The sequence below is a fragment of the Blastococcus sp. TF02A-26 genome, from assembly GCF_003319125.1.
Taxonomy (GTDB): Bacteria; Actinomycetota; Actinomycetes; order Mycobacteriales; family Geodermatophilaceae; genus Trujillonella.
Genome location: NZ_QOHG01000022.1, coordinates 1 through 55275, shown reverse-complemented (window position 1 = coordinate 55275; position 55275 = coordinate 1). Strand labels below are relative to the sequence as shown.

General features: G+C 74.1%; 60 protein-coding genes and 1 tRNA gene (1 of these 61 only partly in view). 31 read left to right on the top strand and 30 right to left on the bottom strand.

The window, feature by feature from the left end:
• Positions 1-20: the 3' end of a hemerythrin domain-containing protein gene (locus tag DQ240_RS20160; RefSeq protein ID WP_113841499.1), read on the top strand. Its footprint begins 499 nt before the window's first position; 20 of the gene's 519 nt are visible here — the last part of the coding sequence; its start codon lies off the left edge, out of view; its stop codon occupies positions 18-20.
• Here the strand turns inward: DQ240_RS20160 and DQ240_RS20155 are convergent.
• The 3 genes from DQ240_RS20155 to DQ240_RS20145 all read right to left on the bottom strand — a co-directional run bounded on the left by DQ240_RS20155 (position 17) and on the right by DQ240_RS20145 (position 2044).
• Positions 17-1174, bottom strand: a complete 1158-nt coding sequence (locus tag DQ240_RS20155) for an RNA polymerase sigma factor (RefSeq protein WP_199589423.1) — start codon at positions 1172-1174, stop codon at positions 17-19. The two genes, DQ240_RS20160 and DQ240_RS20155, sit on opposite strands and share 4 nt — an antisense overlap.
• The gene (locus DQ240_RS20150; protein WP_113841498.1) at positions 1171-1578 is read right to left on the bottom strand and encodes a YciI family protein; all 408 of its coding nucleotides are present in this window, start codon (positions 1576-1578) and stop codon (positions 1171-1173) included. The genes DQ240_RS20155 and DQ240_RS20150 overlap by 4 nt, the downstream gene beginning before the upstream one ends.
• A gap of 94 nt (positions 1579-1672) precedes the next feature.
• Positions 1673-2044 carry a VOC family protein gene (locus tag DQ240_RS20145; protein ID WP_113841497.1) on the bottom strand — a complete coding sequence of 124 codons (372 nt, stop codon included), beginning with the start codon at positions 2042-2044 and terminating at the stop codon, positions 1673-1675.
• Positions 2045-2104: 60 nt separating this feature from the next.
• Here DQ240_RS20145 and DQ240_RS20140 point away from each other — a divergent pair, with 60 nt between their 5' ends.
• Positions 2105-2566: a MarR family winged helix-turn-helix transcriptional regulator gene (locus DQ240_RS20140; protein ID WP_113841496.1), complete on the top strand. Its 462-nt coding sequence runs from the start codon at positions 2105-2107 to the stop codon at positions 2564-2566.
• Here DQ240_RS20140 and helR read toward each other — a convergent pair.
• On the bottom strand, positions 2553-4748 hold the full coding sequence (helR, locus tag DQ240_RS20135) for an RNA polymerase recycling motor ATPase HelR (RefSeq protein WP_233498849.1): 2196 nt from the start codon (positions 4746-4748) through the stop codon (positions 2553-2555). The two genes, DQ240_RS20140 and helR, sit on opposite strands and share 14 nt — an antisense overlap.
• Before the next feature lie 241 nt (positions 4749-4989).
• Between helR and DQ240_RS20130 the strand changes: the two genes are divergently transcribed.
• Positions 4990-5286 carry a hypothetical protein gene (locus DQ240_RS20130; protein ID WP_113841495.1) on the top strand — a complete coding sequence of 99 codons (297 nt, stop codon included), beginning with the start codon at positions 4990-4992 and terminating at the stop codon, positions 5284-5286.
• Positions 5287-5377: 91 nt separating this feature from the next.
• Here the strand turns inward: DQ240_RS20130 and DQ240_RS20125 are convergent, their stop codons facing one another.
• The 4 genes from DQ240_RS20125 to DQ240_RS23440 form a co-directional block, all read right to left on the bottom strand.
• Complete coding sequence (locus tag DQ240_RS20125; protein ID WP_113841494.1) at positions 5378-5989, bottom strand: maleylpyruvate isomerase family mycothiol-dependent enzyme; 612 nt, start codon at positions 5987-5989, stop codon at positions 5378-5380.
• Between the two features lie 61 nt (positions 5990-6050).
• Positions 6051-6548, bottom strand: coding sequence for a nuclear transport factor 2 family protein (locus DQ240_RS20120; RefSeq protein WP_113841493.1), 498 nt, complete (start codon positions 6546-6548; stop codon positions 6051-6053).
• Complete coding sequence (locus DQ240_RS23445) at positions 6545-7045, bottom strand: nuclear transport factor 2 family protein (RefSeq protein WP_158548821.1); 501 nt, start codon at positions 7043-7045, stop codon at positions 6545-6547. The genes DQ240_RS20120 and DQ240_RS23445 overlap by 4 nt, the downstream gene beginning before the upstream one ends.
• Before the next feature lie 52 nt (positions 7046-7097).
• The gene (locus DQ240_RS23440) at positions 7098-7436 is read right to left on the bottom strand and encodes a hypothetical protein (RefSeq protein ID WP_158548820.1); all 339 of its coding nucleotides are present in this window, start codon (positions 7434-7436) and stop codon (positions 7098-7100) included.
• Positions 7437-7491: 55 nt separating this feature from the next.
• Between DQ240_RS23440 and DQ240_RS20110 the strand changes: the two genes are divergently transcribed.
• The 5 genes from DQ240_RS20110 to DQ240_RS20090 all read left to right on the top strand — a co-directional run bounded on the left by DQ240_RS20110 (position 7492) and on the right by DQ240_RS20090 (position 13144).
• The gene (locus DQ240_RS20110; RefSeq protein ID WP_113841491.1) at positions 7492-8535 is read left to right on the top strand and encodes an ABC transporter substrate-binding protein; all 1044 of its coding nucleotides are present in this window, start codon (positions 7492-7494) and stop codon (positions 8533-8535) included.
• A gap of 51 nt (positions 8536-8586) precedes the next feature.
• On the top strand, positions 8587-9759 hold the full coding sequence (locus DQ240_RS20105; RefSeq protein WP_113841490.1) for a sensor histidine kinase: 1173 nt from the start codon (positions 8587-8589) through the stop codon (positions 9757-9759).
• Complete coding sequence (locus tag DQ240_RS20100) at positions 9756-10412, top strand: response regulator transcription factor (protein WP_113841489.1); 657 nt, start codon at positions 9756-9758, stop codon at positions 10410-10412. The genes DQ240_RS20105 and DQ240_RS20100 overlap by 4 nt, the downstream gene beginning before the upstream one ends.
• 101 nt (positions 10413-10513) lie before the next feature.
• Positions 10514-12619, top strand: coding sequence for an MMPL family transporter (locus DQ240_RS20095; protein WP_113841488.1), 2106 nt, complete (start codon positions 10514-10516; stop codon positions 12617-12619).
• A gap of 99 nt (positions 12620-12718) precedes the next feature.
• Positions 12719-13144, top strand: a complete 426-nt coding sequence (locus tag DQ240_RS20090; protein WP_233498848.1) for an MmcQ/YjbR family DNA-binding protein — start codon at positions 12719-12721, stop codon at positions 13142-13144.
• A gap of 57 nt (positions 13145-13201) precedes the next feature.
• On the opposite strand, the gene DQ240_RS20085 is transcribed toward DQ240_RS20090, so the two are convergent.
• Both DQ240_RS20085 and DQ240_RS20080 read right to left on the bottom strand, forming a co-directional pair.
• The gene (locus DQ240_RS20085) at positions 13202-14200 is read right to left on the bottom strand and encodes a sigma-70 family RNA polymerase sigma factor (RefSeq protein WP_113841487.1); all 999 of its coding nucleotides are present in this window, start codon (positions 14198-14200) and stop codon (positions 13202-13204) included.
• A gap of 68 nt (positions 14201-14268) precedes the next feature.
• The gene (locus DQ240_RS20080; protein ID WP_113841486.1) at positions 14269-15903 is read right to left on the bottom strand and encodes a hypothetical protein; all 1635 of its coding nucleotides are present in this window, start codon (positions 15901-15903) and stop codon (positions 14269-14271) included.
• A gap of 242 nt (positions 15904-16145) precedes the next feature.
• Between DQ240_RS20080 and DQ240_RS20075 the strand changes: the two genes are divergently transcribed.
• Entirely contained in the window at positions 16146-17438 is a 1293-nt protein-coding gene (locus DQ240_RS20075; RefSeq protein WP_199589422.1) for a sensor histidine kinase, read from the top strand.
• A complete protein-coding gene (locus DQ240_RS20070; protein ID WP_113841518.1) occupies positions 17438-18082 on the top strand; it encodes a response regulator transcription factor in 645 nt (214 codons plus the stop codon). Before DQ240_RS20075 ends, DQ240_RS20070 begins: the two co-directional genes overlap by 1 nt.
• 102 nt (positions 18083-18184) lie before the next feature.
• Here DQ240_RS20070 and DQ240_RS20065 read toward each other — a convergent pair whose 3' ends face one another.
• Positions 18185-18391 carry a hypothetical protein gene (locus DQ240_RS20065; RefSeq protein ID WP_113841485.1) on the bottom strand — a complete coding sequence of 69 codons (207 nt, stop codon included), beginning with the start codon at positions 18389-18391 and terminating at the stop codon, positions 18185-18187.
• Between the two features lie 74 nt (positions 18392-18465).
• Complete coding sequence (locus tag DQ240_RS20060; protein ID WP_113841484.1) at positions 18466-18885, bottom strand: MarR family winged helix-turn-helix transcriptional regulator; 420 nt, start codon at positions 18883-18885, stop codon at positions 18466-18468.
• A gap of 82 nt (positions 18886-18967) precedes the next feature.
• On the opposite strand from DQ240_RS20060, the gene DQ240_RS20055 reads away from it, so the two are divergent.
• Complete coding sequence (locus DQ240_RS20055) at positions 18968-20224, top strand: GNAT family N-acetyltransferase (protein ID WP_113841483.1); 1257 nt, start codon at positions 18968-18970, stop codon at positions 20222-20224.
• Here DQ240_RS20055 and DQ240_RS20050 read toward each other — a convergent pair.
• Entirely contained in the window at positions 20221-20811 is a 591-nt protein-coding gene (locus tag DQ240_RS20050; protein WP_113841482.1) for a hypothetical protein, read from the bottom strand. The genes DQ240_RS20055 and DQ240_RS20050 overlap by 4 nt on opposite strands.
• A complete protein-coding gene (locus DQ240_RS20045; RefSeq protein ID WP_113841481.1) occupies positions 20808-21305 on the bottom strand; it encodes a ribose-5-phosphate isomerase in 498 nt (165 codons plus the stop codon). The genes DQ240_RS20050 and DQ240_RS20045 overlap by 4 nt, the downstream gene beginning before the upstream one ends.
• Before the next feature lie 26 nt (positions 21306-21331).
• Here DQ240_RS20045 and DQ240_RS20040 point away from each other — a divergent pair, with 26 nt between their 5' ends.
• Positions 21332-22006: a DUF429 domain-containing protein gene (locus DQ240_RS20040; protein WP_113841480.1), complete on the top strand. Its 675-nt coding sequence runs from the start codon at positions 21332-21334 to the stop codon at positions 22004-22006.
• 36 nt (positions 22007-22042) lie between these two features.
• Here DQ240_RS20040 and DQ240_RS20035 read toward each other — a convergent pair whose 3' ends face one another.
• The 3 genes from DQ240_RS20035 to DQ240_RS20025 all read right to left on the bottom strand — a co-directional run bounded on the left by DQ240_RS20035 (position 22043) and on the right by DQ240_RS20025 (position 24635).
• A complete protein-coding gene (locus DQ240_RS20035; RefSeq protein ID WP_199589421.1) occupies positions 22043-23095 on the bottom strand; it encodes a diacylglycerol kinase in 1053 nt (350 codons plus the stop codon).
• 43 nt (positions 23096-23138) lie between these two features.
• The gene (locus DQ240_RS20030; RefSeq protein ID WP_113841478.1) at positions 23139-23894 is read right to left on the bottom strand and encodes an SDR family oxidoreductase; all 756 of its coding nucleotides are present in this window, start codon (positions 23892-23894) and stop codon (positions 23139-23141) included.
• An 81-nt stretch (positions 23895-23975) separates the two neighbouring features.
• Positions 23976-24635, bottom strand: a complete 660-nt coding sequence (locus DQ240_RS20025) for a DsbA family protein (RefSeq protein WP_113841477.1) — start codon at positions 24633-24635, stop codon at positions 23976-23978.
• Between the two features lie 140 nt (positions 24636-24775).
• Here DQ240_RS20025 and pepN point away from each other — a divergent pair, with 140 nt between their 5' ends.
• Both pepN and DQ240_RS20015 read left to right on the top strand, forming a co-directional pair.
• Positions 24776-27328, top strand: a complete 2553-nt coding sequence (gene pepN, locus DQ240_RS20020; RefSeq protein ID WP_113841476.1) for an aminopeptidase N — start codon at positions 24776-24778, stop codon at positions 27326-27328.
• A gap of 117 nt (positions 27329-27445) precedes the next feature.
• Positions 27446-28345: a DUF4349 domain-containing protein gene (locus DQ240_RS20015; RefSeq protein ID WP_113841475.1), complete on the top strand. Its 900-nt coding sequence runs from the start codon at positions 27446-27448 to the stop codon at positions 28343-28345.
• Positions 28346-28354: 9 nt separating this feature from the next.
• On the opposite strand, the gene DQ240_RS20010 is transcribed toward DQ240_RS20015, so the two are convergent.
• Both DQ240_RS20010 and DQ240_RS20005 read right to left on the bottom strand, forming a co-directional pair.
• Entirely contained in the window at positions 28355-28816 is a 462-nt protein-coding gene (locus tag DQ240_RS20010) for a DUF5130 family protein (RefSeq protein WP_113841474.1), read from the bottom strand.
• A 48-nt stretch (positions 28817-28864) separates the two neighbouring features.
• Complete coding sequence (locus tag DQ240_RS20005) at positions 28865-29206, bottom strand: hypothetical protein (protein ID WP_113841473.1); 342 nt, start codon at positions 29204-29206, stop codon at positions 28865-28867.
• A gap of 123 nt (positions 29207-29329) precedes the next feature.
• Here DQ240_RS20005 and kynU point away from each other — a divergent pair, with 123 nt between their 5' ends.
• Positions 29330-30583 (top strand): kynureninase, encoded by a 1254-nt coding sequence (gene kynU, locus DQ240_RS20000; protein WP_113841472.1) that lies wholly within the window; start codon positions 29330-29332, stop codon positions 30581-30583.
• A 64-nt stretch (positions 30584-30647) separates the two neighbouring features.
• Here kynU and DQ240_RS19995 read toward each other — a convergent pair whose 3' ends face one another.
• Positions 30648-31511, bottom strand: a complete 864-nt coding sequence (locus DQ240_RS19995; RefSeq protein ID WP_113841471.1) for a hypothetical protein — start codon at positions 31509-31511, stop codon at positions 30648-30650.
• The gene (locus DQ240_RS19990; RefSeq protein WP_113841517.1) at positions 31508-32044 is read right to left on the bottom strand and encodes an HNH endonuclease; all 537 of its coding nucleotides are present in this window, start codon (positions 32042-32044) and stop codon (positions 31508-31510) included. Before DQ240_RS19990 ends, DQ240_RS19995 begins: the two co-directional genes overlap by 4 nt.
• A 205-nt stretch (positions 32045-32249) precedes the next feature.
• Between DQ240_RS19990 and DQ240_RS19985 the strand changes: the two genes are divergently transcribed.
• The 6 genes from DQ240_RS19985 (at position 32250) to DQ240_RS19960 (ending at position 40357) form a co-directional block, all read left to right on the top strand.
• Positions 32250-34334 (top strand): prolyl oligopeptidase family protein, encoded by a 2085-nt coding sequence (locus DQ240_RS19985; RefSeq protein ID WP_113841470.1) that lies wholly within the window; start codon positions 32250-32252, stop codon positions 34332-34334.
• Between the two features lie 33 nt (positions 34335-34367).
• A complete protein-coding gene (locus tag DQ240_RS19980; RefSeq protein WP_113841469.1) occupies positions 34368-35384 on the top strand; it encodes a mechanosensitive ion channel family protein in 1017 nt (338 codons plus the stop codon).
• On the top strand, positions 35381-36676 hold the full coding sequence (locus DQ240_RS19975) for an MFS transporter (RefSeq protein WP_233498846.1): 1296 nt from the start codon (positions 35381-35383) through the stop codon (positions 36674-36676). The genes DQ240_RS19980 and DQ240_RS19975 overlap by 4 nt, the downstream gene beginning before the upstream one ends.
• Positions 36677-36680: 4 nt before the next feature.
• On the top strand, positions 36681-37079 hold the full coding sequence (locus DQ240_RS19970) for a globin (protein WP_113841468.1): 399 nt from the start codon (positions 36681-36683) through the stop codon (positions 37077-37079).
• Between the two features lie 62 nt (positions 37080-37141).
• A complete protein-coding gene (locus DQ240_RS19965) occupies positions 37142-38704 on the top strand; it encodes a glycoside hydrolase family 13 protein (RefSeq protein ID WP_113841467.1) in 1563 nt (520 codons plus the stop codon).
• A gap of 132 nt (positions 38705-38836) precedes the next feature.
• Entirely contained in the window at positions 38837-40357 is a 1521-nt protein-coding gene (locus DQ240_RS19960) for an ATP-binding cassette domain-containing protein (protein ID WP_113841466.1), read from the top strand.
• Between the two features lie 96 nt (positions 40358-40453).
• Here DQ240_RS19960 and DQ240_RS19955 read toward each other — a convergent pair whose 3' ends face one another.
• Positions 40454-40822 (bottom strand): hypothetical protein, encoded by a 369-nt coding sequence (locus DQ240_RS19955; RefSeq protein WP_113841465.1) that lies wholly within the window; start codon positions 40820-40822, stop codon positions 40454-40456.
• Between the two features lie 444 nt (positions 40823-41266).
• Between DQ240_RS19955 and DQ240_RS19950 the strand changes: the two genes are divergently transcribed.
• The 4 genes from DQ240_RS19950 to DQ240_RS19935 are packed head-to-tail and all read left to right on the top strand — an operon-like array spanning position 41267 to position 43732.
• Entirely contained in the window at positions 41267-41833 is a 567-nt protein-coding gene (locus DQ240_RS19950) for a biotin transporter BioY (RefSeq protein WP_113841464.1), read from the top strand.
• Between the two features lie 2 nt (positions 41834-41835).
• Positions 41836-42567, top strand: coding sequence for an energy-coupling factor ABC transporter ATP-binding protein (locus DQ240_RS19945; protein WP_113841463.1), 732 nt, complete (start codon positions 41836-41838; stop codon positions 42565-42567).
• On the top strand, positions 42564-43208 hold the full coding sequence (locus DQ240_RS19940) for an energy-coupling factor transporter transmembrane component T (RefSeq protein ID WP_113841462.1): 645 nt from the start codon (positions 42564-42566) through the stop codon (positions 43206-43208). Before DQ240_RS19945 ends, DQ240_RS19940 begins: the two co-directional genes overlap by 4 nt.
• Positions 43205-43732: an MOSC domain-containing protein gene (locus DQ240_RS19935; RefSeq protein ID WP_113841461.1), complete on the top strand. Its 528-nt coding sequence runs from the start codon at positions 43205-43207 to the stop codon at positions 43730-43732. Before DQ240_RS19940 ends, DQ240_RS19935 begins: the two co-directional genes overlap by 4 nt.
• Positions 43733-43738: 6 nt before the next feature.
• Here the strand turns inward: DQ240_RS19935 and arr are convergent, their stop codons facing one another.
• Genes arr through DQ240_RS19920 form a run of 3 tightly spaced genes read right to left on the bottom strand, consistent with a single transcriptional unit; the run spans position 43739 to position 46288 of the window.
• Positions 43739-44149: an NAD(+)--rifampin ADP-ribosyltransferase gene (gene arr / locus DQ240_RS19930; protein ID WP_113841460.1), complete on the bottom strand. Its 411-nt coding sequence runs from the start codon at positions 44147-44149 to the stop codon at positions 43739-43741.
• A 13-nt stretch (positions 44150-44162) separates the two neighbouring features.
• The gene (locus DQ240_RS19925; protein WP_113841459.1) at positions 44163-45293 is read right to left on the bottom strand and encodes a thiolase family protein; all 1131 of its coding nucleotides are present in this window, start codon (positions 45291-45293) and stop codon (positions 44163-44165) included.
• Entirely contained in the window at positions 45290-46288 is a 999-nt protein-coding gene (locus DQ240_RS19920) for an AMP-binding protein (protein ID WP_158548819.1), read from the bottom strand. The genes DQ240_RS19925 and DQ240_RS19920 overlap by 4 nt, the downstream gene beginning before the upstream one ends.
• A 97-nt stretch (positions 46289-46385) precedes the next feature.
• On the opposite strand from DQ240_RS19920, the gene DQ240_RS19915 reads away from it, so the two are divergent.
• Both DQ240_RS19915 and DQ240_RS19910 read left to right on the top strand, forming a co-directional pair.
• The gene (locus tag DQ240_RS19915; protein ID WP_113841515.1) at positions 46386-47102 is read left to right on the top strand and encodes an MBL fold metallo-hydrolase; all 717 of its coding nucleotides are present in this window, start codon (positions 46386-46388) and stop codon (positions 47100-47102) included.
• Between the two features lie 88 nt (positions 47103-47190).
• Positions 47191-47631: a YccF domain-containing protein gene (locus DQ240_RS19910; RefSeq protein WP_233498845.1), complete on the top strand. Its 441-nt coding sequence runs from the start codon at positions 47191-47193 to the stop codon at positions 47629-47631.
• A gap of 3 nt (positions 47632-47634) precedes the next feature.
• On the opposite strand, the gene DQ240_RS19905 is transcribed toward DQ240_RS19910, so the two are convergent.
• The 4 genes from DQ240_RS19905 to DQ240_RS19890 form a co-directional block, all read right to left on the bottom strand.
• Positions 47635-48051, bottom strand: a complete 417-nt coding sequence (locus DQ240_RS19905) for a thioesterase family protein (RefSeq protein WP_199589420.1) — start codon at positions 48049-48051, stop codon at positions 47635-47637.
• Between the two features lie 56 nt (positions 48052-48107).
• Positions 48108-49778 (bottom strand): energy-dependent translational throttle protein EttA, encoded by a 1671-nt coding sequence (gene ettA / locus DQ240_RS19900; RefSeq protein ID WP_113841456.1) that lies wholly within the window; start codon positions 49776-49778, stop codon positions 48108-48110.
• Positions 49779-49881: 103 nt separating this feature from the next.
• Entirely contained in the window at positions 49882-50409 is a 528-nt protein-coding gene (ssb, locus tag DQ240_RS19895; RefSeq protein ID WP_158548818.1) for a single-stranded DNA-binding protein, read from the bottom strand.
• A gap of 142 nt (positions 50410-50551) precedes the next feature.
• Positions 50552-50950 carry a DUF6221 family protein gene (locus DQ240_RS19890; protein WP_147262044.1) on the bottom strand — a complete coding sequence of 133 codons (399 nt, stop codon included), beginning with the start codon at positions 50948-50950 and terminating at the stop codon, positions 50552-50554.
• A gap of 52 nt (positions 50951-51002) precedes the next feature.
• Here DQ240_RS19890 and DQ240_RS19885 point away from each other — a divergent pair.
• Positions 51003-51075: transfer RNA gene (locus DQ240_RS19885), tRNA-Arg, on the top strand.
• Between the two features lie 68 nt (positions 51076-51143).
• Here the strand turns inward: DQ240_RS19885 and DQ240_RS19880 are convergent.
• Entirely contained in the window at positions 51144-52178 is a 1035-nt protein-coding gene (locus tag DQ240_RS19880) for a tyrosine-type recombinase/integrase (protein ID WP_158548817.1), read from the bottom strand.
• Between the two features lie 307 nt (positions 52179-52485).
• Here DQ240_RS19880 and DQ240_RS19875 point away from each other — a divergent pair, with 307 nt between their 5' ends.
• From DQ240_RS19875 to DQ240_RS19865, 3 genes are all read left to right on the top strand, one after another.
• Entirely contained in the window at positions 52486-53652 is a 1167-nt protein-coding gene (locus DQ240_RS19875) for a hypothetical protein (RefSeq protein WP_147262043.1), read from the top strand.
• Positions 53653-54284: 632 nt separating this feature from the next.
• On the top strand, positions 54285-54440 hold the full coding sequence (locus DQ240_RS23435; protein ID WP_158548816.1) for a hypothetical protein: 156 nt from the start codon (positions 54285-54287) through the stop codon (positions 54438-54440).
• Positions 54441-54597: 157 nt separating this feature from the next.
• Positions 54598-54972: a hypothetical protein gene (locus tag DQ240_RS19865; RefSeq protein WP_147262042.1), complete on the top strand. Its 375-nt coding sequence runs from the start codon at positions 54598-54600 to the stop codon at positions 54970-54972.
• Positions 54973-55275: the final 303 nt, after the last annotated feature.

Below are 55275 nucleotides of genomic sequence, written 5' to 3'. Positions count from 1 at the left end.
AGGGCGACCCGACCGTCTAACCGCCCGACGACGTGTTGAGTCGGGCTGCCTGCCGGGTCAGGTGGTCGCGCTCGGCCAGGTCCGTGGCCTTGACCGCCGCCTCCGCGTAGAACCGCGCCGCCGTCGACAGCTGCCCGGCGCGCTCGTGCAGGTGCGCCGAGACCGCGGCGTACCGCGGCAGCGACGGGTCAAGCTCGGCCAGCGCGGCGAGACCGGCGTGCGGTCCGTCGGCCTCCCCCACCGCCACCGCCCGGTTGAGCCGGACGACGGGGCTGCCGGTCAGCCGCACGAGCTCGTCGTACCACTCGACGATCTGCACCCAGTCGGTCTCCTCGGCGGTGCGGGCGTCCGCGTGCAGGGCGGCGATCGCCGCTTGGGCCTGGTACTCCCCCAGCCGGTCGCGGGAGAGCGCCGTCTGCAGGATCTGCACGCCCTCGGCGATCGCCGCGGTGTCCCAGCGGGTCCGGTCCTGCGACGCCAGGGGCACCAGGCTCCCGTCCGGTGCGGTCCTCGCCGGGCGCCGGGCCGAGTGCAGCAGCATCAGCGCGAGCAGCCCGGCCACCTCCGGGTGGTCCATCACCGCCGCGAGCTGCCGGGTCAGCCGGATCGCCTCGGCGACCAGGTCGACGTCCCCCGAGTAGCCCTCGTTGAACACCAGGTAGAGCACCCGCAGCACGGTGCCGACGTCACCCGGCTGGTCCAGCCGCACGCCGGCGACCGTCCGCTTCGCCCGGCTGATCCGCTGCGCCATCGTCGCCTCGGGGACGAGGTAGGCCGCGGCGATCTGCCGGGTGGTCAGCCCGCCGACGGCGCGCAACGTCAGCGCCACCGCCGAGGACGGCGACAGCGACGGGTGCGCGCAGAGGAAGTACAGGTGCAGCGAGTCGTCGACGTCGGGCACCGGTCCGGGCTCCGGCTCGACGTCGACGACGTCCTCCCGCCGCCGGCGGGCGGCGTCGGACCGGGTGGCGTCGAGGAACCGGCGCCAGGCCACGGTGACCAGCCAGCCGCGCGGGTCCAGCGGCGGATCGGCCGGCCAGCTCCGGACCGCCTCGACCAGCGCCTCCTGGACGGCGTCCTCGGCCGCGGCGAAGTCGGCTCCGCGGCGGACGAGGACGCCGAGCACCCCCGGGACGAGGCCCCGCAGGAGGGCCTCGTCCAGCGAGTCGCTCACTCCGAGATCAGCGGCGGCTCGCCGTAGAGCGGCCGGACCTCCAGCCACTCGTGGAGCGGCTTCCCGCCCGCGCCCGGCGCAGCGGACAGCTCCCCGGCCAGCTCGATCGCCCGCTCGGGACCGTCCACGTCGATGATCATGTAGCCGGCGATCAGGTCCTTGGTCTCGGCGAACGGACCGTCGGTGACCGGCGGGCGGCCCTCGCCGTCGAAGCGGACCCACATGCCGTCGGGTGCCAGCGCCTGGCCGTCGACGTACTCGCCGCTCTCCTCCAGCTTGGCCGCGAAGTCGTTCATGTACTGGATGTGGGCGGTGACCTCCTCCGGCGTCCACTGGTCCATCCGCACGTCGTTCACCGCAGCCGGTGCGCCGCGGTAGTGCTTGAGCAGCAGGTACTTGGCCATGTCTCTCTCCTCCGGTCCGGCGCCCATCGTGGCGCTACAACCCTGGGACGGAGCCGGTCTCCCGTTCTCGACATCCGCGAGCCGAGCCGTCCGCTCATCCGGCGCGGTCGTGGAGGGTGACCTGGTAGCCGTCGGGGTCGGCGAAGGTGAACGTCCGACCGAACGGCCCGTCGAACGGCGCGGAGACGACGGTGTGACCGTCGGCGACGAGAGCATCGTGGATGCCCTGGACGTCCGTGGCGTGGAGCCAGATCGCGGCACCGATGCCCGGCTGGGCTACCGAGGCGAGATCGGTGCCCGGCACGACGTCGCGGAGGGCGAACGCGATCGGCTCAGTCCGGAAGACGACGGCGTGCGGGGGTCCGGCCGGCGAGCGCACGAGTCCGAGGTACCGCTCGTAGAACGCCTGGGAAGCGGCGAGATCACGGGCCTGGAGGGAGATGAAGTCGGGGCCGGTGGCGGGCATGGGGTTCTCCGTTCGGTGTGTCAGGTAGCTGACACAGCGACGCTATGTCAGAATCCTGACATGAGTCAAGGCGGTGTCGGCATCGACCTGCAGACCTCCCTCGGTTACGTGCTGAAGGAGGCCTCCAGCGCCCTGCGCGCAGCCATGGAGGAGGTGCTGCGCCCGCTCGGGATGACCATCACGCACTACTCGTGCCTCGAGCTCCTGGCGCAACGACCGGGCCTGTCCAACTCCGAACTCGCCCGTGGCGCGTTCGTGACGCGGCAGTCGATGAACGTGCTGCTCCAGACGCTGGAACGGGACGGCTACGTGACTCGGCCCGCGGAGGCAGCCGTCGGGAAGACCCTCCCTGCGCAGCTCACGCCTCGCGGCCGACGGAGCCTGGAGAGGGCCAGCGCGGCGGTCCGGTCCGTCGAGGTCAGGATGCTGTCCAACCTGACCTCGACGGAACAGGCCCAGGCCCTCCGACTCCTGCGGAGCATGGTGCGGTCGCTGCGCGAGGCAGACGTCACGGACTCCTGAGGACGACGAGCTGGGACGTCGCCCGCGTCATCGCCACGTAGCGGTCGACCGCCCCCTCGACGCCGGTGCCGAACTCCTCCGGGTCCACGAGGACGACGAGATCGAACTCCAGCCCCTTCGCGAGCACCGGCGTCAGCGACCGGACCCGGGCAGAGCCGGGGAACGACGGAGCACCGATCACGCAGGCGACGCCCTCCTCGTGCTCGGCCAGCCAGTCGGAGACCACCGACTCCAGCTCCGACACCGCCCCGAACCGCACCGGGAGCCCGCTGCTCCGGATCGACGTCGGCACGTTGGCGTCCGGCAGCACCGCCCGGATCACCGGCTCCGCCTCCGCCATGACCTCCGCCGGCGTCCGGTAGTTCACCGTCAGGGACGCCAGCCGCACCTCGCCCAGGCCGACCCGCATCAGCCGCGAGGCCCACGACTCGGGGAAGCCGTGCCGCGCCTGCGCCCGGTCCCCCACCACCGTGAAGCTCCCCGAGGGGCAGCGCCGCAGCAGCATCGACCACTCGGCGTCGGTCAGCTCCTGCGCCTCGTCCACCACGACGTGCGCGAACGGGCCGGCGAGGAGGTCCGGCTCGGCCGCCGGCAGCGCGTCACCGTCGACCAGGGCTCCGCGCAGGTCCTGGCCACGCAGCATCGACATCACCTTCATGTCGGAGTCGTCGGTGGTGATCAGGTCCGCCACGACGTCGGCCATCCGGGCACGCTCCGCGGCGGTCACGGCCGCCTGCCGTCGCCGGCGCCGGGCCACCTCCGGATCCCCGATCCGCTGCCGGGCGGCGTCCAGGAGCGGCAGGTCCGACAGCGTCCAGGCAGCCGGGTCCGAACGCTGAAGCAGGTCGACCTCGTCGCGGGTCAGCCACGGTGCGCACCGGCGCAGGTAGGCCGGCACCGACCAGAGGTCGGCGACGAGGTCGGCCGGCTCCAGCAACGGCCACGCCCGGTCGAAGGCGCGGACGAGCTCGCGGTTCCCGGCCAGCGCACGCCGGTACGCCTCGTCGGGGTCCGCCGTGGCAAGCCCGTAGGCGTCGAACTCCTCCTCGGCCTCGGCCGACTCCTCCACGTCCCGGAGCTGGTCCAGCAGGATGGTCAGCAGCGCCTCCCACACCTGGTCACGGGCCTCGTTGTGCTGCGCGCCGGGATCGCGGGCGTCGAACGCCTCGGCCCAGTCGCCGCCGTCCAGCACGACGGTCCCCCACGGCGTGACCACCTCGGTGCGGCCGGTCGGCGGCGTCTCGTAGAGCCGGACCGCCGGCTCCACTGCCGCCACCATGCGCAGGTCCGCCTTGAGGCTCGCGACCGCGGGATCGGTCTCCTCGCCCACCGTCCGTCCCTGCGGGACGAGGTCGCGGAGCGTGCACGTCTGCACGCCGTCCTCCCCCAGGCTGGGCAGGACGTCGGACACGTACGCCAGGTAGGGCTCGTGCGGGCCGACGAACAGCACCCGGCCGCGGCCGGCACCCAGCCGCGGGTCGGAGTACAGCAGGTAGGCCGTCCGGTGCAGGGCGACGACGGTCTTGCCGGTCCCGGGCCCGCCGTCGACGACGAGCGCGCCGCGCGACCCCGCCCGGATGATCGCGTCCTGGTCGGCCTGGATGGTGCCGAGGACGTCGCGCATCCGCGCCGAGCGGTTGGTGCCGAGGCTCGCGATGAACGCCGACTGTTCGTCCAGCGCCGCGTGGCCCTCCAGCCCGTCGGCGGTGAAGACCTCGTCCCAGTAGTCGGTGATCCGGCCGCGGGTCCACCGGTACCGGCGGCGGCTGACCAGCCCGGCCGGGTCGGCGTGGGTGGCACCGAAGAACGGGGCCGCGGCCGGTGAGCGCCAGTCCAGCAGCAGCCGGCGCCCGGAGTCGTCGGTGAGCCCGAGGCGGCCGACGTACACCGCCTCGCCGTCCGCTCGGACCATCCGGCCCAGGCACAGGTCCAGCCCGAAGCGGCGCAGGGCCCGCAGCCGGGCGCTGAGCCGATGGACCTCCAGGTCCCGGTCCAGCGCCTCCTGCCCGGTCCCGCCGGGTGCGCGCCGCTCGGCGGCCAGCCGCTCGGAGAGGTCGGCGATCGACCGCTGGAGGCTGTCGGCGATCGCGGCGAAGTGCTGGTCGTCGGCGGCGATCAGCGCCGGGTCGGCCTTGCGGGAGAGCTCGTCGGGGAGGGCGAAAGCGCTGGTCAGAGGCTGCACGATGGGCGAGTGTGAGCCCGGACCGGGGTCTTGCCGCAAGCCCCCGCCTGCGCTATACGTTGAGGTGGGAAGAGCGGGACGCCGTCCCCTTCCCCTCCCCCTCAGGTGACTTCCGTTCGTGCGGGTCACCACCGGACGCCTGGCGCCGGCGATGATGGCGCACGCCACCTTCGACGCACTCGCGCTGGTCGTCGCGTTCGCGTCTGCCTAGCGACACCCCGTCCCTGGGTAGGACGGCGCCATGGCAGTGCGCAACGCGGCGGTCGCTTCCGCCGATCAGTGGCGGGACCCCGACGACGGCATCCGCTACCCGGCCGGTGAGGTGCACGCCTGGGAGCGCGGCCGCAACGAGACCGTCTGCGGGCTCTCGCTCTCGCGGTCGGGGCTGACCCGGTTCCCGCACGTCGGCTGGGCCGACGTGCAGCCGGAGTCCGGCCGGCACGCCGAGGAGGTCCAGGCCGTGTGCCGTCGCTGCGCGGCCGGGATGGGCGCCCGCCGCGACCAGCGCGGCTGGACGCGCACCAACCCCCGGCCCTGACCGACCCGCCGCGGCGAGGGTCGAGCCGGTCGGGCGTCGGTGGGGCCGCACCACGGCACGGCTCGAGGGACGGCGGCCCGGCTCAACCCGGTCAGCGCTTCGCCAGCTCCCGCCCGTCCGGGAGCCGCCGACCGGCGAGCAGGGCGACCAGCTCGCCGCTGTCGCCCCGCACGACCTCGCCGTCCCCCCGGCTCCACGTCGTGTCCGTCGCCTCCAGCCGCACCCCGGTCGGGTCCACCCCGAACCAGGAGCCGTCGACGGCGTCCAGCTGCCGCAGGATCTCGGACACGGCCTCGGGCGGAGCGACCGGCGGCCGGCCGAGGGCGAGGGTGACGTCCAGCGAGTGGATGACGGCGTGGTTCACGGCGCCCGCCGCACCACCGCCGGGCGGCTGCCAGGCGTGCAGCACCGGTGAGCGCAAGGCGGCCAGGTGCTCGGCGACCGGGAGGACGGCGTCCCGGTCGGCCACGGTGTCCGACAGGACGCCGAAGTCACCGCCCGCTGCCGCCATCTCGAGGCCGAACCGCTCGGGGGGGAGCCGCACCGGCATCGACACGTGCGCCACGACGTGCCGCAGCTGCCAGCCCGCGCAGAGCGAGGGCGCGTCCCACGCCTCCGCGGGCCCGGACTCCAGCACGTCGGCCAGGCCCTCGTAGGTCCGTGCCACCCACGCCCGGGCCTGGTCCCCGTCCACCGCGGTCATCTGGTCCTCCTCCGTCGCCGAGCGTCGGCGTCTCAGGACAGACCTCGGCTCGCCTCGGAACTCATCGGCCGGCCTGCGCGCTGCCCCGGAACAGCTCTCGTGCCTCGGACGCGCCGTCCAGGTTCCGGTTGACCCGCGACGCCACCCGCCACCCCTCCGGCCCGCGGCGGAAGTGCCACTCGTTGGCCGACAGCCGGAAGACGACGAAGTGACCCTCCGCCTCCCGCCACTGCACGTTCATCGCGTGGTTCCAGCCGAACGCCTCGTCGCCGGCGAGCTCGACGTGCAGCGGGGTGAGCACGTGCCCGGCGCCGGCGCGGATCAGGTCCTGGTGGCCGCCGGCGACCATCCCCGCGATCGCCTCGCGGCCGCTCCACACCGCGTAGGGCGGGGCTGCGTAGACGCCGTCCTCCGCCCACAGCGCGGCGGCCGCCTCGGGGTCGCCGACGTCGACGGCCGGCCCGTAGCGGGTGGCGAGCTGGGCGATCTCCTGCCGGTCCTCCAGCTCGCGCAACCGGGCGGAGAGCGCGGCCACCTCGGCGCGGAGGTCCTCGCTCACCGCGCCAGGCCGGGCAGCGCGGCGGTGGCCGCACGGGCGCCCTCGACCGGCGAGAACGTCGTCTGCAGCTGCGACTCGATGCCGCTGAGGACGTCCAGCCGGATCCGGGACAGGTACTGCGTCGAGATCTGCCACGAGCCCCCGGTCAGCCGGTAGGTCTCGTGGTAGTAGCCGTAGCCCTGCAGCGGCGTGCCGGGGAACTGCACGTAGTCGAACATCGGCCACAGCCCGGTCGCGGTGGTCGGCGACAGGATCTCCAGCACCGGGGCGTGGAACTGGTGGACGGTCGGCACCGCGTCGATCGAGCCGCGCACCATCTCCACGAACGCGTCGCGCCCCTCGACCGCCAGGTCGTTCTCCGTCGCCCAGCGGAAGTCCGCGGTGAACAGCGTCGCCCACACCTCCCACTGCTTCGTGTCGAGCAGGTAGGAGTACCGCGCCTTGAGCTGCCGGAGCTCCTCGAGGACGGACAGCTGGTCAGCGGTGTAGGTCGTCACGACCGCCGATCCTGTCCCTACCGCAAGGCTGTCGACAAGCCCCGGCCCCGGCTCAGAGCGGAGGGAGCTGCACGTCCTCGGCCCACAGCAGCCAGCCGCCGTCGATCTCCCGCCGCTGCCAGCCGTCGGGGTGCGGACCGTGCTCGCCGAACCGGTCGATCCGCTGCTCCACCCACCGCGCGAACCACGCCCGCCGCTCCGGCCCGGCGTCCGGGCGGACGACGGCCCGCACGTACGCGCCACCGGCGGGATCGGGGTCGAGCACCAGCATGCCGACGACGTCGGGATGGTCGGCGAGGTGCGCGTCGAGGTCGCCGGGGTGGTCGTGCGCGCCGAGCTCGCGGATGGCGACACCGCGGCCCAGCAGCCGTACCTCGGCGTCGGAGATCACGTCGTCCTCCCCTCTCCCCTGCCCATACTGACGCCCCCCGTCCCAGGAGGTGCGCGTGCCCGAGCCCTACCGCGTCGGAGTGCTCAACGACATGGCGGCCGGTCCCGGCGGTCCGGCCGGCGACCCGACCGACCTGCTGCAGGTGGCGGTCGACGAGCTGCTCGACGCCGGCCGGCTGGACCGCGAGGTGGAGTTCGTCCCCGCCTACGGCCTCGGCCTGCCCGAGGGGACGGCGGCCGCGGTCGAGCGCGCCTACGCCCGGCTCGCCGACGACGACGTGCTGCTGGTGGTGGGACCCGCGATCGGAGACAACTCCCTGGTCGTGACGCCGCTGGCCGAGCGGTTCCGGCTGCCGACGATCAACTGGGCCGGCACCGAGCGGGGTCGCGGCGAGTGGATGTTCCACCTCCAGGTCGGCTCCCACGAGGACGAGTCCCTGGTCATCGCCCGGCACCTCGCGGCGGTCGGGGCGCGGCAGGTCGGCGTCGTCCACGACCGCTCCCCCATCGGCCGCCGGCACCTGCAGTTCCTCCAGGACGAGGCCGACGTGCTCGGCCTGCGGCTCTCCGGCACGGCGGGGATCGCCGTCTCGGCCGACGACGCCGCCGAGGAGGTCGGCGCGGTGCTCGGCGGCGCGGACGCGGTGATGTACCTCGGTCTCGGGCTCGCCGCTCCCGCCGTCGCGCGGGCGGTGACGGCCGCGGGCTTCGCCGGGCCGAAGGTGATGAACACCTGCGGGCTGCGCGGCTACGCCCCCGACTTCGGCCGGGTGATCGACGGCTGGGTGTACGTGGACATGCACTCGGACCGGAACACGACCCTGGCGGCGTTCCGCCAGCGGCTCGGGTCGCGGGACCGTCCGGGCTTCAGCGTCGCCTACCAGTACGACATGGGCCGGCTCGTCGCCGAGGGCCTGGCTCGCGCGCCCGAGCGCACCCGGGACGGCGTCCGCGAGGGCCTCGAGGCGGTCAAGTGGCTGCCCGCCGCGCAGGGGCACGAGGGCACGCTGCTCGGCTTCGGCCACCGGGACCGCGGCGCGCTGCACGGCCGGTACCTGGTGCTGCGGCAGTGGCGGGACGGCTCCTCGGTCGAGCTGTAGATCCCTCGCGCGAGGGAGTCCGGGGAGCTCCGCGGTTGGGAGGATCGGGGGATGACGGGCCTCCGCGGCGACTGGCGCCGCCAGTGGACCGACCACCCCTACGTGGTCGACACGCTGCTGGCCGTGCTGGTCCTGACCGTCTCCCTGCAACCGCTGCTGCGGCAGGTCGGCTGCGGGTGCGAGGCGGTCCCGCTGTGGGGCTACGCGCTCGTGGTCGGCGAGTGCCTGCCGCTGGTGTGGCGGCGCCGGTTCCCGTTCACCGTCGCCCTGGCGTGCGGCGTCCTCACGACGGTGCACGGCCTGAGCGACGTCCCCGACCCGGCGGTGTTCTTCGCGGGGCTGGTCGCCCTGTACAGCGTCGCGGCCCACGGCAGCCGCCGGCTGGCGCTGCTCGCCGCGGGCACCGCCGTGGTCGCGATCAGCCTGAGCCTGGTGGTCGACCGCGCCGACGCCGACCTCGAGGACTTCACGATCCCCGCGCTCACCTTCGCCGCCGCCTGGCTGCTCGGCGACGGCGCCCGCAACCGCCGGCTGGCCGCCGTCCGCGCCGAGGAGCGGGCCGCCTCGCTCGAGCGGACCCGGGCCGCCGAGGCGCGGCAGGCCGTGGTCGAGGAGCGCAACCGGATCGCCCGGGAGATGCACGACGTGCTCGCCCACTCCGTCAGCATGATGGTCGTGCAGGCCGAGGCCGGACCCGTCGTCGTCGAGCGCGACCCCGCCCGGGCGATCCAGGCGTTCGACGCGATCAGCGCGACGGGGCGCTCCGCGCTGACCGAGCTGCGCCGGCTGCTCGGTGTCCTCCGGGAGGACGTCGCCTCCCCGCTGGCGCCCCAACCGGGTCTGGCGCAGGTCCCGGAGCTGGTCGGGACGGTCCGGAGCGCCGGGGTGGACGTCGACCTGCGGATCACCGGCGAGCTGCCGCCGGCGTCGTCCACGATCGACCTGGCCGGCTACCGGATCGTGCAGGAGGCGCTCACCAACGTGGTCAAGCACGCGGGCCCGGCCCGGGTCGTCGTCCGGGTCGAGGTCTCCGCCGGCCGGTTGCTGATCGACGTGGCCGACGACGGGCTCGGGACCACCGCCTCGACCGAGGCCGGGCGCGGCCTGCTGGGGATGCACGAGCGGGCCGCGGCCGCCGGCGGCACGGTCACGGCCGGGCCCTCTCCCGACGGCGGGTGGCGGGTCCGCGCCGAGCTGCCGCTGACCCCGGTGCGGCAGCCGTGACCACCCGGGTGCTGCTGGCCGACGACCAGCAGCTGGTCCGGGCCGGCTTTCGGATGATCCTCGAGGCCCAGGACGACCTCGTCGTCGTCGGCGAGGCCGGCGACGGGCAGGAGGCCGTCGAGATCGCCCGCCGCGAGCGGCCGGACGTCGTCCTCATGGACATCCGGATGCCCCGCCTGGACGGCATCGCCGCCACCCGCGCGATCGTGGCGGAGAACCCGGCGACGCGCGTCCTCGTGCTCACGACCTTCGACCTCGACGAGTACGTCTACGCCACGCTGGAGGCGGGGGCCAGCGGCTTCCAGCTCAAGGACGTCGGCCGGGACGACCTCGTCGCCGCCGTCCGGGTGGTCGCCGGCGGCGAGGCACTGCTGGCGCCCACGGTCACCCGGCGACTGCTGGCCGACTTCGTCCGCGCGCGGCCCGCACCGCCCGCCCCCGCACCGGCCGGACCGCTCACCGCCCGCGAGCAGGAGACGCTCGAGCTGCTGGCGCGCGGACTGTCGAACGCCGAGATCGTCGCCCGGCTGGTGGTCAGCGAGCACACGGTGAAGACCCACGTCGGCAACGTGCTCATGAAGCTCGGCCTGCGCGATCGGATCCACGCGGTGATCCACGCCTACGAGCACGGCATCGTCCGCCCGGGGGCCTGACTCCCCCGCGCGGGGGAGGCCGGAGACCGCCGGTGCGAGGGAGGTGGCCGGGGCCGCGGATGACCAGGCTCTGAGCAGCCACTTCGACCGAGGAGACCGCCGTGCTGCTCCCCCGCCTCGCCGCCTGGTCCGCCGCCCACCGGCGCCTGGTCCTCGCCCTCTGGGCCGCCGTCCTCGTCGGGGGCGTGCTGTGCGCGCCGGCCCTGTTCGAGCGGCTCGACGGCGACGTCGGGTCGATCGACGGCAGCGAGTCCGACCGGGCGAGCGAGCTGCTCTGGGAGGCGGCTCCGGGCGGCGAGACCATCGCCGCCGTCCTCGACGGCCGCCCCGCCGCCGACCTCCGGGAGCCGGTCTCCCGCCTGGCCGGGGAGCTGTCGGCGCTGCCGGGCGTCGCCGCGGTGGCGACACCGTGGTCGGGCGGCGGCGAGTCGCTGGTCGCGACCGACGGGCAGGCCGTCGCCGTGGCCGTCACGTTCGAGCCGACCCTGGAGGGGTGGGCCGCCGTCGACGACGCCGCCGCCCTGCTCCGGGACGCCGACGCGCCCCGGGTCGTCGTCGGCGGCGGACCGCTGCAGGACGACGAGATGGACGACCAGGCGGCCAGCGACCTCGCCCGCGCCGAGATGATCTCGATGCCGGTCGCCCTGCTGCTGATGGTCGTGCTGTTCGGCGGCGTGCTTGCCGCGGGCATCCCGGTGCTGGTCGCGCTGGCCGGGGTCGGCGCCACCCTCGGCGCCCTGCTGCTGGCCACCGCGGTCGCCGACGTGTCGGTCTACGCGGTCAACGTCGTCACCATGCTCGGGCTGGGGCTGGCCGTCGACTACGGCCTGCTGCTGGTCTCCCGGTTCCGCGAGGAGAAGGCCGCCGGCGGGGACGCGCTGTACCGGACCTTCGCCACCGCGGGGCGCACCGTCACCTTCTCCGGCCTCACCGTGGCCGCCTCGCTCAGCGGGCTGCTGGTGTTCCCGGACGACTTCCTCCGGTCGATGGGTCTGGCCGGCCTGGCGGTCGTGCTGCTCGACCTGGTCGCCGCGCTCACCCTGGTGCCGGCGTTGCTGGCCGTGTGGGGCCGGCGGATCGGGCCGGCGCGGGTCGGCGGCGGCCACCGGTTCGCCGGGATCGCGCGGCGGGTGCGGCGGCGTCCCGTGCTGGTGGTGGTCGTCGTCGGCGGCGTCCTGGCTCTGGCCGCGACACCGTTCCTGGGTGCGCGGTTCGCCGATCCCGACGCCCGCTCACTGCCGTCGGGCTCGGCCTCGCGGGAGCTGGCGTCGCTCGCGGAGTCGCGCTTCGTCGACGCGGGCGACGTCGACCCGGTGACCGTGGTCGTGCCCGGTGGCCTGACGTCGGCCGAGGCCGCCGCCTACGCCGATCGGCTCGGCGCGCTGTCCGGGGTGCGTTCGGTGTCGGTGCGGGCGGAGGTGCCGGGTCTGACGGTGCTGGACGTCGTCCCCTCCGGCGACTCGCAGGGTCCGGTGGCGATGCGGCTGGTGGACGACGTCCGCGCGCTGCCCGCCCCGGCGCCGGTGCTGGTCACGGGGGACGCCGCCCAGCTGGCGGACTACCAGCAGGCGCTGGTGGACCGGCTGCCGTGGATGGTGCTCGTCATCGCCGGGGCGACGACGGTCCTGCTGTTCCTGTTCACCGGCTCGCTGGTGGTGCCGCTCAAGGCGCTGGCGCTGGGCGTGCTGAGCCTCGGGGCCAGCTTCGGTGCGCTGGTCTGGGTCTTCCAGGACGGCCACCTCGGCTCGCTGATCGGCACCGAGGCGCTGGGCAGCCTGAGCATCACCACCCCGGTCATCGTGCTGGCGATCGCCTTCGGGTTGTCGATGGACTACGAGGTGTTCCTGCTCGGGCGGATCGCGGAGGAGCACCGCCGCACCGGCGACACCGACCTCGCGGTGGAGCGCGGGCTGCAGCAGACGGGCCGGATCGTCACCGCGGCCGCGCTGCTCATCGTCGTGGTCTTCGCCGGGTTCGTGGCCGGCGGGTTCTCCCCGATCAAGCAGATCGGCCTCGGGCTGGCGCTGGCCGTGGTGGTCGACGCGACGCTCGTGCGGATGCTGCTTCTCCCGGCGGTGATGACGCTGATGGGCCGGGCGAACTGGTGGGCGCCCCGACCGCTGCGCCGGCTGCACGCCCGGCTGCGGCTCACCGAGGAGGCGCCGGCGGTCCCAGTGCCGAGCGAGCGCGTGCCGGTCCCCGCCTGATCCCCCGCAGCGTTGTCCCCGCACCGGCCACGACAGCACGAGTCCTGGCCGGTGCCGGGACGACGCTCCGGTGGGGCCGCCGGTCCTACGCTGCGCGGCGTGACCGCTGACCGGCCGGCACGGGTCGAGGACGTGCACGAGCTCGCGCTCGCGATGCCGCACGTGACCGTCGTCCGTGGCGGCGCGGGCAATCCGGTCTACCAGGTGGGCGGCAAGTCCTTCGTGTTCTTCCGGACCCCGCGGCCGGACGCCGTCGACCCCGAGACCGGGGAGCGGCTGCCCGACGTCATCGTCTTCTGGGTCGAGTCCGAGGCCGACAAGGAGGCGCTCGTCCAGGACCGGTCGACGCCGTTCTTCACCACGCCGCACTTCGACGGGCACCCCTCGGTGCTCGTGCGGGCGAGCCGCCTCGGCGAGATCACCCGGCAGGAGCTGGCCGAGCTGGTGCAGGACGCGTGGCTCGCCCGGGCCTCCGCCCGCCGCCGAGCCGTCTGGCTGGCCGAGCACGGAGTCGTCGACCGCTGAACGGCCGCGGCCCACTCCCGGGGTGGGAGTGGGCCGCGGCCGTTCAGCGGTCGGGAGTCAGGCGACGGACCCCGGCGGCAGCGAGGCCGGCAGACCGAGCTTCACGAACAGGCCGGTGTCCAGGTCGAGGAAGCTGGAGATGTGGGCGATCCGCCCGTCGGCGATCTCCAGCACGTGCAGGCCCCACGGCACGTGACCACCGCCCTCCGTCGGGCGGTACTGGGCGAAGGCCGGGGACCCGTTGGCCGTGGTCTCGATCAGCCGCGAGTTCCGGCAGCCGGAGCCCGGGCCGAGCATCCAGGTGCCGATGTCCTCCCGGCCGCGCAGCCACATCTCGAACGGCGGCATGTGCTGCGTCGCGTCCTCGTGGAGCAGTTGCACGAACGCCTCGATGTCGTACCGCAGGAACGCGTCGAGGTAGCGGTCGAGCAGGTCGCGGTGGTCGTCGTCCAGCGGCCGGGAGTCGAGCTCGCCGCCCACGGCGGCCAGCGTCGCCCGGGCCCGCTGCAGCGCGCTGTTCACCGAGGCGACCGTCGACTCCAGCAGGGTGGCGACCTCCTCGGCCTTCCAGCGCAGCACGTCGCGCAGCAGCAGCACCGCGCGCTGCCGGGGCGGCAGGTGCTGCAGCGCCGCCACGAACGCCAGCCGGATCGACTCCCGGGCCACCGCCTGCTCGGCGGGGTCGCCGTCCTCCGGGAGGACCTGGCGGTCCAGCACCGGCTCCACCCACGCCTCGGCCGGCTTGACCGCGGCCAGCGACGCCTCCACCGGCTGCCACGACGTACCGGACAGGTCCATCGGCAGGGCCCGCCGCTTGCGGCCGTTCAGCTGGTCCAGGCACACGTTGGTGGCGATCCGGTAGAGCCACGACCGCAGAGCCGAACGGCCCTCGAAGTCACCCAGCCCCCGCCAGGCCCGCACCATCGTCTCCTGCACCGCGTCCTCGGCGTCGAACGACGACCCGAGCATCCGGTAGCAGTAGCCGGTGAGCTCGCGGCGGTGCTCCAGCAGCCGCGGGTCGAGCTCGCTGGTCTGGCCGGGCAGGACGGTCGTCACGGCTCCTCCTGGGGGTGCGGGGAGAGCCAGCTCACCACAGGAGACCGACAGAACGGGAGTCCCCCGACCTACTGGTAGCTGACGAGCTGGGGAACGGGGTCGACCTGGGCCACCGTCTGCTCGGGGGTGAGCATCGGCAGGTCCTCGTCGATGAAGTTCTTCCACCCCCACCACACCGGGGGGCTGGCGGCGCGCAGCGCCCGCCACGTCGCCTGCTTGTCGCCCTGCGAGCCCTGGCCGTCGGCGTGGATCAGCACCGCCAGCTCGTCGCGGGAGAGGTCCAGCCGCTCCCGGCCCGGGAGCATGTCCAGCCGGAACTGGTGCAGCACCAGCAGCTTCTGCGGCAGCGCGTTCTCCCGCGTGAGGTCGGCCAGCCAGGTCACCACCCGGTTGACCTCCTCGACGTCCACCGAGCCGATCTGCGTCAGGTGCACCTCGTTCGGGCCCAGCCGCCACTCCGGGTCCAGCGCCAACCCGACGTGCGGCAGCTCCAGCAGCGACCGGTACCGCTCGGCCTGGGTCACGAAGTCGGTGCGGCCCGGCTGCAGGTCCAGGACGACGTAGACGCCGGCCTCGCCCGCCGCCTCCACCCACGGCCGGAGCACCTCGATGTCGACCTCGCTGGAGTAGTCGCCGTCCGCGCCGGCCGACGACGAGGCGACCGTCGCGATGATCTCGAACGTCGGGACGACCGGGACGTCCACGAGCGGCTCGTAGGCACCGGCGTACTCGCGCGCCCGGGTGATCGCGCCGTCCAGGTCCTGCTCCCCCAGCAGGCCGAGCGCCCCTGTGCCGGGCGAGCCGTAGAGCGCGACCATCATGCGGCCGGGGAACAGCAGCTGGCCGCCGCCGGGCAGCTGCTCCCCGGTCGCGGCGGAGGCGAGCTTCCAGTCCAGGCCGTCCTCGAGGCCCAGGGGGGCACCGACGGCCACGACCGCGGCCGGCTGCTCCTCGGCGAGCAGCTCCACGAGGTCGGTCGAGGCGCGCGGGTCGGCGTCCTCGACGACCTGCACCCGCGCCCCGGCCGCGCGGGCGGTCGCGACCGCGGCCACCGACTCGGGTCCGGCGGTGGCGACGACGAGGGTGTCCGACAGCGGCTCGGCGCGGTCGACCTCGGGGAGCCTGCCGTCCCCGCCGCCCCCGCCGGTCGGCCCGCCGTCGGGCACCAGTGCCGCCGGTCGCTCCGGGTCGAGCGCGGCCACGGCGGCGACGGCGCCGTCCTCGGCCACCTCCTCCGCGTCCCCGAGGTCCAGCCCGGTCGCGCCCTCCACGGCGCCCGGGTCGGCGGCGACGGCGACCACCTCGACGCCGGGGACCTCGACGGGGACCTCCCCGACGGCCAGCACGGTGTCCGTGCCCAGCCGGTCGAGCTCCTCGCCGAGGGCGGACCCGGCGGCCCCGGGCTGCTGGAGCAGCAGCGGGACGCCCAGGCCCACCGCGGCCGAGGCGCCCAGCAGCTCACCGGCCCGGTCGCCGTCCTGGGCCACGACCGCCACGGTCGCCTCGTCGAACAACGCCCGGCTGGTGGAGGCGGCCGCCGCGAACGGGAAGGTGTCGCCGACCACGGTCAGCTGCTCGTCCGGCGCCGAGGTGCCGACGGTCGCCGACCCTTCGTCCGGCCGCTCCGGCTCCCCCGGGTCGTCGTCGGCCGAGCAGCCGGCCACCAGCAGCAGTGCGACGGCGACCAGCGCGGTGGTGCGCACGGGCGAACTCCCTCCCCCGGTCCGGAGGCGGCCCGGCTCCGCTGCCGACCGCCCGGGCCGGGACCGACCCTAACGAGGCAGCGGTGCGGCGCGCGGTCCTGGACACCGGCCGTCCCCGCCGGGAGCATCGCCGGCGACATGGACGCCCAGCCCCGCACGCCCCGACCGTCGGGCCAGCCCGACACCGGATCGGCCAGGTGGCGGGATCGGCCGCGGAGCCCCTCGACACCAGGCTCGACGGCATGATGACCGACACCCTGCGACTGCCCGCCGTCCCCGCTCCCCCCGACCGCCGCGGCCTGGTCCGCCAGCTCGGCCTCGACACCGGCTACGCGCTCGCCTCCTTCCCGGTGGCGATCGCGGCGTTCGTCGTCGTCGTCACGGGGCTCTCCGTCGGGGCCGGGCTGCTGGTGGTCTGGGTCGGTGTCGCCGTCCTGGCGCTCACCCTCGTGGCGGCCCGCGGGTTCGCCATGGCCGAGCGCGCGTGGCTGCCGGCGGTGCTCCGCCACGAGGTGCCGCGGCCGGCGTACCGGCGGCGCGAGGGGAGCCGGTTGAGGCAGCTGCTCACGCCGCTGCGCGACCCGCAGTGCTGGCTGGACGCGCTGCACGCCGTCGTCCGGTTCCCGTTCGCGGTGCTCTCGTTCTCCGTCACGGTGGCCTTCTGGTCACTCGCGCTCGGCGGGCTGACCTGGGCGGCCTGGGGCTGGTCGCTGCCCGACGGCCCGGACGACCAGGACCTGCCCGAGCTGCTCGGCCTGGGCGACGGCTACGGCCTGCGACTGGTGTTCTACGCCGCGCTGGGACTGCTGTTCGCGCTCCTGCTCCCCTACGTCGTCCGCGGGGTCGCGGTGCTGCAGGCACAGGTCGGCCGGGCGCTGCTCACCTCCCGGGCGGCCGCCCAGGAGCAGATCGACCGCGCCACCCAGGGTCGGGACGCCGCCGTCGCCGCCGAGGCAGTGGCGCTCCGCCGGCTCGAGCGCGACATCCACGACGGGCCGCAGCAGCACCTCGTGCGGCTGGGCATGGACCTCGCCCGTGCGCAGCGCCAGCTCGACCGCGACCCGCAGGCCGCCCGCAGCACCCTCGGCGAGGCCGCCGGCCTGGCCCGCGAGGCGCTCGAGGAGCTGCGCGCGCTGTCCCGCGGCATCGCGCCGCCGGTGCTGGCCGACCGCGGCCTGGCCGCCGCGCTCGCCGCGCTGGCCGCCCGCTCCCCCGTGCCCGTCGAGCTCGCCGTCGACCTGCCCGAGCAGCGGCTCGCGCCGGCGGTCGAGAACACCGCGTACTTCGTGGTCAGCGAGGCGCTGGCGAACGTGGCCAAGCACAGCGACGCCTCGGTCTGCCGGGTCGACGTCGCCCTGACCGACGGCGTCCTCCGCGTCGTCGTGGAGGACGACGGCAGCGGTGGGGCCGTCGCCGCGCCCGGACACGGCCTGGCCGGGCTGGCCGACCGGGTGCGGGCCACCGACGGCACCTTCGGCGTGGACAGCCCGCGCGGCGGCCCGACCCGCCTGACCGCGGAGGTGCCCGGGGCGTGATGCGCGTCGTGCTGGCCGAGGACTCGGTGCTCCTCCGGGAGGGTCTCGTGCGCCTCCTGGAGGAGGCCGGGACCGAGGTGGTCGCGGCCGTCGGGGACGGTCCCTCGCTGGTCCGCGCCGTGGCCGAGTTGCGTCCGGACGTCGCCGTGGTCGACGTCCGGATGCCGCCGACCCACACCGACGAGGGGCTGCGCGCGGCGGTCGAGGCACGGACGACGGCCCTGGGGACGGCGGTCCTGGTGCTCTCCCAGTACGTCGAGGTGGCCTACGCCGACGAGCTGCTCGCCGACGGCCGGGGCGGGGTCGGCTACCTCCTCAAGGACCGGGTGGCCGACCTCGACCAGCTGATGGCCGCGCTGTCCGACGTCGTCGCCGGTGGCACGGTGCTGGACCCGCAGGTGGTCGCCCAGCTGTTCGCCCGCAAGCGGGCCGACGACCCGGTGCGCCGGTTGACCCCGCGGGAGCGGGAGGTGCTCGGGCTGATCGCCGAGGGCCACTCGAACACCGCCATCGCCCGGCTGCTCGTCGTCACGCCGGGCGCGGTGGAGAAGCACACCCAGCGGATCTTCGCGAAGCTCGACCTCTCGCCGGACGAGGACCGCAACAGCCGCGTCATGGCGACCCTGGCCTACCTCCGGGGCTGACCGGCGGGCCACGGCCCAGGGGTACCTCTCCGCACGCTCGGGCTCTGCCCCACATGCGGGGCAGAGCCCGAGCGTCCCGGGACCCGCCTGCCGCCGGCCGGGTCAGGACGGGCCGGCGACCTGTGCGTCCACCGCCGCGAGGTCGACGACGACCATCGTCGAGTTCCGGTAGTGGTCCGGCACGGAGAAGACGTCGGGCCGCTCGCCGGCCAGTGACCGGTTCTCCCCCTCGGCCAGCCGGATCGCCACCCAGCTCTCGTCCGGCGGCATCGACGCGAAGATCTTGTCCCGCACCCGCAGGCAGGCCATGTCCCAGGCCGGCGCTCGCTGGCCTCGGGCAGCGCGAGGGCGGTCGCGCGGACGTCCGCGGCGGTGGCCGGCACTCAGCCCTCCCGACCGAGGGCGCGCTCGATGTTCTGCGCCATCCGGCTGAGCACCAGGATCGTGCGCTCGTACTCCTGCCGCGAGAGGCCGTCGGCCACGTGGCGGCGCACCCGGCCGATCGCCCGCTCCAGCCGCTGGTGCGCCGTCCGCCCCTCGGCCGTCAGCGCCAGCGATCCGGTGGCCCGGTCGACCCACCCACGGCCGAAGAGGTCGGCGGCGATCGCCGGGAGGTGGCCGTCGAAGTCCGCCAGCGCCCGCGCGAGCGCGGCCTCGTCGGCCGGCGCCTCGGCCAGCGTGTGCAGCACCTGCCAGTGCCGCCGGGTCAGGCCGTCCGCGGCGACGGCGCCGTCGACGACGTCCTCGAGGAGGGCGTCGAGGTGCTTGACCCACCAGCCGATCGGTCGCTGCGCCGGATCCATGGGCGGCATCCTGGCACCGCGGGGGCCGGAACGGCGGTGACGTGGTTGGCGGACCGTCACCGGCTGCCGGTAGACACGGATCGTGGACGACTCCCCCGACGCCCTCTCCTCCCGGCTGCGCCCCGTCACCGCCGAGGAGTGGCCGGCGTTCAGCCGCGCCATGTACGAGGCCTTCGGCAGCGACGCGGGCCCGTCGCTGACGCCCGAGCCGCCCGGCGTGGCCGAGCTCGACCGCTCGCTGAGCCTCTGGGACGGCGACCGGGTCGCGGCCACCGCCGGCATCTACACCCGCGAGCTGACCGTCCCCGGCGCCGTCGTCCCCTGCGCCGGGGTCACCTGGGTGACCGTCTCCCCCACCCACCGTCGCCGGGGCGTGCTGACGGCGATGATGCGCCGCCAGCTGACCGAGCTGCACGAGCAGGAGCGGGAACCGGTCGCGGCGCTGTGGGCGTCGGAGGGACCCATCTACGGGCGGTTCGGCTACGCGCCGGCCGCCCAGCGGGGTGGTCTGTCGGGGCGCATCCGCGACGTCGTCCTCCGCCCGGACGTGGACCTCGGCGCCGGGGTCGTGGCACCGGCCTCCGTCGAGCAGTACCGGGCCGCCGCGACGTCGCTGCACGAGCGGGTCCGCCGCTTCGTGCCCGGGAACATGACGCGGACCGCGCCGTGGTGGGACCGGCTGCTGGAGGACCGGCCCGACCTCCGCCGCGGCGCCGGGGCCCGCCGGTACGTGCTGCACACCGAGCCCGACGGCACGGTGACCGGCTACGCCGCCTTCCGGGTGACCGCCGCCTGGGACGACGAGACCGGGACCCCGGACGGCACCGTGGCCGTCGAGGAGGTGCGGGCCCTGGGCACTCCGGCCTACGCCGCCCTGTGGCGGTACCTGCTGTCGGTGGACCTGATGCGGAGGGTGTCCTACCGGACGGCGTCGGTCGACGAGCCGCTCCTGCACCTGGTCACCGACCCGCGGGCGCTGCAGGTCCGGCCGGTCGACGCGCTCTGGGTCCGGCTGGTCGACGTCGGCCGGGCGCTCGCCGCCCGCCGCTACCCCACGCCGATCAACCTGGTCTTCCAGGTGCGCGACCGGTTCTGCCCGTGGAACGACGGGCGGTGGGCGCTCACCGCGCACCCGGCCGGCGGCTTCTGCGCACCGACCGACGCCGATCCCGACATCGTGCTCGGCATCGAGGAGCTGTCGGCGGCCTACCTCGGCGGAGTCTCGCTGGCCTCGCTGCAGGCGGCCGGACGGGTGACCGAGGTGAGCCCCGGCGCGGTGACGCTCGCGGCCACCGCGTTCTCCTGGCCGGTGACCCCCTGGTGCCCCGACGACTTCTAGACCGGTCTCCGGCCGTCCCACTCCTCCAGCGGGGAGCAGTGCCAGCGCCAGGAGGTGACCGGCTCGTGCCCGGGCAGCTCGCCGCGGCCGGTCGCCCACAGCAGCGCCGCGACCGGGTCGGCGTCGCGCGGTGCCCAGGGGAAGAGCCGCACCAGGACGGCGTCGGCGACGTCGTCCGGCGGCCGCCACGGCAGGCCGAGTGCGCCGGCGACGTCGCCGGTGTGCAGCAGCAGCTCGGCGCCGCCCATGGCCGCGAAGCCGGAGGCGTCGGGGCGGCCCCAGTCGTGCCGGCCGCGGTCGGTCGGCGCCGCACCCTCGACCGTGCGGGCCAGCACCTCGGCCGCGGCGCCCTGCTGGCGGACCAGCTCGGGCAGTCCTGCCTCAGGGCGGCGGCCGAGGGTGAACCCGTCGGCTCCCTCGGGCCCCGCGGCGAGGTCCTGGGCGTACCAGATCAGGCAGCCGGTGACGTGCGCCGTGACCCCGGCGACGTCGTCGTCCATGGCCGGCACGCGGGCCGAGCCGTCGCCCACCGACACGAGCAGCTCACGAGCGGCCGCGGCGGCCCGGCGCAGCTCCGCGCCGGTCATCCCGCCTCGAACTCCGAGTGGGTGGGCAGACCGCCGGCCGGGCGGTGCCGGTCGCGCTCGTAGTCGGCGATCAGGCCGATCCGGCGGACGTGCCGCTCGTCCTCGCTGAACGGGGTGGCGAGGAAGTGCAGCACCAGCTCGGTGGCCTCCTCGACGCAGTGCTGCCGGGCGCCGATCGACACCACGTTGGCGTCGTTGTGCTGGCGGGCGAGTTCCGCGGTCGCGGTGTTCCACACCAGGGCGGCCCGGACGCCGGGGACCTTGTTCGCCGCGATCTGCTCGCCGTTGCCGGAGCCGCCGATGACGACGCCCAGGCTGCCGGGCTCGACGACCACCCGCTCGCCCACCTCGAAGCAGAAGGGCGGGTAGTCGTCCTGGGCGTCGTACTCGAACGCGCCGCAGTCGACCGGCTCGTGACCGGCTTCGGTGAGGGCGGCCTTGAGGTGCTCCTTGAACTCCAGGCCCGCATGGTCGGTGCCGACGAAGACGCGCATGGCGCCGAGTCTGTCAGGCTCGCCGGGTGGCGGTCCTGGGGGTCGACGGGTGGCGCGGGCGCTGGGCCGGCGCCCTGCTGGAGGGCCGGTCGGTGCGGTTGCTGGTGCTCGACGACGTGCCCGCCGTCCTCGCCGTGGCGGGCGTCGACGTCGTCGGCATCGACATGCCGATCGGGCTGTCGGACGACGGCGTGCGCGCCTGCGACGTGGCGGCCCGTGCCGCGCTCCGGGGCCGGGGCGGGGTGGGCTCCGTCTTCCCGGCGCCGGTCCGGGCCGTGCTGGCCACCGACGACTACGCCGACGCGCGGCGGCTGTCGGTCGCGGCGACGGGCGGCCGGTCGCTGTCGGCGCAGTCCTTCCATCTCGTGCGGTCGATCCGGTCCCTGGACGACGCCCTGGGCGACCCGCCCGACCCGCGGGTTCACGAGGTCTTCCCCGAGCTCGCCTTCCGCACCCTGGACGAGCGGGTGCTCGACCCCAAGAGCACCGCCCGCGGGCACGCCCAGCGGCTGCGGGCCCTGACCGCGGTGATGGACGTGCTCGACGCCCTCGCCGAGGCACCGGCGGGCCTGCCGACGGTCGACGCGCTCGATGCCTGTGCGGCGGCGTGGTCGGCCCGCCGCATCGCGGAGGGGACGGCGGAGTCGGTCGGCGACAACACCCGCGACGCCCGCGGCCGCCCGATGCGCATCTCCTGGTGAGCCTTTCGCGCGCGAAAGTCCCTCTGCCGTCCGCGGTCAGAGGGCTCCGCGGGGCAGGGTGAGGGGCAGGTCGAGCGCCGTCACCAGCCCGGGCGGGGCGGCGCAGACGGCGGGGATCGCGTTCACCACCCGCATGGTCGTGGCGAGCATCCCGTCGGGGCTCGACGTCTCCGGGCTCGATCCCAGCACCAGGTCGCAGCGCATCGACGGCTCGCCGTCGACCACGATCCGGTAGGTCCCGTCCTGCGGGGCGGTCGGCCAGTGCGGCGCGACGTCCGGTGCCATCCGGTTGACGTGCTCGAGGACGATCGCGTCCCGCCCGCCGACGACGCCGATGGTCTCGAAGCGGACGGCGCCGACGGTGCCCGGCTCGATCACTCCGCACGCGACCTCCAGCCGCCGGTCGGTGAGCTCCCGCTCGTAGGTCTCCCGGACCTCGTCCAGCTCCACCCCGAGCGCCGCCGCGACCATGTGGACCACCGGCCCCCAGGTGCCCTGCTGCACGCCCGGCATCGCCATCACCGGCGTGTGCTCCAGCGGCCGGCCGAAGCCGAAGACGTCGAACATCGTCGTCGCGACCGGGTAGTTCGCGTAGCTGAAGATCTCCTGCGCGCGCACGGAGACCACGCGCCGCGACAGGGTGAGCAGCAGGGCCACCAGGTGGTCACCGGCGAATCCGGGCTCGATGCCGGAGGCGTAGAGGGTGGCGCCGCCGCGGCGGGCCGCGTCCTCGAGCCGGGCGCGGGCCACCGGGTCGTACGCCGGCGGGTGGATGAGCGCCGGCGTGGTCACCGTGACCACGTCGACGCCGGCCTCGAGGAGGCGGACGTAGTCGTCGACGGCGAAGGCCCGCAGCCCGCCGTCGCTCGCCGCGTAGACGACGCAGTCGAGGTCCCGGGCCAGCAGCTCGTCGGCGTCCCCGCTCGCCGCCAGCCCCAGGGGCTCGCCGCCGGTGAGGGTGCCGACGTCCTGACCGACCTTGTCCGGCGAGTGCACCCAGACGCCGACCAGGTCCAGGTCGGGGCGCCGCGCGATGCTCTGGACGGCGTTGCGCCCGACTCCACCCGTCCCCCAGACGGCAACCCGCAATGATGGTAAAGATGGCATGGCCGGACGTTATCGGCTCCGCTCCTCAGGTGAGGCGGCGGACCACCGGCAGGGGCAGAACGCGCAGCAGGCCGGCGACGGGGCGCCAGGGCCACTCGGGCACGTAGGCGCGCACCGGCTCCCGCTCGACCGCGGCCACGAGCGCGTCGACCCCGGTGTCGAGGTCCACGGTGAACGGGCCGCGGCGGCCGACGTTGAGCTCGGTCTCGATGTAGCCGGGCAGCACCGTCGTCACCCGGATGCCGGTGCCGAGCAGGTCGGAGCGGATCCCCTCGGCGAGCGCGTTGAGCGCGGCCTTGCTGGCGCCGTACGCCGTCCGGGTGCCGCGCATGCCCCGGACGGAGGCCACCGACGAGATCAGCACCAGGTGCCCGTGCCCCTGCTCGCGGAACAGCGAGACCGCGGCCTCGCACTGGGCGTGGGTGCCCAGGACGTTGGTGAACAGCGTCGCCCGGTTGGCCCACCCCTCCCCCGTGCCGACGGAGGCGCCCTTGCCGATGCCGGCGTTGGCGATGAACCGGTCGATCCCGCCGAGCTCGCGGGCGATCGCCGGGACCACCTCGTCGACCGCGGCGGCGTCGTCGATGTCGAGCTCGCGGGTGATCACGCGGATGCCGGGGTGCGCGTCGAGCAGCTCGTCGCGCAGGGCGTCGAGGAGCTCCAGCCGGCGGGCGACCAGGGCCAGGTCGCGGCCGCGGGCGGCGAAGCGGCGGGCCATGCCGGCGCCGAGGCCGGAGCTCGCGCCGGTGATCAGGATGCGCTGACGGGTGGGGCTCGGCACGCGGAGAGCATGCCGGGCCCCACCCGGCCCCGCTGCAGGGGCCCGCCGCGAGCTCGCGGGCGGCGGGGGGCAGCGGGCTCCTTACCGGGTGAGCTCCAGGGTGTCGGCCGGGACCGAGTCCATGTCGGGGCCGGAGGTCCGGGTGCGCTTGAGCTCCCAGAAGTCGGGGAGGTTGGCCAGCAGGACCGCACCGTCGAAGGCCTTGCCGGCGTCCTCACCGGTGGGCACCTTGCTGATGACCGGCCCGAAGAAGGCGACGCCGTCGATGTGCATGACCGGGGTGCCGACGTCGTCGCCGACCGGGTCCATGCCGGCGTGGTGGCTCTTCTCCAGCGCCTCGTCGTACTCGGTGGACGTCGCGGCCTCGGCCAGCGAGACCGGCAGGCCGACCCGCTCGAGCGCCGGGACGATCAGCTCGTCGAGCTCCACGCCCTCGTGGTGGCGCAGCGTGCCCATGGCCGTGTAGAGGTCGCCGAGCACCTCGTCGCCGTGCTGCTGGGCGGCGGCGATCGCGACCCGCACCGGGCCGATCGCCTTCGTCATCATCTCCCGGTACTCCTCGGGCAGGTCCCGCCCGCGGTTGAGCACCGCCAGCGACATGACGTGCCAGTGCAGGTCGATGTCGCGCACCTTCGCCGCCTCGCGCACCCAGCGGCTGGTCAGCCACGCCCAGGGACACAGCGGGTCGAACCAGAAGTCGACGCGGGCCTTCGTCGGCGCGCTCTGCACTGCCTCGGTCATGCGTGGTGCTCCCTCACGTGCTCGTGGCCGGCGCGCTGCGCAACCGGCCCCCTGCGGGCTGCCAAGTCGGCGCCCGCCCGCGTTGTTCCCCCGATCCGCTGATCGGCGGCGCGTCGGCACCCCGTGCGAAGCTGCCTGGTGTGGCTGTACCCAACCTGACCCGCGACGACGCCGCCGCCCGCGCCCGCCTCCTGGCCGTGCAGGGCTACGACATCCACCTCGACCTGACCGACGGCGCCGGACGCCCGGGGACGTCGACCTTCCGGTCGACGACGACGGTGGAGTTCACCTCCCGCGAGCCGGGCGCGAGCACCTTCATCGACCTCGTGGCCGAGACCGTCCACTCGGCCACCCTCAACGGCACGCCGCTGGACGTGGGCACCTACACCGTCGCCGGCGGGCTGCCGCTGCCCGACCTGGCGGAGCAGAACACGCTCGAGGTGGTCGCCGACTGCCCCTACTCGAACTCCGGCGAGGGCCTGCACCGCTTCGTGGACCCCGAGGACGGGCAGGTCTACCTCTACACCCAGTTCGAGCCGGCCGACGCCAAGCGGATGTTCGCCTGCTTCGACCAGCCCGACCTCAAGGGCACCCACACGGTGCACGTGATCGCGCCCTTCGACTGGCAGGTCATCTCGAACACCGGGGGCCGGACGGTCGAGAGCGGCCCCGGCGGCTCGCAGCTGGTGCACTTCGAGCCCACGAAGCGGCTGTCGACCTACCTGGTCGCGCTGATCGCCGGCCCGTACGCCCGCGTCACCGACGAGCACGACGGCATCCCGCTGGGGCTGTACTGCCGCGCCTCGCTGGCCCAGTACCTCGACCCCGACGAGCTGTTCGCCGTCACCAAGCAGGGCTTCGACTTCTACCACCGGGTCTTCGACTACCCGTACCCGTTCGACAAGTACGACCAGCTCTTCGTGCCGGAGTTCAACGCCGGAGCCATGGAGAACGCCGGGGCGGTGACGTTCCTCGAGGACTACGTCTTCCGGTCCAAGACCAGCCGGGCCCGCTACGAGCGCCGGGCCGAGACGATCCTGCACGAGCTGGCGCACATGTGGTTCGGCGACCTGGTGACCATGCGCTGGTGGGACGACCTGTGGCTCAACGAGTCCTTCGCCACCTACATCAGCACGCTGTGCCAGGCCGAGGCGACCGAGTACACGACCGCGTGGACGACGTTCGCCAACACCGAGAAGGCCTGGGCCTACGCGCAGGACCAGCTGCCCTCGACCCACCCGATCGCCGCCGACATGGTGGACGTCGCCGCGGTCGAGGTGAACTTCGACGGGATCACCTACGCCAAGGGCGCCTCGGTGCTCAAGCAGCTGGTGGCCTACGTCGGCCGCGACGAGTTCCTGGCCGGGATCCGCCGCTACTTCCGCGCCCACGAATACGGCAACACCACGCTGGCCGACCTGCTCGACCCGCTGTCGGAGGCCACCGGCCGCGACCTGAGCGAGTGGTCGCAGCAGTGGCTGCAGACCAGCCAGGTCAACACCCTGCGCCCGGTCTTCACGCTCACCGACGACGGCCGCTACGGCTCGTTCGCGATCGAGCAGACCGCCGTCCCCGAGCACCCGCACCTGCGGCGGCACCGGCTGGCGGTCGGTCTCTACGACACCGGCCCGGACGGGCTGACCCGCACCACCCGCGTCGAGCTGGACGTCGACGGCGCGAGCACCGAGGTCCCCGAGCTCGTCGGCCACCCGGCGGCCGCGCTCGTCCTGGTCAACGACGACGACCTGACCTACGCCAAGCTCCGGCTCGACGAGGGCTCGCTGGCCACGCTCCGGACGGCGATCGGCACCATGCCCGACCCGCTGGCCCGCGCCCTGTGCTGGTCGGCCGCCTGGGACATGACCCGCGACGCCGAGCTCCCCGCCCGCGAGTGGGTGCAGCTGGTCCTGGCCGGCATCGACGCCGAGACCGAGATCAGCGTCGTCCAGTCGCTGCTGGCCCGGGTGCAGTCGGCGCTCAGCTCCTACGCCGACCCGCGCTGGGCCGAGGTGGGCTGGCGGGCGCTCGCCGACAAGGCGCTGTCCGCGCTGGAGTCGGCCGCCCCGGGCAGCGACGAGCAGCTCCAGTGGTCGCGGACGCTGTCCGCCGCCGCCCGCACCGAGGAGCACGCCGCCGCGCTGCGCGGGCTGCTCGACGGCACGCGCGTGGTCGAGGGCCTCGCGGTCGACGCCGACGCGCGGTGGGCGTTCCTCAACGGGCTCGTCGCGATCGGCGCGGCCGGGGACGCGGAGATCGACGCCGAGGCGGCCCGGGACGCCACCGCCACCGGTGCGCGTCGGGCCGCCACCGCGCGGGCGCTGCGGCCGACGGCGGAGGCGAAGGAGGAGACCTGGCAGAAGGCCTTCACCGACGCCAGCATCCCCAACGCGGTGCACGAGGCGATGCTCGCCGGGTTCTGGCACCCGGCTCAGCGGGAGCTGACCGCCGGCTACGTGGAGCGGTACTTCGCCGACATCCGGCCGCTGTGGGAGAACCGTCCTGGCGAGATCGCGAAGAACGCCGTCCAGTACCTGTTCCCGCCGGTCGTGGAGCTGCGCACCGTGCAGGCCGCGGACACGTGGCTCGCCGAGGCCGACCACCCTGCCTCACTGCGCCGGCTGGTCGCCGAGGGCCGGGACGGGATCGCCCGCTCCCTGCGCGCCCGGGAGCGCGACGCCGCCGAGCAGTCGTAGCCGCCGGACGTCAGGGGCCCGGGACCGGATCGGTTCCGGGCCCCTGACGTCTCGGCGTTCCGTCACGATCGGGCCTCGACGCTGTCCCCCACGGGCCCTCGGGCCTAGCGTCCGCCCATGCGGCGCTCCCGGAGCACAGCGGTCACGGCACTGGTCACGGCGCTGCTCCTGGCGCTGGCCGGGGGCTGCACGAGCGGGGACGACTCGAGCAGCGGGGACGGCGGTGGCAGCGCGGCCGTGCTGCCCGAGCCCGGGGGCGCGGAGGACTCCGGCGCCGGCGGCGGGTCCGACGACGGCTCCGCGGACACCGACCGGCAGGTGATCTCGACCGCGACGGCCTCGGTCGTCGTGGACGACCCCCTCGAGGGCGCCGACCGGGTCGACGAGCTGGTCGCGGCGGCCGGCGGCCGGGTCGAGGAGCGCACCGAGCGGGCCGGCTCGGGCGACGACGGGGACGACGCCGTCGCCGACCTCGTGGTCCGGGTGCCGGCCGACGCACTGGACGGCGTCCTGGACGACCTGGACGACGTCGGCGAGGTGGAGAGCGTGTCGGTGACCCGCTCCGACGTGACGGCCGCTGCCGTGGACCTGGACGCGCGGATCGCGGCGCTGCAGACGTCGGTGGCGCGGCTGCTGACCCTGCTGGACGACGCCGCGGACACCCAGGCGCTGTTGTCCGTCGAGTCGACGCTGGCCGACCGGCAGGGTCAGCTGGAGTCGCTGCAGTCGCAGCGGGCCTTCCTCGCCGACCAGGTGGACCTGTCGACCCTCACCGTGCACCTGACTCCGGAGAGCCCGCCGGCGGCCGGCGGTGGCCCCGACGGCTTCGTCGGGGGGCTGGGTGCCGGGTGGCGCGGGCTGCTCACGGCCGTGGGCGCGGTCGTCGTCGTCCTCGGCGTCGTCCTGCCGTGGCTCCTCGTGGCGGCCCCGGTGGCCGGGATCGCGTGGGCGATCAGCCGCCGGACGCGGCGGCGCCCCGCCGTCGCGACCGCGGGATCGGACGACGCGCGCCCCTGAGCACCTCGCTCAGTGCGTGGTGAGGCCCCGCGGGTGGCCGGCCTGGTCTGACATCTGGCGCAGGCCGTTGACGATGCCGCCGACCAGGTCGCCTCCGGCGAACGAGTTCGTCATCGAGAGGACGGCGAGGGCGCAGGCGCGGTCGGGGAGCCGGCGCGCGGCCGCGTGCCCGGTCACGACCTCGACGACGCGCTGGCCCGGCGAGACCGCCAGGAGCACCCCGCTGGCCGGGTCGCCGCCGGAGGTGGCGTGCAGCTCCTCCGCGCGGCTCCGGGTCCGGGCGCCGAGGTCACCGATGTAGAGGGTGAACCGCAGACCCGTCTCCCGCGACGACATGGTCAGCGCCTCGTCGAGGCGGCTGAGCTCCGGCAGCGTGAAGAGCTGGTGGTCCTGCTCGACCTCGTCGGTGCGGGCCGTGGACGTGTGGGCGGTGGCCGTGTCGTGCGACGTGGCCTCGAGCGTGCTGGTCATCGCCGACCTCCGGGACGAGTCTGGGGTGCAGTGGTCATCGCGCCGGGCTCACCAGGTCCCGCGGGCGCCGCCGAGCGGGCCGGCGGACACCGGCGCGGGCCGGGCCGGGGCCGCCGACGCACCGCCGGACACGGAGTCGTGCCCGTGCCCCGGACCGCCCGGCTCGTGGTACACCGACGAGCCGATCGCCTTCGGCTCGCTGTCGTGGCCGCTGCCGTGACCGCCACCCACCGGGTGCGGCTCGTACCAGACCGGCTCGTGCTCCCACGGCTGGCCGGGCTTGTAGCGGACCTTCTTCGCCCGCCCGGGCAGGAGGGTCAGCACGGCGAAGAACAGCACGATCGCCAGCGGGATCACCGCGAAGATGAGGATGGTCTCGACGACGCTCACGCCCGACAACCTACCGGCAGCCGCCGTCCGCGACGCGTCGTGTCCCGGCACGGCGGGGCGGACGTCGACCGTCCCTCGGGGCCTTTCGCGCGCGACGTGCTGCGGGGTCTGTAGACAGGGGTCGTGGACCTCTCCCGCGCGGCCGCCGCGACCCTCGACGCCGCCGATGAGCTCGCCCCGTTCCGCGACCGGTTCGTGATCGCCGACGACGCGCTGCTGTACCTCGACGGCAACTCCCTGGGGCGGCTCCCCCGCGAGACCCCGGCCGCCCTCGCCCGCGTGGTGGAGGAGCAGTGGGGCCGCGGCCTGGTCGGCTCGTGGGCGGACTGGATCGGCCGGGCCACCGAGGTCGGCGACGTGATCGGCACCGGCGTGCTCGGCGCCCGGCCCGGCGAGGTCCTGGTGTCGGACTCGACGTCGGTGGACCTCTACAAGCTGCTGGTCGCCGGCGCCGACGCCCGCCCGGGCCGCGACGTGCTGGTCTGCTGCGCCGACGACTTCCCCACCGACCGCTACCTGGTCGCCGGCGCGGCCGCCGCCCGCGGGATGGAGGTGCGCGAGATCCCGGCCGACATCGACGAGGGCCTCGACCTCGACGTGCTGGCCGCGGCGCTGGACGAGCGGGTCGCGGTCGTCGTCCTCTCGGCCGTGGCCTACCGGTCGGGTGCGCTGCCCGACCTCGCCGCCGTCACGCGGCTCGTGCACGACGCCGGCGCCCTGGTGCTGTGGGACCTCTCGCACGCGGCCGGCGCGGTGCCGGTCGAGCTGGACGCCGTGGGCGCCGACCTGGCGGTGGGGTGCACCTACAAGTACCTGAACGGCGGGCCGGGCGCGCCGGCGTTCCTCTACGTGCGGCGGGAGCTGCAGGACGAGCTGCGCCAGCCCATCTGGGGCTGGTTCGGCCAGCGCGACCAGTTCGCCATGGGCCCGGCCTACGACCCGGCCCCGGGCATCGAGCGCTTCGGCGTGGGGACGCCGCCCGTGCTGGCCACGGCCGCGGTCGAGGTGGGCGCGCGGCTGGTGGCCGAGGCCGGCATCGAGGCGCTGGCGGCGAAGGGACGGGCCCTGACCGACCTGGTGGTCGCCCTGGCCGACGAGCACCTGGCGCCGCACGGCGTCGTCCTCGCCTCGCCGCGCGACGCCGCCCGCCGCGGCTCGCACGTCAGCCTCGCCCACCCGCAGGCGTGGCAGATCACGCAGGCGCTGGTCGACCGCGGCGTCGTCCCGGACTTCCGGACGCCGGACCGGGTGCGACTGGGCTGCGCGCCGCTCTACACCCGGTTCGTCGACGTCTGGGACGCGATGGACCGCTTCCGCGCCGTCCTCGCCGAGGGCGCGCACGAGGCGTATCCGACGGAGCGCTCCCGGGTCACGTGAGGCATGGGAAGCGATCCCCACGTCTGCACGCCCAGATCGTGGGGATCGCTTCCCATGCCTCGACTCAGGAGGGGTCGGGGGCGCCGATCGGGTTGCCGGTCGGCCAGTCGCCGGCCGCGACGACGGCGCGGCGCACCGGGGCCAGCAGTGCGGCGAGCCGGTCGCAGCCGGGGTCGCCCAGCGCCTGCCACGGACCTCGCGCCAGCCGGTCGGTGTCGGCCTCGACCGCGGCCACCGCGGCCAGCCCCTCGGCGGTCAGCTCACCGCCGGCCAGCCACCCCCGGTGGGCGAGCCCGGCCGCGGCGTCGTCCCACTCCTGCCCGCTCCAGCCACGCGCCTTGAGCAGCCACTCGCGGTCGGTCCGGCCGGCGGCGACGGCGAGGACGTGGGAGGCCGGCCCCGAGATCCCGCGCTGGACCAGCGCCACAGTGTGCCCGTCGCCGCGGTGCTCGCGCAGCGTGGTGAGCGCCTGCCACAGCGCCAGGTGCGGCCGGTCGGGCAGCGGGACGCCGGCGTTGGCCGCTGCGAGCGGCCGGCCGGGGACGTCGACGGCAGCTGCGGCCCGCCCCGCCAGGTCGGCGGCCTCCGCCGCCTCGGCCGAGTCCGGCCACTCCTCGCCGAGCACGCGCCGGACGGCGGCGTCGACCCCGGCGAGCCGGGCGGCCAGGGCGTCCGCGGGCGCGACCGCCTCCCACACCGCCGGCACCCACCGCCGCACGAACGACGGCGCGAACCCGACGAAGGTCGCCGTCACGACCTCGGGCCCCACCGGCCCCAGCGGCGCGGCCCGCATCGCGAAGTAGCCCGACCAGAAGCCGCGGATGCCGGCGTCCTCGGCCGCCGTCCGCGCCTCGGCCGCGAAGTAGGTGAGCGCGTGGAAGGGCTCCCCCAGCGCCCACAGCCGCCGCGCCGTCCCCAGCGACGTCATGCCGAGACGGTCTCGGGCATGCCGAGCCACTCGCGCCAGCGCGGGTCCACCGTCCGGTGCCCGAGCAGCCGCCACGCCGCGCCGCTGGGGGTGTGCGGCGGGTGCGGCAGCTTCCAGCCCATCTCGGCCAGCGACCGGTCGGCCTTGGTGTGGTTGCAGCGGCGGCAGGCGGCGACGACGTTGTCCCAGGTGTGCGTGCCTCCGCGGCTGCGCGGCACGACGTGGTCGATGCTGGTCGCCGAGCTCCCGCAGTAGACGCAGGTCTGCCCGTCGCGGGTGAACACCGCCCGGCGCGACAGCGGCACCTGCGCCGGGTAGGGCACCCGCACGTAGCGGGTCAGCCGCACCACGACCGGCACCGGCACGGCCACCGACTCGGCGTGCACGACGTCCTCCGAGGAGTCGACCGAGACCGCCTTCTGGGCCAGCACGAGCACGATCGCCCGTCGGCTGGAGACCACGCACAGCGGCTCGTAGGTCGCGTTCAGCAGCAGGGTGGCCGCGGCGGTCCCGCGGCCGGGCACGGGTGTCAGCGGTAGGGGCACGGGGTCGCGACGCGGGCCCGGCTGGCTCGCGGGCGACCCGTCGACGGCACGACGCACGGGGCACCTCCAGCGCCCCGGGACGTGCCGCTGGGTGCTGCGCGACCCACGGGCGTCCCCATCATGGCCCGGAACAGCCCTCCTGCGCTCGTGAGATGCCCGCCCGGCCGTCGGCGGGGTCACCTACCGTGGCCGGGTGCGCTATCCCGAGGCCCCGCGGCTCGACCTGGTCGAGGACCTGCACGGCACCCCCGTCGCCGACCCCTACCGCTGGCTGGAGGACGTCGAGGACCCGCGGACCCGCGCGTGGACCGACGCCCAGGACGCCCTGACCGCCGAGCGGCTGGCCGCCCTCCCGCTGCGCGCCCGGTTCGCCGAGCGGCTCGAGCAGCTCGTGCACGCCGGCGCCGTGGGCGTCCCGGTGCACCGCGCCGGCCGGGCGTTCTCCACCCGCCGCGACCCCGGCCAGGAGCACGCCGTCCTCCGGGTCCGCGAGCCCGACGGCACGGTGCGCGTCCTCGTCGACCCCATGGCGATCGACCCCGAGGGCACGACCACGCTCGACGCCTGGTCCCCGTCCTGGGAGGGCGACCGGCTGGCCTACCAGCTCTCCACCGGCGGCGACGAGGAGTCGCGGCTGTACGTGCTCGACGTGGCCACCGGCGAGCAGCTCGACGGCCCGGTCGACCGGTGCCGCTACTCCCCCGTCGCCTGGCTGCCCGGGGGCGAGGAGCTGTTCTACGTCCGCCGGCTGGCGCCGGACCGGGTGCCGGCCGGCGAGGAGCAGTACCACCGGCGCGTGTGGCGCCACCGCGTCGGGGCCGACCCGGAGACCGACGTCCTCGTCCACGGCGAGGGTCTCGACCCGACCAACTACTACGGCGTGCGCACCAGCCGCGACGGGCGCTGGCTCACCGTGTCCGCCTCGGCCGGCACCGCGCCCCGGGACGACGTCTGGCTGGCCGACCTCGCCGCGGGCGGGGAGCTGCGCGAGCTGCAGGTCGGCGTCGACGCGCAGACCTCGGCGTGGGTCGCCCGCGACGGCCGGCTGTGGCTGGTCAGCGACCGCGACGCACCGCGCTGGCGGCTGGCCGTCGCCGATCCGGAGGACTCCGCGACCTGGGACGTCGACGCCTGGTCCGACGTGATCCCGCAGTCCGACGACCGCGTCCTGTCCGACGTCGCGCTCGTCGACGGGCCCGACGGCACCCTGCAGGTGCTCGCCGTGCACTCGGTCGACGCGACCGACCGGCTCAGCGTCTGGGCCGCGGACGGCTCCGGGAAGCGGCACGACGTGACCGCGCTCCCGCCGGGCAGCGTCTCCGGGGTGACCAGCCCGCCGGAGGGCGGGAGCACCGCCTGGGTCGGCTACACCGACTACGCGACGCCGCCCTCGGTGCTGCGCTGGGACGCCGCCGAGCCGGAGGCGCTGGCCGACAACGAGCGGGCCCCCGTCGCCGGCGACGTCCCGGCGGTCGCCGTCGTCGAGACGCACGCGACGTCGGCCGACGGCACGCCGGTGCACCTCTTCGTCCTGTCGGGGACCGGGACGCCGGACACCCCGCGGCCGACCGTCCTCTACGGCTACGGCGGCTTCAACGTCTCGCTCACCCCGGCCTACTCGGCGCAGGCGCTGTCCTGGGTGGCGGCCGGCGGCGTGTGGGTGGTGGCCAACCTGCGCGGCGGCTCGGAGCACGGCGAGGAGTGGCACCGCGCCGGGATGCGCGAGCGCAAGCAGAACGTCTTCGACGACTTCGCCGCCGCCGGCGAGCACCTGGTCGCCGAGGGGTGGACGACGCACGAGCAGCTGGCCGTCATGGGCGGCTCCAACGGCGGCCTGCTGGTCGGCGCCACCCTCACCCAGCGGCCGGACCTCGCCGCCGCCGTCGTCTGCAGCGCGCCGCTGCTGGACATGGTCCGGTACGAGCGCTTCGGCCTGGGCCGGACCTGGAACGACGAGTACGGCACCGCCGAGGACCCGGTCGAGCTGGGCTGGCTGCTGGGGTACTCGCCGTACCACAACGTGCGCGAGGGGGCGGCGTACCCGGCGGTGCTGTTCACGACCTTCGAGAGCGACACCCGGGTCGACCCGCTGCACGCGCGGAAGCTGGCCGCGGCCCTGCAGCACGCCACGACCGCGGCGGCCCCGGTGCTGCTGCGCCGGGAGGTCGCGGTCGGCCACGGCGCCCGCGCGGTGAGCCGCACCGTGGGCCTGGCCGCCGACCAGCTGGCGTTCCTGGCCGCGCACACCGGACTCGCCGGGTCCGGAACTGGTGGCTGACTCCCGGCCGCCGGCCTGCGACCATGGACGGTGATGAGCGGTTCACTGTCCGTGGTCGCAGCCGAGGGTGCCGACGCGGAGCTCCCGGAGTGCGTGACCGACGCCGGTTCGCTGTGCGCCCGCGTCTACGACCTGTTCGGCCTCGACTGGCTGGCGGCCAACGCTGATGCGCTGATCGCCAAGCCGGCGCGGATCGTGCTGATCGTCCTGCTGGCCGTGGTGGTGCGCCTGCTCCTGCACCGGGGCATCCGGCGGCTGACCGGCCGGACCGCCACCGGCGCCATGCCGACCATCCTGCGGCCGTGGCGCAACCGCGTCCGGGCCGCCGACCCGGACGGGCTGGAGACCATCGCCGAACGCCGCACCCAGCGGGCGGCGGCGATCAGCTCGGTGCTGCGCAGCTTCGCCTCGTTCGTGGTGTTCGGCATCGCCGTCGTCCTCGTGCTGGGCGAGCTCGGCGTGAACCTGGCGCCGATCATCGCCAGCGCCGGCGTGGTGGGCGTCGCGCTCGGCTTCGGCGCGCAGAACCTGGTCAAGGACTTCATCGCCGGGATCGGGATCATCCTCGAGGACCAGTACGGCGTCGGCGACGTCGTCGACCTGGGCGAGGCCGTCGGCACCGTCGAGGCGGTCGGGCTGCGCATCACGCGGCTGCGCGACGCCCACGGGGTGGTCTGGTACGTCCGCAACGGCGAGGTCCTGCGGGTGGGCAACAAGAGCCAGGGCTTCGCCCAGGTGGTGATCGACATGCCCGTCGCCCACGACACCGACCTCGACGCGTGCAAGGCCGTCATGCAGGAGGTCGCCGACGAGCTGTACGCCCAGCCGGAGTGGGCCGAGGTCCTGCTGGCCGAGCCCGAGTCCCTCGGTGTCGAGCAGATCACCGCCCAGGGCGTGGTCATGCGCGTGCAGGTCCGCAGCACCAACGCCGACCAGTGGCGGGTGGCCCGCGAGCTCCGGCTGCGGCTGTCCGAGCGGTTCGCCGCCGAGGGCATCCGGACGCCGAACCCGGTCCTCGGCGCCGGAGCCGCGCCCGGAGCCCCCCGGTGACCGGCCCGCCGGTGGCCCAGCCGGTCCGGCAGGCGACCTACCGCGAGGTCTTCGCCGTCGCGGAGTTCCGGCCGCTGTTCGGGACCTTCCTGCTCTCCACCATCGGCGACCAGCTCGCCCGCGTCGCCCTGACCGTCCTGGTCTACGAGCGCACCGACTCCCCGCTGCTGAGCGCCATCACCTTCGCCATCAGCTACCTCCCCTGGCTGGTCGGCGGGCCGCTGCTGGCCACCCTCGCCGACCGGCTCCCCCGGCACCGCGTCCTCGTCGCCAGCGACGCGGTGCGTGCCCTGCTGGTCGCCGGCATGGCCGTGCCGGGGGCGCCGCTGCCGGTCCTGCTGGTCCTGCTGCTGCTCGTGTCGCTGTTCGCCCCGCCGTTCGAGTCGGCCCGGTCGGCGCTCGTGGCCGACGTCCTCACCGGCGACCGCTACGCCCTGGCCACGGCGCTGACCAGCGTCAGCTCCCAGATGTCGCAGGTGGTCGGCTTCGCGCTGGGCGGCACGCTCATCTGGGCGCTGCACCCCTCGTGGGTGCTGCTGCTGGACGCCGCCACCTTCGCCGTCTCCGCGCTGTGGCTCAACGCCCGCCTGCAGCCCCGCCCCGCCCCCGCCGCGGCCGAGGGCCCGCGCTCGGTGTGGCGGGACGCCGGCGAGGGTCTGCGGCTGATCCGGCGCACGCCCCGGCTGCTGACCATCGTCGTGCTGGTCTGGGTCGGTGTGATGTTCGCCAACGCCGCCGAGGGCATCGCCGCGCCCCTGGTGGACGAGATCGGCGGCGGCGCGACCGGGGTGGGCCTGCTGCTCGCGGCCAACCCGCTCGGGGTGACCGTGGGCGGGCTGCTGCTCGGCCGGCTGGTGCCCCCCGCCTGGCGGGACCGCCTCGTCCCCGCGCTGGTGCTGCTCTCGCTGGTGCCGGTCCTCGCCGCCGGACTCGTCGCCCTGTGGGCACCCGCCGGTGCTGGCACCTTCGCCGTCGTCCTGGCCTGCATGTTCGTCGCCGGGATCGGCGGCGCGTGGACGATCCCGCTGAACGTCACCTTCGTGCAGGAGGTGCCGCGGGCCTTCCGCGGCCGGGCCGTGGGCGTCGCGGTGAGCGGCCTGTACGGCGTGCAGGGCCTGGGTGCGCTGGGCGCCGGCCTGGCCGCCGAGGGGCTCGCGCCCAGCGGCGTGGTCGCGCTGATCGGTGGCCTCGGCGTGCTCGCCGTCCTGCCACCGCTGCTGTCCTGGAGCCGCCTGCAGGCCGCCGCGCGGGCGGACGGCGTGGCGGCCACCCCCGTGTCTGCGGGACGATGAAGCCGTGAGCGAGCCGAGCCCGACCCTGCCCTCGGCGCGCGCCTTCTACGACGAGGTGGGCGGAGCGCCGACCTTCGACCGGTTGGTGTCGCGGTTCTACGCCGGCGTCCGCACCGACCCGGTGCTCGCGCCGCTGTACCCCCAGGACGACTGGGAGGGCGCCGAGACCCGGCTGCGGATGTTCCTCGAGCAGTACTGGGGCGGGCCGACCACCTACTCGCAGCAGCGCGGCCACCCCCGGCTCCGCATGCGGCACGCCCCCTTCGCCATCGGCCCGGCCGAGCGGGACGCGTGGCTGTCGAACATGCGCGACGCCGTGGACTCGCTGGAGCTGACCCCCGAGCAGGACGCCACCCTCTGGGGCTACCTGGAGATGGCCGCGCGCAGCATGCAGAACCGGTGAAGGACCTCCCTGCCCCCCACCACTCGCAGGCTCGCGGCGGGCCCCTGCAGGAAGGCCGTTCCATGAACTCCAGCTGGTGGCGCGAAGCCGTCTTCTACCAGGTCTACATCCGCAGCTTCGCCGACGGGAACGGCGACGGCGTCGGCGACCTCGCCGGCATCCGAGCCCGCCTGCCGCACCTGGTCGACCTCGGCGTCGACGCGCTGTGGATCACGCCGTTCTACCCCTCGCCGATGCACGACCACGGCTACGACGTCGCCGACCCCCGGGACGTCGAGCCGGTCTTCGGCGACCTCGCCGAGTTCGACGCGCTGCTGGCCGAGGCGCACGCCGCCGGCCTGCGGGTGACCGTCGACCTGGTGCCCAACCACAGCTCGCACGCCCACGAGTGGTTCGAGGCGGCGCTGGCGGCCGGTCCCGGGTCCCCCGAGCGGGCGCGCTACCTCTTCCGCGACGGCCGCGGTCCCGACGGCGCCGAGCCGCCGAACAACTGGCCCTCGGTCTTCGGCGGCCCGGCGTGGTCGCGGGTCCCCGACGGCCAGTGGTACCTGCACCTGTTCGCCCCGGAGCAGCCCGACCTGGACTTCACCCACCCCGAGGTCCTCGCCGACCTCGAGGAGACGATGCGCTTCTGGCTCGACCGCGGCGTCGACGGCTTCCGCATCGACGTCGCCCACGGCATGGCCAAGCCCGAGGGCCTGCCGGACATGGTGCCGATGGAGGACACCGGCCTGCTCGCCGACCACGGCCCCGGCGACCACCGCTTCGACCACGACTCCGTGCACGAGGTGCACCGACGGATCCGCCGGGTGCTCGACGGCTATCCCGACCGGATGGCGGTCGGCGAGGTCTGGGTCTCCGACGACGACCGGCTCGCGCAGTACCTGCGCCCGGACGAGCTGCAGCTGGCCTTCAACTTCAAGCTGCTGACGGCGGACTGGGACGCCGCGGCGCTGCGGACGGCGATCGAGCACTCGCTGGCCACCGTCGAGGGCACCCCCGCGCCGGCCTGCTGGGTGCTGTCCAACCACGACCGCCCGCGGCACGTCACCCGTTACAGCGACGGTAACGCCGACGGCACCCGTCGGGCGCGGGCCGCGGCACTGCTGCAGCTCGCCCTGCCCGGGGTGGCCTACCTCTACAACGGTGACGAGCTCGGCATGCCCGACGTCGACCTGCCCGACGAGGCGCTGCAGGACCCGATCTGGGAGCGGTCGGGGCGCACCGAGCGCGGCCGCGACGCCTGCCGGATCCCCGTGCCGTGGTCGGGCACCGAGCCCTCCTACGGCTTCTCGTCCCGTCCGGACACGTGGCTGCCGATGCCCGAGGGCTGGGGGCCGCTGACCGCCGAGGCGCAGGCGGCCGACCCGGGTTCGATGCTGTCGCTGTACCGAACGGCGCTCGCGCTCCGGGCCGGCTCCCCGGCGCTGCGGGGCGAGGGGATCGAGTGGCTCCCCGCACCGGAGGGCGTGCTGGCGTTCCGCCGTCCCGGCGGGCTGGTGTGCCTGGTGAACCTGTCGGGGGCCCCTGTCCCGCTGCCGGAGGGCGAGCTGGTGCTGGCCAGCTCCGACGTCACCGGCGGCAGCCTGCCGGCCGACACCGCCGTGTGGCTGACGGCGGGCTGAGCGACTCGCCGTCCGAGGGGCGGCAGCGGCCCGCGCGGATAGAATCGGCGGGGTAACGAGGCGTCTCGGGGGACGCTCCACCATCGGTCGACCGGCTCCGCCGGGACCTGTCCCGGGGGAGGCCGCCGGTCCATGGCGCTGCTGCAGGTCGAGGGGCTCACCAGGTCCTTCGGGGCACGCCGCGTGCTGCGGGACGTCTCCTTCACCGTCGCCGAGGGCGAGATCGTCGGCCTGGTCGGCACCAACGGCGCGGGGAAGTCGACCCTCGGGGACATCGTCGCCGGCATCACCGCCCCCGACTCCGGGCGGATGACGCTCCAGGGGCACGCCTACGCCCCGCTCTCGGCCGAGGACGCCCGGCACCTGGGCGTGGGGGCGGTCGAGCAGCTCATCCGCATCGACCCGGAGCTGACCGTCGCGCAGGCCGTCTTCCGGGGCACCTCCCGGGCCGGGCGCCCGCAGGCGGAGCTGCGCCGGCAGGCCCAGGTCCTGCTCGGCGAGGTCTCGCTCGACCTCAGCCCCGACGCCCTCGTCGGGGACCTGCCGCACTTCGTGCACGGGCTGGTCGAGGTGGCCCGCATGCTCGCCGAGGACACCCGGCTGGTGGTGCTCGACGAGGTGTCGGCCGCCCTGCTGCCCGCGGAGGTGACCGGGCTGCACGCCGTCGCCGACCGCCTCCGCCGGCAGGGCCGCGGCGTCCTCTACATCAGCCACCGGCTGCCCGAGATGCTCGAGCTGGTCGACCGGGTGCTCGTCCTGCGCGAGGGCCGGATCGCGCTGGACGCGCCGAGCTCGTCGCTGGACCCGGTGCGCCTGGCCGCCGCGACGGTGGAGGGCTCGAGCCCGGTGCCCGCCCCGCGGGTCGAGCCGCGGCCCGAGCCGGCCCCGCGCGCCGAGGCCCCCGTGCGCCCCGCCCCGGTCGACGGCGAGGTGGTGCTCCAGATCAGCAACCTGCGGGTCCCCGGGCACGTGGACGGCGTGGACCTCGACCTGCGCCGCGGAGAGATCATCGGGCTCACCGGCCACCGCTCCTCCGGCGTCCGCGAGCTCGCCGGCGCCCTGTCCGGCGAGCTGCCGGCGATCACCGACGAGGTGGTGCTCCACGGCGAGCCGCAGCCGGCGGGCTCCCCCGAGCCCGCACCCGTCCTCCGGCTGCCGGCCTACAGCCCCGACGAGGACGCCTACGGGGTCGACCCGGGCGAGACCATCGCCCGGACGCTCACCGACGAGCCGTGGGGCGCGCTCACCGACCTGCGCACCGAGATCGCCCAGCTGCGCGGGGTGATCCGGACGGTGCACAGCCTGGACGTGAAGACGCTCAGCATCCGCACGGTGTTCGGCGCGCTGTCCGGCGGCGACCAGCACAAGCTCGCGCTGGCGCGCTGGATGGCGTCGGCGGAGGACGTCGTCGTCGTGCACGAGCCGACCCGGGGCCTCGACGTGCGCGCCCGGCAGCAGGTGCGCCAGCTGCTGGCCGAGGCCACCGCGCACGGCACCTCGGTGGTCGTGGTGTCCGTGGACCCCGACGAGCTCGCCGAGTGCTGCGACCGGGTGGGCATCGTGTCCGGCGGCCGGGTGACCCGCTGGATCGAGACCCGCGACCTCGCCCCGGACGCCGTCCGCGCCTCCATCCTGGCGGCGGCAGCCGCGTGAGTCGCATGGCGGCAGCCGCGGCCTGACCGGGCCCCCCGTCCCGGTCGACGCGGTGCGGCGTCGCCCGCCCCCCGGCCGGGCGACGCCGCGGGAGCGTCAGACGCTGACGGCGCCGGCGATCGACCGCAACTTGTGCCGGGCCAGCGCCAGGTTCGCGGTGACACGGTTCAGCACGAGGTAGATGAACAGGCCGGCGTTGCCCTGGCCCTTGAGCACGTTGATCAGGTGGTACTGCCCCTGCAGCGTGATCAGGATGTCCTCGACCTCGTCCTTGAGCTCGAGGTCGTTGATGGTGCGCAGCTTGGCGCGCACGACGTTCGAGTTGCCGGCGGCCGCCACGTTCAGGTCGAAGCCGGGGGTGCCGCCGGCCGCGAGGGCCATGCCGCTGTCGATGTCGACGATCGCGGCGCCGCTGGCGCCCTCGATCGAGAGCAGGTCGGCGATGACGTTGTCGAGCTGTGCCACGGGTGGTGCTCCGTTCGTTTCCGGGAGGGGACGCAGCGGAGGGCTGCGCTCCGGGTCGGGGGGTGACCCGGCCGTCCGGACCTCGTCGTCGACGGGCGGCGCAGGGGCGCGCGGGATCGGGACGGGGACGGCGGGTGCCTGTTCCGGCAGGTGCCGCTCCGACGAGCCGTCGTCCACCGTGGCGCGCCCCCGCCCCCACAGCGACGCCCACCACCCGGTTGCCATGCCTGTGTCCGCCTTCGCCGAGAGGCCTGGACCCCCAGACAACACGAGCTCCGGAGGACCCGGCAAACCGAGATCGGGTCTCCGCTGGTGAGCCGCCCGTCACCGTGCGCGACCGGGCGGGGCGACGTCCCGGCGGGGCCTCCCGAGCCCCTCGGGTACCTTCCCGCGGGGGTCCGGTCGTCGTCGGCCGCACCGCAGAACCGCCACGAGGAGCCGTACGTGAAGAGCCGGGACCTGGCCTACATCGCCCTGTTCGCCGCGATCATCGCGGCCCTGGGCCTGATCCCCCCGGTGCCGGTCCCGGGGATCCCGGTGCCGATTACGGCGCAGACGCTGGGCGTCATGCTCGCCGGCTCCGTGCTCGGCGCCCGGCGCGGCGCGCTGGCGGTGCTCACCTTCCTCGCGGTGGTCGCCACGGGCGTCCCGCTGCTGTCCGGCGGCCGGGGTGGCCTGGCGGTCTTCGCGGGCCCCTCGGCGGGCTACCTCTACGGCTGGACCCTCGCCGCCTTCGTCATCGGGGTGCTGACCCAGCTGACCTGGCGCCGGTTCAACCTCGCGTGGGCCATGGTCGCCAACCTCGTCGGCGGCGTCGGCGTCATCTACGCGCTCGGCATCCCCTTCACGTCGGTCTACGGCGACGTGTCCCTGTCCGCCGCGGCCACCGGGGCGCTGTCGTTCATCCCCGGCGACGTCGTCAAGGCCGGGATCGCCTCGGTCGTCGCGGTCGGCGTGCACAAGGCCTACCCGGTGATCGAGCTGCCCCGCCGGCGGCCGGCGGCGGGCTGACCGTGCGCTGGGGACGGCGGTCGGCGGACGTCGCCGCGGCCGCCGACCTCCCCAGGACGGCCATCGAGCTGCGCGACGTCGCCCACGACTACGGCGAGCGCGCCGTCCTCCGCGACCTCACCCTGTCCCTCGCCGAGCACCGGGTGGGGGTGGTGGGCGCCAACGGCTCGGGCAAGAGCACGTTCGCCCGATTGCTCAACGGCCTCGTCGTCCCCACCGCCGGCACGGTCCGGGTCGACGGCCTGGACACCCGCACGCAGCTGCGGGAGGTGCGCCGACGGGTCGGCTTCGTGTTCCAGGACCCCGACGCGCAGATCGTCCACCCCACCGTCGCCGAGGACGCCGAGTTCGGCCTCACCAACCTCGGCATCGCGCCGGAGGAGCGGGCGCGCCGGGTCGACGAGGTGCTGACCCGCTACGGACTGGCCGGGCACCGCGACCATCCGGCGCACCTGCTCAGCGGCGGGCAGAAGCAGCTGCTGGCCATCGCCGGCGTGCTCGTCATGGAGCCGCGGCGAGTGGTCTTCGACGAGCCGACCACCCTGCTGGACCTGACCAACACCCGCCGCATCGCCCGGGTGATCGACGAGCTCGAGCAGGACGTCGTCGTCGTCACCCACCACCTCGACCTGCTGGCCGGGTTCGACCGGGTGCTGGTCTTCGAGGACGGGCGGGTGGCCGCCGACGGCGCGCCGGCCGAGACGGTCCGCTGGTACGTGGACCGGATGTCATGACCCTCTCCCTGTACGTACCGGTCGCCAGTCCGGTGCACCGGACGCCGGCGGGGCTGAAGCTCGGGCTGCTGGCCGCGCTGGCGGTCGCCCTGTTCCTGGTCGACGGCCTCGCGGTGGTCGGCGGGACGCTCGCCGCGGTCCTGCTCCTCGGGCTGGGAGCCGCCCGGCTGCCGTGGCGGTCCGTGCTCGCACAGGTCCGCCCGGTGTGGCCGTGGCTGGTGCTGCTGTTCGCCTTCCACCTGGTGGTCACCGACTGGCACACCGGCACCGTCGTCGTCCTGCGGCTGCTCGCGCTGGTGGCGGCCGCCGCTGTCGTGACGGCGACGACGCGGGTCACCGAGCTGGTCGCCGTCGTCGAGTGGCTGGCCCGGCCGCTGACGGTGTTCGGCGTCCGGCCGGCGCGGATCGGCCTGGTGATCGCCATGACCCTGCGCTTCGTCCCCCTGGTCGCCGAGCGGGCCCAGCGGATCCGGGACGCCCAGGCCGCCCGCGGCGCGGAGCGCTTCCGGTTCCGGTCGCTGGTGCCGCTGCTGGTGCAGGTGCTCCGGCTGGCCGACACCCTCGGCGAGGCCCTCGACGCCCGCGGCGCCGACGCCCCCGTGCCGGTCCGCCGTGGCCGTGCCGGAGCATCGACGTCGTGACCGGGACGCTGCTGGAGATCTGGACGACGTCGGCGGCGGCCCGGCCGATGCGCCGGCTGACCGACGGGCGGTTGGTCGCCGGGGCCGGCCTGGAAGGCGATCGGTACGCCCTGGGCGGCGGGACCTGGGCCGAGTACCCGGATCTGGAGAAGCAGCTCACGCTGATCGACGTCGACGACGTCGCCGCGGTCGCCGCCGGCACCCGCACCGCGCTCACGCCCGGGGACACCCGCCGCAACCTGGTCACCCGGGGCATCGCGCTGCCGCAGCTGGTCGGCCGCTGGTTCGCCGTCGGCGACGCGCTGCTGTTCGGCATGAAGCGCTGCCCGCCGTGCACGCACCTCGAGCGGCTGACCGGCACGCGGTTGATCAAGCCGATGGCCTACCGCGGCGGGGTCAACGCGGCGGTGTTCGTGGGCGCGCCGATCGCCGAGGGCGCCGTCGTCCGCCTCGTGGAGGACGACGAGGCCGCCCGCCTCGGAGCACCGACCGGCGCCGACCGGCCGGTGCCGCGGCAGGTCTGAGGACGTTCAGTCCTCGATGACGGCCCGGCCCTGCTCCCGCAGCCGCGCGAGGCCGTCGAGCATCGCCTGCAGCGCCTCCGGCGGATGGGGCTCCCACTCCTCCAGCTCGCCGACGACCCGCAGCGGCGACCGGGTCCGGTAGGACATCGTGGGGTTGCCGGGGAACTTCTCGTCGGTCACGTTCGGGTCGTCCTCGAAGGGACCCAGCGGCTCGACGACGTAGATGCGGCCGCGGTCCTCGTCGCCGGCCAGCGCGGTCGCCAGCTGCGCACCCCAGGCGGCAGTGCTCACCAGCGCGGTGAAGTAGACGTTGTTCGAGAGCCGGCCGGCCTCGTAGTTGGAGCCGTGACCGGGGACCAGCTCGTCCCCGGGCCGGAACACGCCCCGGGTGCCGTGGAAGAACGGGCCCTGGACCATCGTGGGTCTCCTCTCAGCAGGTCTCGACGACCATCGCGACGCCCTGCCCGCCACCGACCGCGATCGCCGCGAGCCCGGTGCGGCCCGCCCCGCCGCGGACCAGCTGGCTGAACAGCCGGACGGCGAGGACGGCGCCCGACGCACCCCAGGGGTGGCCCAGCGCCAGCGCTCCGCCCTCGCGGCACACCCGCTCCGGGTCGAGCTCGAGCTCCGCGCAGCAGGCGAGGACCTGCCCGGCGAAGGCCTCGTTGAACTCGATCACGTCGACGTCGTCCAGGCCGAGGCCGGCGCGGTCGAGGGCCTGGCGAGCCGCCGGGACGATGCCCAGTCCCGGCCGGGTGGGATCGACGCCGGCGGTGGCGGTGGCGAGCACCCGCAGCCCGGGGACGCCGAGACGGCGGTGCGTCCCGGCGTCGACGAGCGTGACGGCCGCGGCGCCGTCGTTGATGCCGCAGGAGTTGCCGACCGTGACCGCTCCGCCGGGCTCGAACGCGGGGCGCAGGCGGGCGAGCCGCTCGACGGTGAGGCCGGCGCGGGGGCGCTCGTCGCGGTCCAGCCCGCCCACGGGGACCAGCTCGTCGTCGAACCCGCCCGCCTGCTGGATGGCGACCGCGCGGGCGTGCGAGCGGGCGGCGTAGGCGTCCTGCTCCTCGCGCCCGATGCCGTGCTCGCGGGCGACCAGCTCGGCGGCCGGGCCCATGTCGGGGTCGCCGAGGTTGGACGGGGCGAACGGCGCCCGCTCGTAGCGGACCGGGGCGTCGTCGCCCCGCGGCGGCCACATCCGCCAGGGCGCGGTGGAGGCGGACTCGACCCCGCCGGCCAGCACGGCGCCGGTCTCCCCCGCCCGGAGCTGGGCGACCGCCAGCACGATCGCCGCCAGGCCACTGCCGCACTGCCGGTCGACGGTCAGCCCGGGGACGGTCGCCGGCAGCCCGGCCTGGAGCGCGGCGACGCGGGCGACGTCGCCGCCGGGGCCCATGCAGTTGCCGAGGACGACCTCGCGCAGCGGGACGTCGCCGAGGCCGCCGGCCAGGTCCGCGACCACGGCGGCGGCGAGGTCGGCCGCCGTGCAGGTGGCGAGCGCGTGGCCCGCGGTCCCGATCGGGGTGCGGCGCGCAGCCACGATCACCGGGGCGTCGCTCACGCGGCACCCGCCGGTGCCAGCCGGCCATCGGCGGCGAGCTCGGCGACGGCCGCGCGGTCGACCTTGCCGGCCGCGGTGAGCGGGAGCTGCGGCAGCGCGAACCAGCGGCGCGGCCGCTGCGCCGGGTCGAGCGCGGTGCGGGCGGCCTCCCGCGCGCGGGGCAGTGTCGCCGGATCGGTGAGGACGGCAGCGACGACCGCGCCCAGCCGGGGGTGCGGGAGACCGACCACCAGTACGTCGGAGCCGGTGGCCCGGCGCAGCGCCGCCTCCACCTCGCCGACGAGGACGGTGGCCCCGCCGGTGACCACGGCGTCGGAGCCGCGGCCGGTGACGGTGAGGACGCCGTCGGCCAGCCGGCCGCGGTCGCCGACGGTGGCGGAGCCGTCCGGGGCCGTGGTGAACGGCCCCTCCCCCTCGGTGTAGCCCTGCGACAGGAACGGCGAGCGTGCCCAGATGCGGCCGTCGCGGATGTCGACGGTGACGTCCGGGAACGGGCGCAGGTCCTGCTCGTCGGTGCCCCAGGCGACGAAGGAGAGCTCCGCCGCGCCGTAGTAGTGAGCGGTCGTGGCGCCGGCCGCGCGGGCACGGGCGGCCAGGTCGCGGGTCAGCCGGTCACCGGCGACGACGAGGGTGCGGTCGCGCAGGTCGGTGCCGTCGCGCAGCGCGGCGGTGAGCGCGGCCGGGGTGAGATGGGCGTGGGTGGCGTCGCCGGGCTGCTCCACCAGGGGCGCCCCGACGGAGCGGGCGTGGACGGCGGCGAACAGGTTCATCGTGGCGCCGAGGGGCCCGGGCACCCAGACCCGCGAGCTGCGGTCGATGCCGGCCAGCGCGGAGACGTGCGGGAAGGAGTCGGCCCAGGAGGCGGCGGTCCGGACGACGACGCGGGGCCGGTCGGTGGTGCCGGAGGTGCGGAGGGCGAGCAGCCCGCCGCGCTCGCAGGCCTGGAGCACCGCGGCCACCGGGTCGGCCGCGGTGGCGACGTCCGTGGGCAGCACGGGCGGAAGGGTACGGCTCGGTGCGGAAGGGCCCTGTCCCGGCCGCGTCGCGCGCGGAACACTCGCCCCCTGCCGATCGGCCGTCGAGGAGGTACCCGTGGAGACCACCGTCAGCGAGATCGCGCCGGACGTCTACCGGCTGTCGACGTACGTGCCCGACGCCGACTTCCAGTTCAACCAGTACCTGGTCACCGGGGCCGAGCCGCTGCTGTTCCACACCGGCCCCCGCCGCCTGTTCCCCCTGGTGTCCGAGGCGATGGCACGGGTTCTGCCGGTGACGGAGCTGCGCTGGATCACCTTCGGCCACGTCGAGGCCGACGAGTGCGGCGCCATGAACGACTGGCTGGCCGCCGCACCCCGGTCCCAGGTCGCGCACGGCGCGATGGGGTGCGTGGTGTCGGTCGAGGACCTCGCCGACCGGCCGCCCCGGCCCCTGGCGGACGGCGAGGTGATCGACACCGGCGAGCGGCGGCTGCGACACATCGACACCCCGCACGTCCCGCACGGGTGGGACGCCGGCGTCCTGTTCGAGGAGACGACCGGCACGCTGCTGTGCGGTGACCTGTTCACCGCGTTCGGGAACAGCCCCGCGCTCACCGACGCGGACGTGGTCGGCCCGGCCCTGCAGGCGGAGGACCTCTTCGGCGCGACCTGCCTGACGCCCGGGACCGCGCCGGCGATCCGGTCGCTGGCCGACCTGGAGCCGACGACGATGGCGCTCATGCACGGACCCGCCTTCGCCGGGGACTGCGGGCAGGCCCTGCGGGACCTCGCGGATGCCTACGACGCCCGGCTGACCGGAGCGGCCGGGTAGCTCTCCGGGCGCTCGTGCTCTGCCCCACATCTGGGGCAGAGCACGAGCGCCCACGGAACAACTCCCCGCCGCCGGTCGTGCACCTGACGTGGACTTGCTGCGTCTGGTGCTGAACGTCGTCTGGCTGGTGCTGCAGGGCTGGGTGCTGGCCCTGGCCTACCTGCTGGCCGGTGTCCTCGCCTGCCTGCTGGTGGTGACCATCCCGTTCGGCATCGCCGCGTTCCGCTTGGCCTTCTTCGTCGTCTTGCCGTTCGGGCGGACGACGGTGCGCGCACCGGGTGCCGGGGTGGCGTCGGCGGTCGGCAACCTGCTGTGGTTCGTGGTGGCCGGCTGGTGGCTGGCGGTCATCCACGTCGTCAGCGGGATCGCCTTCTGCATCACGATCGTCGGCATCCCCTTCGGCATCGCCTCGTTCAAGCTGGCGGCCGTGGGGCTGTTCCCGCTGGGCAAGCGGGTGGTGGAGACGGCGCCGCCGCGCGACTGGATGCACGCCGGCGGCGGTCTGGTGCAGACCGGGTACGCCCGCTGAGAGTCAGGCGGTCGCCGGCTCCTCGGTCCAGCGGGCGAGGAACTCCTTCTCCTCGGGCGTGAGCCGGCGCGGGCGGGCGATGCCGAAGTCGTAGGGCACCAGCAGGGTGCTGCCGGTGACGGCGAGCCGGTCGCCGTCGTACACCTCGTAGTGGCAGGTGAACGCGGCGGCGCGGATGCCCGAGACCCAGATCTGCACGTCCAGCGGCCGCGCCGTGTAGACCACCGGCAGCTTGTAGCTGATCTCGTGGGAGGCCACGACTGTGCCCTGGCGCAGACCGGTGCGCTCCTCCAGCGAGGCCCGTTCGAAGAACAGGTCGACGCGCGCCATCTCGAAGTACTGGAGGAAGACGACGTTGTTGACGTGCCCGTAGGCGTCCATGTCCGACCAGCGCATGGGGACCTGCACGGTGTGCCTCACACCGTCACCCTGCCGCACGGGCCGGCCGGGCCGAAGCCCGACCGGCCCGTGGTCGCTCAATCCCGGGTGAGCTTGCGGTAGGTCGCCCGGTGCGGACGGGCCGCCTCGGGGCCGAGCCGCTCGACCTTGTTCTTCTCGTAGTCGGCGAAGTTGCCCTCGTACCAGAACCACTTCGAGTCGCCCTCGTAGGCGAGGATGTGCGTCGCCACCCGGTCGAGGAACCAGCGGTCGTGGCTGACCACCACGGCGCAGCCGGGGAACTCGAGCAGCGCGCTCTCCAGGCTGGTCAGAGTCTCGACGTCGAGGTCGTTGGTCGGCTCGTCGAGCAGCAGGAGGTTGCCTCCCTGCTTGAGCGTGAGGGCCAGGTTCAGCCGGTTGCGCTCACCGCCGGAGAGGACGCCGGCCGGCTTCTGCTGGTCCGGGCCCTTGAACCCGAACGCGGCGACGTAGGCGCGCGAGGGCATCTCGACGTTGCCGACCTTGATGTGGTCCAGGCCGTCGGAGACGACGTCCCACAGCGTCTTCTTCGGGTCGATGCCGCTGCGGTTCTGCTCGACGTAGGAGACCTTCACGGTCTCGCCGACCTTGATCTCGCCGTCGTCGGGCTTCTCCTCGCCGACCAGCATCTTGAACAGCGTGGTCTTGCCGGCGCCGTTGGGGCCGACGACGCCGACGATGCCGTTGCGCGGGAGCGTGAACGACAGGTCGTCGATCAGCACCCGGTCGCCGAAGCCCTTGGTGAGGTCGCGGCTCTCCACGACCACGTTGCCCAGCCGGGGACCCGGCGGGATCTGGATCTCCTCGAAGTCGAGCTTGCGGAACTTGTCGGCCTCCGCGGCCATCTCCTCGTAGCGGGCCAGCCGGGCCTTGCTCTTGGCCTGGCGGGCCTTGGCACCCGACCGCACCCACTCCAGCTCGTCGGCGAGGCGCTTCTGCCGCTTCGCGTCCTTGGCGCCCTCGACCTTGAGGCGGGCGGCCTTGGTCTCCAGATAGGTGGAGTAGTTGCCCTCGTAGGGGTAGGCCCGACCGCGGTCGAGCTCGAGGATCCACTGGGCGACGTTGTCCAGGAAGTACCGGTCGTGGGTGACCGCGACGACGGTGCCGGCGTACTTCTCCAGGTGCTGCTCCAGCCAGGCCACGCTCTCGGCGTCGAGGTGGTTGGTGGGCTCGTCGAGCAGCAGCAGGTCGGGCGCCTCGAGCAGCAGCTTGCACAGCGCCACGCGCCGGCGCTCACCACCGGAGAGGACCGAGACGTCGGCGTCGCCGGGCGGGCAGCGCAGCGCGTCCATCGCCTGCTCGATGCGGGCGTCGAGCTCCCACCCGTCGTTCTGCTCGATGACCTCCATGAGCTCGCCCTGCTCGGCCATCAGCGCGTCGAAGTCGGCGTCGGGCTCCCCCATCGCCGCGCTGACCTCCTCGAAGCGGGTCAGGGCGTCGCGCAGGGGCTTCACGGCCTCCTCGACGTTGCCTCGGACGTCGAGTTCCTCGTTGAGGGCCGGCTCCTGCATGAGGATCCCGACCGTCGCCTCCGGCGCCAGCATGACGTCGCCGTTGGACGGCTGGTCCAGCCCGGCCATGATCTTGAGGACGGTGGACTTGCCGGCGCCGTTGGGGCCGACGACGCCGATCTTCGCGCCGGGCAGGAACGACAGGGTGACGTCGTCCAGGATCACCTTGTCGCCGTGCGCCTTGCGCGCGCGGACCATCGTGTAGATGTACTGAGCCACTGGGCCGAAGAGCCTTCCGTCGGGTGCGCGAGGAGGCGGGCGGGACCGGCCGGACCGGCCCCGCCCCCTACGTTCTCCCCCCGATCCTCCCAGTTCCGGGCGGCTAGTGGAGAGCCGGTTCCCGGAGCTCCCGGTCGGGGTCCAGGGAGGACAACGTCTCGGGGTCGTCCACGTAGTCCTCGCTGGTCGGCGCGCCGTCGAGCGGCTCGTCGGCGAACGGCGACCCCTCCGTCTCGGGCGCCGGGCCGGCCGGGGCCTCCTCCCGGGCCGTCCGCGCGGGGCGGTGGTACTCCGCCCATCCCCAGCGGAGGTCCGGGCCGACCGCGTCGGCGCGGATCTGCGAGGTGCTGCCGCGGCCGTTCTGCGACTCGTAGTCGCGGGTCCACAGCCGGCCGACGACCACGACGGAGTCGCCCTTGCTGACGCTGCGGACGACGTTGCCGCCCAGGTCGCCCCAGCACTCGACGTCGGACCAGAAGGTCTCGCCGTCGACCCAGTCCTGGGTGGTGCGGTCGAACCGGCGGGAGGTGGCGGCGATGCGGAAGTTGACCACGCTGCTGCCGCTGTCCAGCCGGGCGAGGCGGGGCGGGCTGGCGACGCGGCCCACCACGGTGATGTCGGTGTCGGGCACGGGTTCTCCTCGGGTCAGTGCGCCGGTGCGGCGCGACCGGCGCCGTGCCGGCCTGCGCCCGACCCTCCGGCGGCAGAGCCCCCGCGCCCAGCGTTCCCGGTGATCTGTGGACGACCTCCGAGGCTGTGGAGGACCGACCGGGTCAGGGGCGCCAGTCCTCGGAGTAGTCGGGGTGGTCGGCGTAGACGGCGGCCAGGCTGCGGAGGACGACATCACCCACGGCGTCGTCGGCACGGACGGCCTCGACCACCTGCCGCTTGGCCCGGCACTCGGCGATCACGCGGGTCGGGTGCCAGGCGGCGATGTGCTCGGCGTCCCGGCCGCGCACGCGCAGCATCGAGTTCTGGCTGCTGCCCAGCACCACGGTGGGCGCCTCGAACGACTGCCCCTCCACCCAGTGCGTCGCCGTCGCGCCGGTGGACTCCAGGAACGCCGGCAGACCGCCGCGCCCGGGGAACCAGCGCCACGGACCACGGGTGGAGCCGCGGGCGGTGTTCTCGTCCTCGGTGATGCGGGCGAGCAGGAAGTCAGCCAGGTCCACGGCGGTCATGCTGCCCTGCCGGCCGCCGGTCGGGTGCGATGATCGGCCGCGAGCGCCCGTAGCTCAGCGGATAGAGCAGGTGCCTTCTAAGCACTTGGTCGCAGGTTCGAGTCCTGCCGGGCGCGCCGTCGAGCGGCTGACGTGCTCGTTGTCCGAGCGAGGCTGTAACGACCAGTGGCAATTACCGGAATTGTTACCCATCAAGGACGTCAGCGACCGCCTGCCGGGCCCCCATGAGGTCGCGACCTAGATAGACCCGGGCGGTCATCGCCGGGTCCGCGTGCCCGAGCTGATCGGCGATCTGCACTAGAGGGACGCCTGCCTCATGGAGCAGGGAGGCAACCGTACGGCGGAAGGTGTGCGGGGTCGCCCAGGACAGTCCAGCCTTGGCGAACAGCTCGGCCAGGGCCTTCGCGCAGTTCGATTGATCCCAGATCCGATCGGTGTCGGTGAGATGCGGTGAGGCGAACACATAGCCGGTCGCTCCTGTCTGCTCTGCCCGTCGGCGCAATCGGGAGGCCAGGGTGCTCGGCAAAGGCAGCCGGCGACGCGAGGTCCTCGACTTGGTACCGCGAATCAGCACACCTGGCGCCGTGTCGGCATTGACCGGAGGCAACTGAACGTCGTCCCATCGCAGCGACCGGGCTTCGGTGATGCGCACGCCGGTGAAGGCCATGAAGGCCGCGAGGTCGGCCACCGCCTGGCGCTTACGGGTCGTCTGCGGAAGGACGTCCTCGACTGCGGCACGCTTGTCCGCGAACTCGACCAGCGCCGCCCGCTCCTCCCGCGAGAAGGCGCGCGTGGTGTCGCGAGGCTCCCGGCCCTCTGGGAGCGGCTTGACCGTCTGCGCCTTCACCGCTCGAACCTGTCGCAGCGCGTTCGCGGTCAATGTGCCGTTGTCGACGGCCAGATTGAGGATGCCGAGAAGGACGGAGCGGGTGATCTTCGCGGCACCAGAGCCGTGCTTGTCGGCCACAGTCTGCAGAAAGACCCGAAGGCGCTGAGTGTTGTTTGCCTCCGCCAGGGTCAGTCCGCGCACCGACGAGCCCGCCCTGTCGATGTACCGGACGAACGTCCGCCCGTAGTCATCCACAGTCCGGGGACTCAGTCCGGAGTCCGTACGCCGGATGCCTGCCAACCACAGCTCGCCGGCGGCCACGAAGGGCATGCCTGTCGTCATCGGGACATCCCCCACGGCGTTCAGCGCCTCAGTGACGGCAGCCTCCACCGCCGCAAGCGCCTCACCCCTCGTGGGAGCGACCCGAGACCGCTCGTCGTTCACCCCGTCGAACCGACGGAAGTAGCAACGGGCACGCCAGCGCTCAGCACTGCGAGCCGAGCTTGCCCGCTTCCACTTCCCTTGTTCGTCTCGACGCTGCGGAGTGACGTCGACCTCGCCCCGCTCACCAAGCCCCAGCGCACGCCTTCCCATGCTGCAAGAGATTACACAGCCGCAGGCCGGGCTCCACCGAACCGGAGGCGACAGGCGAGTCACCCTCAGCGGATACGTCGGCGTCGACATGCAAGCTGGCGGGGTGGACCAGATTCCCGGCGAGGCTGAGGCCGGCGAGCGCCTGAAGCAGACCGCATTGCGCGACTTCACGGCCGTCCCCCCTGGGTACGAGCCCCAGGGGACGAGCTACAAACTGACACTGAGTCCGCACGATGCCCCTGTGCCCGCGCTATTAAGGTACGCCCTCACCTTGATCGGCTTAGAAGCCCGCGGGCCCGCCGAGAAGGTGGCCTGGTGGGTCGACTTCATGTTTCGCAACGAACGTTGCGAATTGGCACACCAGAAGTTCGGCCTTCGGCTCTATGTGCGCACTGACGCTTCACCAGAAGAGGCGCGCAAGACCCAAGTTCAGATAATCAAGAAGCTTCGCTCCTCCATGCGTACGGTCGAAAGGCTGATCTTGGACGCGGCGCCCGAACTGCTCGCGAAGGGGCAGGCGACCGTCAAGAATCAACACGCCTCCCTTCGGCGAGCCTACGAGTATTTCCGTGAGCGCGCCCTCAATCCGGTCACTATCGAGGACGAACGCATCACTCATGAACCCGTGGAGGGTGCTCTGCTGCAACCCTTGTTCACCTTTCGAGATGGCAAGATCCAGATGCAGATGAACGCCTTTCATGACATGATTGCCGCCATTTCGGCGTACATCAGTCTATTGGAGCACGATCTGGTGCTGGCGCTGGCCTTCAGCAATTTCAACCCGGACAACGACGACCTCACGGCGGTGATCGGCTCAAGGTGGGGCGAGAAGTTCGACCGACTACGCGGCAAGGAAGGCGATGCAGCGCACTACCGGCAACGCTTGACCGATGTCGTCGAGCGGTGGCGCAACCCCTACTCGCATGGGGGCTTCGAGAAGGGCCATGGCGCGACGATCTATTTGCATACGCCAGGGGTGGGATCAGCCGTGCCGGTTGGATTGACGGGGGTGCGCAGCAGTCCGCTATTCTCTCTCCTGCCAGCCAGCGAGACGGACATAGCCGAGGTCTTCGAGCTCTTCGATGAGCTCGATGATTGGCTGAGAGCGACCCTGTCAGAAGCTTTTCAGTGGATCGAGTCGGACTTGAACGTCCGCTTCGACGAGCAGTTCCTTTCACTGCTTGCGCTGGCGCGCCAGGAAGACGACTTCGCGGGCTTTCTGAACTACTTTGAATACCGACAGGCAACGATCGACAACATGGACTACTGATTCGGGCAAGCCCCGTGCGCCCAGACCTGAAGCAGTACGCCCCCGGGGGTATGACCCCTGACCTGCGACGGGATGCATCGCTAGTGCTTAGCAGCCAGGATCCTGCCACGGTTCCAAGGTCGATCAATACTGTGCCGCCCGCCCGCTGCCCGCTGATTCCGAGCTGATTCCAGTTGGAATCAACGGGCAGGAAGGGGAATCGGCAGGTCAGAGGTCACAGCCGCTGTAGGGCCATACATAGTGTTTGGCACTGAGTCTACGGCTCTGCTAGACCACTCTGCATGGCAATCAGGAAGAAGATGTGCTCAGGCTGCCTGGAGTTGAAGGCCGGCAGTGACTTCACGAAGGATGCTCGGGGAAGGTTTGGCCTCGCCTCACGATGCCGAGATTGCCTTGCGGCTAGTCGGAAGCGCGACCAGAGACAGTACCTGCAGAAGCGCAAGATGGCAGCCGGCAAACTCATCTTTGAGTACCTATTACAGAATCCTTGTGTCGACTGTGGATACAACGACCCTCGCGCGCTCGACTTTGACCACGTTCCCGAACTAGGTGAGAAGCGAATGCCGGTCTCGGAGATGGTAAATAAGGTTGTACCGCTTCACGAAATCCGCCTTGAGATGAGCAGGTGCCAAGTGCGGTGCCGGAACTGTCACCAGATCCGCACCCACGAGGAGAACCAATCTTGGCGGCACCAGCTATGGATGCGACTGATGACGGAGGTCTACATGACGAGCCGGCGAGTGGTCCCCTACGAGCAGCAGTTCTACGAGGACTTGATGACCAAGTAACGAGCAATGGTCGCCCCTCTGGTCCGAAGGACGCGTCCGTCAGCGTTTCCGACAACTCTGGAAGCGCTTCCGTACAGTTGCGAACACCAACGACATACTGGTAAATGTACGACACATACAGCTTGTGTACTGTCACGTCCGTTCCTAGGGTCAGTGCATGAATGAACCAGGAAAGCTCGCTCTCGCGATGCTGTATGAACTCATCGACGGCCTGAGCTTCGGACGCTCGGACGGCGCGGTGCTCCGCTTCGTGAGACACGCAATGAACGAGAAGAACAAGTACGAGCGAGTGGGCCTCGCCGCGCCCTGGCCCGACAAGTCCGGGCTGTACATCGTGCACCGGGGCGACGTCTGGGTGGACTTTCCGACCCAGACGAAGGACCACCCCGCCGTCCTCGCCCACCCAGACGTGAAGACGCTCCGGGAGGACGAGGCACAGGAGTTTCGGCGAATCCCCCTGTTCGGCTGTCACGAGACGGTCGAGACCGTGCTGAACGACTGGGGCTATGACTGGTTCGTGAAGGGCCCCTAACGACATCGCGGCCTCGCGTCTCCCGCGTGACCTGGCGCGGTGCGGTTCTCAGCACCGCGCCAGGCCCCCGCTCGATGCAGGTCAACCTTGCGGACTCGACTGTTCAGCGACTACTGGGCAACGCTGGCGAACGTGCCCCTGATCGTCAGATCCGCGAACCCCTTCCGGATCGGCACGGCCGTGCCCCGTGGGGTGGTGTAGCTCGTCCGCGTGCTGCTCTGCGGTGTTGCTGACTATGCCGTCTGCAGGGCGGGCTGGTCGATCACCTCGCTGGGGTCGGTGCGGCGGGGCTCGAGGGCGGTC

Bases quoted from the DNA above. Each gene is read 5' to 3' on its own strand.
- DQ240_RS19965 (WP_113841467.1), top strand. From the start codon at position 37,142: ATGAACTCCAGCTGGTGGCGCGAAGCCGTCTTCTACCAGGTCTACATC.
- DQ240_RS20050 (WP_113841482.1), bottom strand. From the start codon at position 20,811: ATGACCGGCGCGGAGCTGCGCCGGGCCGCCGCGGCCGCTCGTGAGCTG.
- DQ240_RS19995 (WP_113841471.1), bottom strand. From the start codon at position 31,511: ATGACGTCGCTGGGGACGGCGCGGCGGCTGTGGGCGCTGGGGGAGCCC.
- DQ240_RS20060 (WP_113841484.1), bottom strand. From the start codon at position 18,885: ATGGATCCGGCGCAGCGACCGATCGGCTGGTGGGTCAAGCACCTCGAC.
- DQ240_RS20145 (WP_113841497.1), bottom strand. From the start codon at position 2,044: ATGCCCGCCACCGGCCCCGACTTCATCTCCCTCCAGGCCCGTGATCTC.
- DQ240_RS20125 (WP_113841494.1), bottom strand. From the start codon at position 5,989: ATGACCGCGGTGGACGGGGACCAGGCCCGGGCGTGGGTGGCACGGACC.
- DQ240_RS20105 (WP_113841490.1), top strand. From the start codon at position 8,587: ATGACGGGCCTCCGCGGCGACTGGCGCCGCCAGTGGACCGACCACCCC.
- DQ240_RS19980 (WP_113841469.1), top strand. From the start codon at position 34,368: ATGAGCGGTTCACTGTCCGTGGTCGCAGCCGAGGGTGCCGACGCGGAG.
- DQ240_RS20075 (WP_199589422.1), top strand. From the start codon at position 16,146: ATGATGACCGACACCCTGCGACTGCCCGCCGTCCCCGCTCCCCCCGAC.
- DQ240_RS20140 (WP_113841496.1), top strand. From the start codon at position 2,105: ATGAGTCAAGGCGGTGTCGGCATCGACCTGCAGACCTCCCTCGGTTAC.
- DQ240_RS20025 (WP_113841477.1), bottom strand. From the start codon at position 24,635: ATGACCGAGGCAGTGCAGAGCGCGCCGACGAAGGCCCGCGTCGACTTC.
- DQ240_RS19960 (WP_113841466.1), top strand. From the start codon at position 38,837: ATGGCGCTGCTGCAGGTCGAGGGGCTCACCAGGTCCTTCGGGGCACGC.
- DQ240_RS20010 (WP_113841474.1), bottom strand. From the start codon at position 28,816: ATGACCAGCACGCTCGAGGCCACGTCGCACGACACGGCCACCGCCCAC.
- DQ240_RS20130 (WP_113841495.1), top strand. From the start codon at position 4,990: ATGGCAGTGCGCAACGCGGCGGTCGCTTCCGCCGATCAGTGGCGGGAC.
- DQ240_RS19865 (WP_147262042.1), top strand. From the start codon at position 54,598: ATGAATGAACCAGGAAAGCTCGCTCTCGCGATGCTGTATGAACTCATC.
- DQ240_RS20045 (WP_113841481.1), bottom strand. From the start codon at position 21,305: ATGCGCGTCTTCGTCGGCACCGACCATGCGGGCCTGGAGTTCAAGGAG.
- DQ240_RS20070 (WP_113841518.1), top strand. From the start codon at position 17,438: ATGCGCGTCGTGCTGGCCGAGGACTCGGTGCTCCTCCGGGAGGGTCTC.
- DQ240_RS20150 (WP_113841498.1), bottom strand. From the start codon at position 1,578: ATGGCCAAGTACCTGCTGCTCAAGCACTACCGCGGCGCACCGGCTGCG.
- arr (WP_113841460.1), bottom strand. From the start codon at position 44,149: ATGGTCCAGGGCCCGTTCTTCCACGGCACCCGGGGCGTGTTCCGGCCC.
- DQ240_RS20065 (WP_113841485.1), bottom strand. From the start codon at position 18,391: ATGGCCTGCCTGCGGGTGCGGGACAAGATCTTCGCGTCGATGCCGCCG.
- DQ240_RS20015 (WP_113841475.1), top strand. From the start codon at position 27,446: ATGCGGCGCTCCCGGAGCACAGCGGTCACGGCACTGGTCACGGCGCTG.
- DQ240_RS19940 (WP_113841462.1), top strand. From the start codon at position 42,564: ATGACCCTCTCCCTGTACGTACCGGTCGCCAGTCCGGTGCACCGGACG.